This is a genomic window from Hydrotalea sandarakina, assembly GCF_003254115.1.
In the GTDB taxonomy this organism is placed as follows: Bacteria; Bacteroidota; Bacteroidia; order Chitinophagales; family Chitinophagaceae; genus Hydrotalea; species Hydrotalea sandarakina.
Genome location: NZ_QKZV01000006.1, coordinates 1 through 57,671, shown reverse-complemented (window position 1 = coordinate 57,671; position 57,671 = coordinate 1). Strand labels below are relative to the sequence as shown.

The 57,671-nt window shown below is 35.0% G+C and carries 46 protein-coding genes and 2 tRNA genes (1 of these 48 running past the window's edge); 32 read left to right on the top strand and 16 right to left on the bottom strand.

The genetic code is table 11. The annotated features are described in order from the left end of the window. From LX80_RS09870 to uxuA, 4 genes are all read left to right on the top strand, one after another. On the top strand, positions 1–718 hold the 3' portion of the coding sequence (locus LX80_RS09870; protein WP_111295790.1) for a SusC/RagA family TonB-linked outer membrane protein. Its footprint begins 2,483 nt before the window's first position; 718 of the gene's 3,201 nt are visible here — the last part of the coding sequence; its start codon lies off the left edge, out of view; it ends in the stop codon at positions 716–718. Positions 719–735: 17 nt separating this feature from the next. Then, positions 736–2,520, top strand: a complete 1,785-nt coding sequence (locus tag LX80_RS09865; protein WP_111295788.1) for a RagB/SusD family nutrient uptake outer membrane protein — start codon at positions 736–738, stop codon at positions 2,518–2,520. 23 nt (positions 2,521–2,543) lie between these two features. After that, positions 2,544–4,175, top strand: coding sequence for an endo-1,4-beta-xylanase (locus LX80_RS09860; protein WP_111295786.1), 1,632 nt, complete (start codon positions 2,544–2,546; stop codon positions 4,173–4,175). A gap of 132 nt (positions 4,176–4,307) precedes the next feature. Continuing rightward, positions 4,308–5,483: a mannonate dehydratase gene (uxuA, locus tag LX80_RS09855; protein ID WP_245898035.1), complete on the top strand. Its 1,176-nt coding sequence runs from the start codon at positions 4,308–4,310 to the stop codon at positions 5,481–5,483. Between the two features lie 2 nt (positions 5,484–5,485). Here uxuA and LX80_RS09850 read toward each other — a convergent pair whose 3' ends face one another. Next, on the bottom strand, positions 5,486–5,920 hold the full coding sequence (locus LX80_RS09850) for an acyl-CoA thioesterase (RefSeq protein ID WP_111295784.1): 435 nt from the start codon (positions 5,918–5,920) through the stop codon (positions 5,486–5,488). Between the two features lie 249 nt (positions 5,921–6,169). On the opposite strand from LX80_RS09850, the gene LX80_RS09845 reads away from it, so the two are divergent. The 3 genes from LX80_RS09845 (at position 6,170) to LX80_RS09835 (ending at position 12,268) form a co-directional block, all read left to right on the top strand. After that, a complete protein-coding gene (locus LX80_RS09845; RefSeq protein WP_111296211.1) occupies positions 6,170–9,379 on the top strand; it encodes a SusC/RagA family TonB-linked outer membrane protein in 3,210 nt (1,069 codons plus the stop codon). Between the two features lie 29 nt (positions 9,380–9,408). Then, on the top strand, positions 9,409–11,223 hold the full coding sequence (locus LX80_RS09840; protein WP_111296209.1) for a RagB/SusD family nutrient uptake outer membrane protein: 1,815 nt from the start codon (positions 9,409–9,411) through the stop codon (positions 11,221–11,223). A gap of 82 nt (positions 11,224–11,305) precedes the next feature. Further along, positions 11,306–12,268, top strand: a complete 963-nt coding sequence (locus LX80_RS09835) for a pectinesterase family protein (protein ID WP_111295782.1) — start codon at positions 11,306–11,308, stop codon at positions 12,266–12,268. A gap of 11 nt (positions 12,269–12,279) precedes the next feature. Here the strand turns inward: LX80_RS09835 and LX80_RS09830 are convergent, their stop codons facing one another. Continuing rightward, positions 12,280–13,335 carry a LacI family DNA-binding transcriptional regulator gene (locus LX80_RS09830; RefSeq protein WP_111295780.1) on the bottom strand — a complete coding sequence of 352 codons (1,056 nt, stop codon included), beginning with the start codon at positions 13,333–13,335 and terminating at the stop codon, positions 12,280–12,282. A 375-nt stretch (positions 13,336–13,710) separates the two neighbouring features. On the opposite strand from LX80_RS09830, the gene LX80_RS09825 reads away from it, so the two are divergent. The 12 genes from LX80_RS09825 to LX80_RS09770 all read left to right on the top strand — a co-directional run bounded on the left by LX80_RS09825 (position 13,711) and on the right by LX80_RS09770 (position 32,420). Further along, positions 13,711–16,056, top strand: a complete 2,346-nt coding sequence (locus tag LX80_RS09825; protein ID WP_211307744.1) for a glycosyl hydrolase family 28 protein — start codon at positions 13,711–13,713, stop codon at positions 16,054–16,056. Positions 16,057–16,097: 41 nt separating this feature from the next. Next, complete coding sequence (locus tag LX80_RS09820; RefSeq protein ID WP_170120435.1) at positions 16,098–17,963, top strand: glycoside hydrolase family 88/105 protein; 1,866 nt, start codon at positions 16,098–16,100, stop codon at positions 17,961–17,963. Beyond that, on the top strand, positions 17,950–18,987 hold the full coding sequence (locus tag LX80_RS09815) for a pectinesterase family protein (RefSeq protein ID WP_111295776.1): 1,038 nt from the start codon (positions 17,950–17,952) through the stop codon (positions 18,985–18,987). The genes LX80_RS09820 and LX80_RS09815 overlap by 14 nt, the downstream gene beginning before the upstream one ends. 5 nt (positions 18,988–18,992) lie before the next feature. Then, positions 18,993–20,534 (top strand): tagaturonate reductase, encoded by a 1,542-nt coding sequence (locus LX80_RS09810; RefSeq protein WP_111296205.1) that lies wholly within the window; start codon positions 18,993–18,995, stop codon positions 20,532–20,534. Positions 20,535–20,546: 12 nt separating this feature from the next. Next, complete coding sequence (locus LX80_RS09805) at positions 20,547–22,187, top strand: UxaA family hydrolase (protein WP_111295774.1); 1,641 nt, start codon at positions 20,547–20,549, stop codon at positions 22,185–22,187. A gap of 29 nt (positions 22,188–22,216) precedes the next feature. Then, the gene (uxaC, locus tag LX80_RS09800; RefSeq protein ID WP_111296203.1) at positions 22,217–23,617 is read left to right on the top strand and encodes a glucuronate isomerase; all 1,401 of its coding nucleotides are present in this window, start codon (positions 22,217–22,219) and stop codon (positions 23,615–23,617) included. A gap of 122 nt (positions 23,618–23,739) precedes the next feature. After that, positions 23,740–24,759, top strand: coding sequence for a sugar kinase (locus LX80_RS09795; RefSeq protein WP_111295772.1), 1,020 nt, complete (start codon positions 23,740–23,742; stop codon positions 24,757–24,759). Beyond that, positions 24,752–25,408: a bifunctional 4-hydroxy-2-oxoglutarate aldolase/2-dehydro-3-deoxy-phosphogluconate aldolase gene (locus LX80_RS09790; RefSeq protein ID WP_111295770.1), complete on the top strand. Its 657-nt coding sequence runs from the start codon at positions 24,752–24,754 to the stop codon at positions 25,406–25,408. The genes LX80_RS09795 and LX80_RS09790 overlap by 8 nt, the downstream gene beginning before the upstream one ends. Before the next feature lie 9 nt (positions 25,409–25,417). Continuing rightward, positions 25,418–26,755 carry an MFS transporter gene (locus LX80_RS09785; protein WP_111295768.1) on the top strand — a complete coding sequence of 446 codons (1,338 nt, stop codon included), beginning with the start codon at positions 25,418–25,420 and terminating at the stop codon, positions 26,753–26,755. A gap of 11 nt (positions 26,756–26,766) precedes the next feature. Next, positions 26,767–27,627: an alpha/beta hydrolase gene (locus LX80_RS09780; RefSeq protein ID WP_111295766.1), complete on the top strand. Its 861-nt coding sequence runs from the start codon at positions 26,767–26,769 to the stop codon at positions 27,625–27,627. Positions 27,628–27,922: 295 nt separating this feature from the next. Further along, positions 27,923–30,958, top strand: a complete 3,036-nt coding sequence (locus tag LX80_RS09775) for a SusC/RagA family TonB-linked outer membrane protein (protein WP_111295764.1) — start codon at positions 27,923–27,925, stop codon at positions 30,956–30,958. Positions 30,959–31,004: 46 nt separating this feature from the next. Further along, positions 31,005–32,420, top strand: coding sequence for a RagB/SusD family nutrient uptake outer membrane protein (locus tag LX80_RS09770; protein ID WP_111295762.1), 1,416 nt, complete (start codon positions 31,005–31,007; stop codon positions 32,418–32,420). 138 nt (positions 32,421–32,558) lie between these two features. Here the strand turns inward: LX80_RS09770 and LX80_RS09765 are convergent, their stop codons facing one another. Continuing rightward, positions 32,559–33,917 (bottom strand): chloride channel protein, encoded by a 1,359-nt coding sequence (locus LX80_RS09765; RefSeq protein WP_111295760.1) that lies wholly within the window; start codon positions 33,915–33,917, stop codon positions 32,559–32,561. Positions 33,918–34,107: 190 nt separating this feature from the next. On the opposite strand from LX80_RS09765, the gene LX80_RS09760 reads away from it, so the two are divergent. The 4 genes from LX80_RS09760 (at position 34,108) to LX80_RS09745 (ending at position 38,279) form a co-directional block, all read left to right on the top strand. Further along, positions 34,108–34,806, top strand: coding sequence for a response regulator transcription factor (locus LX80_RS09760; protein WP_211307743.1), 699 nt, complete (start codon positions 34,108–34,110; stop codon positions 34,804–34,806). Positions 34,807–34,852: 46 nt separating this feature from the next. Next, positions 34,853–36,244 carry a sensor histidine kinase gene (locus tag LX80_RS09755; protein ID WP_111295756.1) on the top strand — a complete coding sequence of 464 codons (1,392 nt, stop codon included), beginning with the start codon at positions 34,853–34,855 and terminating at the stop codon, positions 36,242–36,244. Between the two features lie 133 nt (positions 36,245–36,377). Next, a complete protein-coding gene (locus LX80_RS09750) occupies positions 36,378–37,268 on the top strand; it encodes an OmpA family protein (protein ID WP_111295754.1) in 891 nt (296 codons plus the stop codon). A gap of 150 nt (positions 37,269–37,418) precedes the next feature. Further along, entirely contained in the window at positions 37,419–38,279 is an 861-nt protein-coding gene (locus LX80_RS09745; protein WP_170120434.1) for a universal stress protein, read from the top strand. On the opposite strand, the gene LX80_RS09740 is transcribed toward LX80_RS09745, so the two are convergent. Next, positions 38,276–39,127 (bottom strand): AraC family transcriptional regulator, encoded by an 852-nt coding sequence (locus LX80_RS09740; protein ID WP_111295750.1) that lies wholly within the window; start codon positions 39,125–39,127, stop codon positions 38,276–38,278. The two genes, LX80_RS09745 and LX80_RS09740, sit on opposite strands and share 4 nt — an antisense overlap. 170 nt (positions 39,128–39,297) lie before the next feature. On the opposite strand from LX80_RS09740, the gene LX80_RS09735 reads away from it, so the two are divergent. From LX80_RS09735 to LX80_RS09725, 3 genes are read left to right on the top strand one after another with little or no spacing between them, the layout of a single operon-like run. Then, the gene (locus tag LX80_RS09735) at positions 39,298–40,791 is read left to right on the top strand and encodes a xylulokinase (protein WP_111295748.1); all 1,494 of its coding nucleotides are present in this window, start codon (positions 39,298–39,300) and stop codon (positions 40,789–40,791) included. Positions 40,792–40,810: 19 nt separating this feature from the next. Then, positions 40,811–42,139, top strand: coding sequence for a xylose isomerase (gene xylA / locus LX80_RS09730; protein ID WP_111295746.1), 1,329 nt, complete (start codon positions 40,811–40,813; stop codon positions 42,137–42,139). 26 nt (positions 42,140–42,165) lie between these two features. Beyond that, on the top strand, positions 42,166–43,839 hold the full coding sequence (locus LX80_RS09725; protein WP_111295744.1) for a sodium/sugar symporter: 1,674 nt from the start codon (positions 42,166–42,168) through the stop codon (positions 43,837–43,839). Between the two features lie 46 nt (positions 43,840–43,885). On the opposite strand, the gene cmk is transcribed toward LX80_RS09725, so the two are convergent. The 3 genes from cmk to LX80_RS09710 form a co-directional block, all read right to left on the bottom strand. After that, positions 43,886–44,572, bottom strand: a complete 687-nt coding sequence (cmk, locus tag LX80_RS09720; protein WP_111295742.1) for a (d)CMP kinase — start codon at positions 44,570–44,572, stop codon at positions 43,886–43,888. A gap of 22 nt (positions 44,573–44,594) precedes the next feature. Then, a complete protein-coding gene (dapA, locus tag LX80_RS09715) occupies positions 44,595–45,488 on the bottom strand; it encodes a 4-hydroxy-tetrahydrodipicolinate synthase (protein ID WP_111295740.1) in 894 nt (297 codons plus the stop codon). Positions 45,489–45,566: 78 nt separating this feature from the next. Continuing rightward, a complete protein-coding gene (locus LX80_RS09710; protein WP_111295738.1) occupies positions 45,567–46,562 on the bottom strand; it encodes an acetyl-CoA carboxylase carboxyltransferase subunit alpha in 996 nt (331 codons plus the stop codon). 188 nt (positions 46,563–46,750) lie between these two features. On the opposite strand from LX80_RS09710, the gene LX80_RS09705 reads away from it, so the two are divergent. Both LX80_RS09705 and LX80_RS09700 read left to right on the top strand, forming a co-directional pair. Further along, positions 46,751–46,824: transfer RNA gene (locus LX80_RS09705), tRNA-Asp, on the top strand. A gap of 177 nt (positions 46,825–47,001) precedes the next feature. Then, on the top strand, positions 47,002–47,265 hold the full coding sequence (locus LX80_RS09700; RefSeq protein WP_111295736.1) for a GIY-YIG nuclease family protein: 264 nt from the start codon (positions 47,002–47,004) through the stop codon (positions 47,263–47,265). Between the two features lie 132 nt (positions 47,266–47,397). Here the strand turns inward: LX80_RS09700 and LX80_RS09695 are convergent, their stop codons facing one another. The 9 genes from LX80_RS09695 to LX80_RS09655 all read right to left on the bottom strand — a co-directional run bounded on the left by LX80_RS09695 (position 47,398) and on the right by LX80_RS09655 (position 55,264). Further along, on the bottom strand, positions 47,398–48,387 hold the full coding sequence (locus tag LX80_RS09695) for a hypothetical protein (RefSeq protein ID WP_111295734.1): 990 nt from the start codon (positions 48,385–48,387) through the stop codon (positions 47,398–47,400). A 72-nt stretch (positions 48,388–48,459) separates the two neighbouring features. Next, a complete protein-coding gene (locus LX80_RS09690) occupies positions 48,460–49,017 on the bottom strand; it encodes a D-glycero-alpha-D-manno-heptose-1,7-bisphosphate 7-phosphatase (protein WP_111295732.1) in 558 nt (185 codons plus the stop codon). A 17-nt stretch (positions 49,018–49,034) separates the two neighbouring features. Continuing rightward, positions 49,035–49,724 carry a nucleotidyltransferase family protein gene (locus LX80_RS09685; protein ID WP_111295730.1) on the bottom strand — a complete coding sequence of 230 codons (690 nt, stop codon included), beginning with the start codon at positions 49,722–49,724 and terminating at the stop codon, positions 49,035–49,037. Positions 49,725–49,764: 40 nt separating this feature from the next. After that, positions 49,765–50,340, bottom strand: a complete 576-nt coding sequence (gene gmhA / locus LX80_RS09680; protein WP_111295728.1) for a D-sedoheptulose 7-phosphate isomerase — start codon at positions 50,338–50,340, stop codon at positions 49,765–49,767. Positions 50,341–50,352: 12 nt separating this feature from the next. After that, positions 50,353–51,378: a GHMP family kinase ATP-binding protein gene (locus tag LX80_RS09675; protein WP_111295726.1), complete on the bottom strand. Its 1,026-nt coding sequence runs from the start codon at positions 51,376–51,378 to the stop codon at positions 50,353–50,355. 22 nt (positions 51,379–51,400) lie between these two features. Beyond that, positions 51,401–52,534 carry a glycosyltransferase gene (locus LX80_RS09670; RefSeq protein ID WP_245898034.1) on the bottom strand — a complete coding sequence of 378 codons (1,134 nt, stop codon included), beginning with the start codon at positions 52,532–52,534 and terminating at the stop codon, positions 51,401–51,403. Then, positions 52,534–53,475, bottom strand: a complete 942-nt coding sequence (locus LX80_RS09665; RefSeq protein ID WP_111295724.1) for a glycosyltransferase — start codon at positions 53,473–53,475, stop codon at positions 52,534–52,536. Before LX80_RS09665 ends, LX80_RS09670 begins: the two co-directional genes overlap by 1 nt. Before the next feature lie 6 nt (positions 53,476–53,481). After that, positions 53,482–54,006: a DUF4199 domain-containing protein gene (locus tag LX80_RS09660; protein WP_111295722.1), complete on the bottom strand. Its 525-nt coding sequence runs from the start codon at positions 54,004–54,006 to the stop codon at positions 53,482–53,484. Next, a complete protein-coding gene (locus LX80_RS09655; RefSeq protein ID WP_111295720.1) occupies positions 53,981–55,264 on the bottom strand; it encodes a dihydroorotase in 1,284 nt (427 codons plus the stop codon). Before LX80_RS09655 ends, LX80_RS09660 begins: the two co-directional genes overlap by 26 nt. A 91-nt stretch (positions 55,265–55,355) precedes the next feature. Here LX80_RS09655 and LX80_RS09650 point away from each other — a divergent pair. From LX80_RS09650 to LX80_RS09635, 4 genes are all read left to right on the top strand, one after another. Beyond that, positions 55,356–55,429 (top strand) — tRNA-Pro (locus LX80_RS09650). Positions 55,430–55,570: 141 nt separating this feature from the next. Further along, positions 55,571–55,921, top strand: coding sequence for a hypothetical protein (locus LX80_RS09645; protein ID WP_111295718.1), 351 nt, complete (start codon positions 55,571–55,573; stop codon positions 55,919–55,921). Between the two features lie 15 nt (positions 55,922–55,936). After that, positions 55,937–56,734 carry a hypothetical protein gene (locus LX80_RS09640; RefSeq protein WP_146250464.1) on the top strand — a complete coding sequence of 266 codons (798 nt, stop codon included), beginning with the start codon at positions 55,937–55,939 and terminating at the stop codon, positions 56,732–56,734. Then, complete coding sequence (locus LX80_RS09635) at positions 56,731–57,243, top strand: hypothetical protein (protein ID WP_111295715.1); 513 nt, start codon at positions 56,731–56,733, stop codon at positions 57,241–57,243. The genes LX80_RS09640 and LX80_RS09635 overlap by 4 nt, the downstream gene beginning before the upstream one ends. The last annotated feature ends 428 nt before the right edge of the window (positions 57,244–57,671 follow it).

The window sequence follows — 57,671 nt, the reverse complement described above, 5'->3', positions numbered from 1 at the left end:
TGATTATAAGAAATTAGGTATTTGGCAAAAAAATGAAGCTGCACAGGCAGCAAAATATGGCAGTGTTCCGGGGCAAATTAAATTAGAAGATCATAGTGGCCCCGGGGGAAAGCCTGATGGCGTTATTGATCCTAACAATGATAGGTATGTAATTGGTAATGGTGATGCCAAATTGCAAGGAGGTATGACAAATAGGTTTGCTTATAAAAACTTCGATTTGTCTGTTGTTGCTTATGCACGTTTTGGCGGATTATTGGTAAGTCAAATTCATCAACCCGTTGCATCATACTTAACTGTAATGGATGGTAAACGCAATGGTATTAAAGTAGATTATTGGACACCCAATAACCCCACTAACTGGTTCCCTGAGCCTTCTACTTCTATCAGCCCCATAAGTACAGCATGGACAACTTTAGGATATTACAACGCCTCATTCGTTCAAATACGTAGCATCAATTTAGGATATACTGTTGGTGAGTCTTTGTTGAAAAAAGTATATGCACAGTCTATTCGTCTGTACTTCACTGTTGATAATGTGGCTTTCTTGTTTTCCCCCTATAAAAATCAAACCGGTATAAATCCTATTGGAACGAATGTAGGCAATGCCGGTGTTGGTAACCCGGGTAACCTGCGTAGTGGCAGTAATGGAATGGTAACTATAAGTGCCAGTACACCATTGCCAAGAAATTTTATTGTAGGTGCTAATATTAGTTTTTAATATTTAAAATTTATTGTATGAAAATTTCAAATAAATTATATTTTGCTTCAGCTGCTTTTATGCTCGTATTAATTAGCAGTGGATGTAGTAAAAAATTACAGGAACATCCATATACTGTATTTACTGTTGATTATTTTAAATCTCCGACAGGATTACAAAGTGCAGTTAATGCATTGTATTCGGGTATGCGATTTAATTATGGTCCGGAAGGTGCTGTAGGGATTACTTGCGACGGTACTGATGAATGGACTTATGCCGATCAACCTCGTACGGGTGCAGGTGGAACAGCCGACTACTTAACATTGGGAAATTATACTTTAGATGCTTCGAATGGTGCTATTTTAACACCTTGGAACAGAAATTATTCAAATATTAATTTGGCTAATGCTGTGGTTGATTTTGCGCCGGGGGTAAATATGGATTCTACCTTACGGAATACCATTGTTGCACAAGCAAGATTTTTAAGAGGTTTGTATTATTTGTTATTGGTTGAACAATTTGGAGCTGTGCCATTAGATTTAGGGTCAGGTGATTTACATTTTAATTCTAAACCCTATCAAGGATTTAATCGCTTACCCACAGCCGATTTGTTGGTAAAAGATTATCAAGCAATGATTAATGATTTTACTTATGCAACTCAATATTTGCCCGATCAACGTCCGGCTAATGCTTTTGTTTTATCAAAAGCCGCAGCCTATTTAATGTTGGCTCGTACCTATATTTTTAGAGGATATTCAGCGGCAAAACAAAGTTCCGATTTTCAAAATGCATACAATGCCGCAATGGAAGTAATCAATAATCAGGCTAAATATGGTACATCATTGTTACAAAATTTTGCTGATGTTAATAAACAAGGTAATGAATATAATCCTGAAATTTTATATTCAGTTGAAAGAATTCCCGGTGATAACAATGACAATGAGGTAGGCAATCCCTCTAGTATTGGTGGTGGCAAAGGTGTTGATGCGAGTAATGATTTTACCCCTGATTATACCAGCGTAAAATCTCCTACAGCTAGTTCTTCTACCGCGCCTTGCGCAACAAGAACACAATTATATGGAAGGCCCATCAGAAGATTTTGCCCAACAGCTTGGTTGTATAATGTAGCATTTGCAGATAAATACAATGACAGCCGTTATGATGGTAGTTTTAGAACCGTTTGGTTAGCTACACAAGCCGGTGGTGGATTTAATGTTGGCGATACTGCTTTTGTATTAGCCTATACAAATGCAATGGCCGATTCCATGAATGCAATTCCAAAACCATACAGAGTTATTGCGCCAAGAGAGTTTTATATTATTGGCGGTACAACGACACAAAATATTTATCCCTCATTAAGTAAATATGAAGACAGCAAGAAACAGCAGGCAAATGATCAAGGCGGAAGACCTTTCCCGGTAGCTAAGTTGTCTGAAATGTATTTACTGGCAGCTGAAGCAGCATTCCAAATCGGTAATATTAATCAGGCAGTTACTTTATTAAATGTAATTAGAGAAAGGGCTGCTTATCGTCCGGGTTTATCTGCATCTGATTTAGCGACTCGTGTTGCAGCAATGGATATCAATGCATCACAAGTTACTCTTGATTTTATTTTAGATGAACGTACCCGTGAGCTTTGTGGTGAAAGTTTACGTTGGCCTGATTTAGCAATGCGTGGAAAATTAATTGAAAGAGTAAAATTATACAATCCTGACGGCGCTGCTAAAATTCAACCATTCCATTCGCTACGACCCATTCCCCAAAGTCAGTTAAATGCTACCGCCGATAATAATAGGGCGCAATATCAAAACCCGGGTTATTAATTAATAAATGTAAAAAATTATTTATGAAAAAGATATTTCTTTATTTACTTGCACCATTAAGTTGTTACACTGCATTAGTGGGGTGTAAAAAAATGGAGGTTGGTATCATGAATACGGGTAACTACACCGATACTTCAACCTTAATAAAAGATGCAGCAACGGCCGACGGCTTTCCTTTTGGACTAGCTATTGATTATACGCCTATGATGAACAACCCAATTTATTCGGGTACTGTAACTCGTGAAGCCACAAGTGTAACTTTTACTTACCAAATGAAACATGGAGCTATTGTACAAAATGATGGTAGTTTAAATTACACCAATACTGATGCATTGGTTAATAAATGCGTAAGTGCAGGCTTACAAATATATGGGCATACGTTAGGATGGCATCAAAACCAAAATGCCACTTATTTGAAAAATTATGCCGGAATCACCATTCCTGCCGCTACTGAATTATTAGCTAATCCCGGATTCGAGTTAGGAACTGCTACTACTTTTAGTAATTGGAGTACCTACAATGCTTCCAATGGTGCAACAGTATCGGTTACTACAACACCCAGTCAGGTACATAGCGGAACCAGAGCTATGATGGTAGTTAATCCGGTTGCAAACCCCGGTAATCAATGGAAGGTACAGGTGGCCAGTGATTTGTTTAATACTGTAGTTGGGCAACAATACATTATTTCTTATTGGGTTTATGCAGCTGCTCCCGGCGGATCTATTCGTTTATCAACGCAAACCAGCGGCGGTGGTTCTGCACAATATCAGGCCGATCAGAACATCGGTACTAGTTGGCAATTAGTTACCTGGACAATTACTGCCAATTCTCCTCAAACTCGTATATTGTTTGATATGGGTCAGGCAGCAAACACCTATTATATAGATGATGCAAGTGTGAAGCAGGTAATTGCTGCCCCTTCGGGTGCACAAATTGCAGTAAAATTAGATTCAGCCTTATATAATTTCATAACAAATACCGTAACACGTTATAAAGGCGTAGTTAAAGCTTGGGATGTAATTAATGAATTATTTGCTGATAATGGTACCCTGCGCAATAATAGTAATACTTCTACAACCGGCTCTGATGTTTTGGTATGGTCTAATTACCTGGGTAATAATTATGCGCTACATGCATTTCAATATGCACAAGCGGCCGATCCTAATGCTTTGTTGTTTATTAATGATTATAGTTTAGAATCTAATTCAGTTAAACTTGATTCATTAATATCGTATGTAAAATTCTTGAAGGCCAATGGAGCAAAAGTTGATGGTATAGGTACACAAATGCATATAGCATGGAATACCACTTATGCAGGTATTGATGCAATGTTCCAAAAATTGGCAGCAACGGGTTTATTAATTCGTATTTCTGAATTGGATGTAAGAATTAATCCTAATGATAAAACCGGATTTACACCGAACCAATTGTTTTACGGATACCAGGCTGACATGTATAATTATGTTGTAAATTCTTATTTAAAATATATTCCCAAAGCACAACGGTATGGCATTACTGTATGGGGTGTAGATGATCCTGAAAGCTGGATTGTTACAACTCAAAACAAAGTTGATTATCCCTTATTGTTCAATGCTAATTTTGCTAAAAAACCTGCTTATACGGGAATACTAAAAGCTTTGAAGGCACAACAATAATAATTGATTGATTCTGAATTTAATTGAATTATATACCCCCATTTCAAATTCTGTTTTTAATTTGCATAAGCAGTTGTTTAGTTATTGCCGGTGATTCTTCACCGGCAAATTTTATAACATGAAATTATATGTATGATGAATGATAAATATTTTATGCAGCAAACCATGCGTTGGTTTGGCCCTAACGATCCGGTTAGCTTAATGGATATTAAACAAGCAGGATGTAGTGGTGTGGTAACTGCCTTACACCAAATACCGGTTGGTGATGTGTGGAGTGTAGATGCTATTACTGAACGAAAGAAAATGATAGAAGCAGTTGGCTTGCATTGGAAAGTTGTGGAAAGTTTACCCGTTCATGAAGACATAAAAAAACAAAAAGGGAATTTTCATCAATACATTGAAAACTATCAAACAAGTTTAAAAAATTTAGCTGTTTGTGGTTTGGAAGTAATTACCTATAACTTCATGCCCATTCTGGACTGGATGCGCACCAACGTTAATTATCCAATGCCCGATGGCAGTAAAGCCCTGTATTTTAACAGAAAAGCATTTATGGCTTTTGATTTATATATGTTAAAGCGGCCTGCTGCTAATGTTGAATACAGTGCCGAGGAAAAAGCAAAAGCATGGGAATATTATCAATCCATGACAGAAGAGGAGAGAGAAATTCTTTATAACAACGCATTATTGGGTTTGCCGGGAAGTGAGGTTAGTTTTACGCCTAATGAAATTTTACAGGCATTAAACGAGTATAAGGCAATTGATGCAGAACAATTACAACAAAATTTATTTTATTTTTTACAACAAGTGGTACCCGTAGCTGAAGCGGCCGGATTAAAAATGGCTATTCATCCGGATGATCCACCTTATTCATTGTTGGGCTTACCTCGCATTGTAAGCACTGAAGAAGATTTAGTTGCCATTCTTCAAGCAGCACCTTCGCCGGCAAATGGATTGTGTTTTTGTACAGGATCTTTAGGTGTACGCCCCGATAACGATTTGGTAGCCATGTTAAAACGATTTGCCAATCATATTCATTTTTTGCATTTACGCAGCACAAAGCGTGATGCCGATGGTAATTTTTATGAAGCCAATCATTTAGAAGGCGACGTAAATATGTTTGAGGTTGTAAAAACAATTTGGCAAATCATGCAACATAGGAAAGTAGGTATTCCCATGCGTCCTGATCACGGCCACCAAATGTTAGATGACTTGCATAAAAAAACTTATCCCGGTTATTCAGCCATTGGCCGATTAAGGGGATTGGCAGAATTGCGTGGATTAGAATTGGCAATTTCTAAAATGTAAACTCATATTATTTTAAACTCCTCCGTTTTGGGAATAGTTAAAAACATTTCCTGAAATGATGTCGGTGGTGCTACTAATTTTCTTTTTTCCGTATCCATCCATGCACCATCAATATTTATGATGGCATGTATCATTCCATTGCTGTTATGTATTTCGTGCTGTAAATACCATCTATCGCCACTAGCAGTTATACTGCGCATTTTAATGGAGATTTTTACTGTATCATTATAATGAATTTCTTTTTTGAAAATAGCTTCTTCTCTTAATAAGATAACTCCAATGCGATGTTGCATTAATAAAGAAAGACTAATGCCTGCATGAGTAAGAAAATTCATTCTTGCGTAAGCACCCCAATCATAATAAACACTATGCCTTACGTGAAAATTCGGATCTAAATCGCTCCATCTAATTGTAACATCGGTAAAAAAGCTTTCCATGGTTTTTGGTTTATATTAAAATTAACAGAATAAGTGCAATTACAACAATATTGAATGAATATTAAATTTAATGAATTTATGTTACGAACTCCATCGTTATCGGGAACGTTTGCGTAAAAAAAATATTGTTAATGCTATGCTAATACGAAATATCTATTTAGCATTGAAGTGCCAAATGTGCTATACGATTGCTAAGTAAGCATATTGATAATGCTTATTTATTTGTTACAAGGAAAAACAAATTGCTTTATGAAAAAACTTGCTGCATTAGTTTGTATGCTGTTAACTGTATGGTTTAGTGTTTCCGCACAAACATCAGGTAAATTTATTAAAGGCCATGTTTCCGGTGAAAACAATGAACCCTTGGTTGGTGCTTCAGTAATGATTGCCGGCTCTAAGAAAGGTGTTCAAACGGATAAAAACGGCGATTTTACATTACCAATACCCAACAATGAAAATAAGTACAATTTGGTAATTAGCTATGTAGGTTACACTTCTCAAACTATTGAGGCTAAAGCCACCGGTATGGTGAATGTAAAGCTTAGCCGTACCAATGATGTGGGGAATGAAGTAGTAGTAATTGGCTACCAGTCGGTAAAAAGAAAAGATTTATTAGCTTCCGTTTCCTCAGTAGGTGCCAAAGATTTAAAAGATATTCCCATAAACTCTGCTGCAGAAGCATTGGCCGGTAGATTGGCCGGCGTACAAATAACCAGTTCAGAGGGTTCGCCCGATGCCAATATTACCATTCGGGTTCGTGGTGGCGGTTCTATTACGCAAGATAATTCACCTTTATATATTGTTGATGGAGTGCAAGTTGAAAATGCATTGGCAACCTTGGCGCCACAAGATATTCAAAGTATTGATGTATTGAAAGATGCAGCAGCAACTGCTATTTATGGTGCCAGAGGTGCTAATGGTGTTGTAATCATTACCACCAAAGGAGGCAGACAGGGCAAGCTGCGTATGTCCTATAATGGTTTTGTTGGGTTGGAAAAATTGGCTAAAGAGTTACCTGTAATGAGCCCCTGGGAATTTATTCGTTGGAATTATGAACGCTCACGTAATAATACAACAGATAGTGCCACTTTTGCGAAAACATATGGAACTACTTGGGACACTCTTTCAGTTTATAAATCAATTCCTCCTGTTGATTGGCAAAAATTAGTTTTAGGCAGAAATGGTATGTTGCAAACCAATAATGTAAGTGTGAACGGGGGTAACAGTAAAACAACTTTTAATTTAAGTTATACCAATAATACTGATATTACAACTGTTTTAAATTCTAAATACTATCGTAACATTATTAATCTGCGAGTTGACCAACGCATTGGTAAAAAAATTAAAGTAGGTGGTACATTACGTTATTTGAATCAAAATGTTTATGGGGCAGGTACCTCTTCACCAAATGGATCAACGTATAACCGTTTGCGTAATACAGTTAAATATCGTCCTTTTCTTTCGCCAAACATTACTTCGCCTGACGTAATTGACCCAAGTTTAGTGGATAATAGCACAGGCAATGGTTTGTTTCTTGTAAATCCTATAGCACTATCTAATGCAGAATATAGAAAGAAAACCACGGATGGATTTAATTTTTCAGGCTATGCAAGTTATCAAATTACCAAAAACTTAACCTTCCGTACAACATTTGGTTATGACTATAACCATTACATTAATCGCCAATATAGCGATTCAATCAGCCCTTTATCAATTATTCAAGGCGGAGCAAAACCTGTAGTGGAATTAGATACCATTAACCGTACATCTATCAACAATTCTAATGTATTCACCTACTCTTTAAAAAATTTAAAGGGCAAGCATGATATTGATTTTTTGTTGGGGCAAGAAACTTATCAAGTAAGAACAGAGTCAGAATATAATTTATTCAAAAGTATTCCCACATTTACCCCCATTAATAAAGCTTTCACCGATTTAAGCTTAGGAACAAGTTTTACGGGGTACCCCAAGCAAATTATTACTAATTATACCTCATTGTCGTTTTTCGGTCGTATTAACTATGCTTATTTACAAAAGTATTTATTCTCGGTTAACATGCGGGCTGATGCCTCATCCAAATTTGCACCGGATATGCGTTGGGGCTATTTCCCGGCAGCATCTGCAGCCTGGCGTGTTAAAAAAGAAAAATTCATGAAAACCGTGAAGTTTATTAACGACATGAAATTGCGTGTTGGATATGGTGCCGTAGGTAATAATCGTATAGCCGATTATTTATACTTAGATGCATTTAATAATAATGTAAACTATTATGGTATTAACAATCAAACCATTTATGCATATACTTCTGCCAGCTTAGTAAATCCTTATTTAAAATGGGAAACAACGATTAACAGAAATTTAGGTTTAGACTTATCTTTATTTAATGACAGAATACAATTTACTGTTGATTACTATTCAAATTCTACAAAAAATCTTTTACTGAATGTACCTGTTGCTTCTACTTATGGTTATTCAACTCAATTACAAAATGTAGGCAAAACAACCAATAAAGGTGTTGAATTTCAGATAAGCAGCTTGGTTGTGCAAAAAAAGAACTTTACTTGGAATGCCAACTTCAATCTTTCATTTAATCAAAATAGGGTAGTTGCTTTAGCAAAAGGACAAACTTCTTTCTTGCAAAGTGCAGGATGGGGTGTTTCCGGTCAACCGGCTGATTATATTATCCAAGTGGGTGCACCTGTTGGAGCTATGTATGGATTTGTTACGGATGGTTTTTATAAGGTAAGCGACTTTGATTATAATCCTACCACACAAACCTACACTTTAAAACAAGGAGTTGTAAGTGATGCCAGCATTATTGGAAATCCACAACCCGGTAGTTTAAAATTGAAAGATTTGAATGGTGATGGTGTGGTTGATTTAGATCATGATAGAAAGATTTTAGGAACGTCTCAACCCAAATTTTTCGGTGGTCTTAATCAACAGTTTAGCTACAAAAATTTCGACATGAGCATCTTCGTCAATTTTGTATATGGAAATAGTGTTTACAATGCCAATAAGATTGAATTTTCAAATGGATATGTTCCAAATTCAAACTTGTTAGCGATTATGGATAATAGATTTACAAATATTGATGCCAATGGTAATACCGTTAAAGACCCTACGCAATTAGCAGCCTTGAATGCTAATGCCAAAATTTGGAGTCCTTTAATTAGTAGTGGTGCATTTTACTTACACTCTTGGGCTATTGAAGATGGATCTTTTTTGAGAATCAATAACATTACCTTAGGTTATACTTTAGCACCCAAAGCTTTACGGAAACTGAAAATTAACAGATTAAGATTTTATACTACATTGAATAATGTGGCTATTCTAACCGGTTATTCAGGCTACGACCCCGAAGTAAGTGTTAGTCAGAATTTAACTACACCCGGGTTAGACTATTCTGCCTTTCCTAAAAGCAAAACTTACATTTTTGGTGTAAACGTAATTTTTTAATGATTTGTAAAATTAAAATTGCTTCAATTATGCAAATAAAATCATTTTATAACCGGGTTATATTGTCATCATTGGTAATGACAACCATATTCTTGGTTTCCTGTAAAAAGTTCTTAAATCAAATGCCCATTACTTCATATGGTACGAATGTGGTATTTAGTGATGTGCCACATGCTTATCAGGCTTTAGCAGGTGTATATGCCCAGCTTTCCGGTGACCAAGGTTATGGTATTCGTCTGAGTTTGTATTATACAGTTGATAATGATGAAACCCAAGGACCTACGGGAAATCCTGATAACGACCGTCGAGATATTGCACGATATCAAGCTACACCGGGAAATGCACAATTAAATAGCCCTTTCCAACAATTGTTCCGTGGTATTGAATTTGCGAATATTTGCATATACAATATTCCAAATATGTCGCAGTACAATAACGGAACAGATCAAGAGAAGAAGGAATTGCAAAGAATGTTGGGCGAGGCATTAACACTTAGAGCACAATTTTATTTTGAAGCGATTCGAAATTGGGGCGATTTACCTGCTGATTTTCAACCGGCTTCACAAGTAGCAGGTGCCAATCCTTTCCCTGTAAGGGTAAATAGAGATTCCTTATATGACAGAATTTTAGCTGATTTAAAAACTGCTGAAGATTTGGTTCCTTGGAGAAACGATTTAGCATCTATTGGTGATCCGATAGATGAGCGAATTACCAAGGGAACCGTAAAAGGATTAAGAGCAAGAATTGCATTATTCAGAGGTGGTTACTCGTTGCGAAACACTTCAGGAGTTATGGAAAGAAGTGCTGATTATTTAACTTATTACCAAATGGCACACGATGAATGTAATGATATTATTACTTCTGGACAACACAATTTGAACCCAAGTTTTAAAAACCTATTTAAAAACTATGTTTGTGCCCGTGCGGTTAGTGATCCAGATGGTGAATTAATGTTTCAGGTTTCAGCAGTTGGTGCCAATGGTACCGCCGACAGTAAATTAGGATATTATGATGGGCCTACTGTTAATGGTAATGGTAACAAAGCCATCAATATTCTTCCTACTTATTTTTACTTATTTGATTCAACTGATTTGCGGCGCGATGTTACTTGTGCACCCTATATTGTAAATGCTGATGGTATAACTAAAACAGGACAAACCATTACTGCAATTAATGATGGAAAATATCGCCGTGATTGGATTAGTAATCCTGTTATTTCACCAAATGATAAAACTCAGTATTTAGGTTTGAAATGGCAAATATTGCGTTATTCCGATGTTTTGCTAATGTTTGCTGAAACGGAAAATGAGTTAAACGGTCCTACCGCTGCTGCTTATAATGCCATTAATATGGTGCGGAGAAGAGGATATGGTAAACCCATTAATACACCCAATGCGGCAGTTGATTTGCCTGCCGGCTTAAGTAAATCTGACTTTTTTAATGCTATTGTAAAAGAACGTTCTTTAGAGTTGGGTGGTGAAGGGGTTCGCAAGTTCGATTTAATTCGTTGGAATTTGATTAACACAGTTCTTACCAACACTAAAAATGCACTAGCTGCCATGTCCAATTCATCAGGTATTTATGCTAATCTTCCCAAATCAATGTATTATTATAAAACAGCTACCGGCGATGATTATACTATTTGGGCAAATTCTTTGTACAAACCTGCGCCTTCTGCTACGCCCGCCAATACAACGAAAATTACTTGGGTAAGTAGTGCTATTTCAACTACAGCATTGGCAAGGTTTGCTACAGGCTTTACACCCAATAAATCGGAATTATTACCTATTCCACAGCCTGCTCGTGATGCTAATTACAATTTAACGCAAAATCCGGGTTATTAAAATTTGTTGTGGTTTCGTTAGTTGGATTATACCGTTTAAAGGCTGCTGTTCCCAGTAGCCTTTTGTATTTAAAAATGTTTTTATGAAAATAAATTTTATTTTGTTGTTTACACTTTTTATAAGCATACATTTATCAGCACAAAACAATAGAATTATGGTTGCACAAGATGGTACAGGCAACTATACTACCATTCAGCAAGCATTCAATGCTATACCTTGCAATAATTCAAAGCCTGTTATCATTTTTGTAAAAAAGGGAATATATAAAGAACGATTGATATTAGATTCTGGAAAGCAATTTGTATCGCTTGTAGGCGAAAACAAAAATGATGTAGTTGTTTCCTATAACAATCATAGTGGCATGCATTTACCCAATGGTGATACCATTAATACCTGGACATCGGCAAGCTTTTTTATTTATGCTTCAAATTTTACCGCACAAAATATTCATTTTGAAAATAATGCAGGATTTTATGCCGGTCAGGCCGTAGCCCTTTATGTTTATGGCGACAAAGCTGCATTTTACAATTGTGCAATAACCGGTTTTCAAGATGTATTATTTTGCAGTGGTCCCGCCAGCAGACAATATTACCATAATTGTTACATTGAAGGAACTACCGATTTTATTTTTGGACCTGGAACTGCCGTATTTGACAGTTGTACTATTTATAGTAAAAAAAACTCGCATGTTACTGCTGCATCTACACCTCGTGAAATTCCCTATGGATTTGTTTTCAGAAATTGCACATTATTAGCTGATAGCAGTTTACACCATGTTTCATTGGGGCGACCTTGGCAGCCTTATGCTAGCGTAACATATATTCATTGTTACATAGATAAACATATTATTCCGCAAGGATGGAATAACTGGAAAAATCCAGCAAATGAAAAAACGGCAAGATTCGCAGAATTTAATAATTATGGGCCAGGTGCTAATCCACTGCATCGCTATGCATGGATAAAACAATTGTCTGCCAGGGAAGCAGAAAATTATACATTAAAAAACATTTTTGGCAGTTGGGTGCCGCAACCTCTAAATCATTAAATACTATGTAATTATTTTTCATTTTTTTTCTTAGTGTTTATGGGTTCAGTAGAGGCTCTGGCGTAAATTTCCGCCGGTAATATTTTCGATTCAAAATCAGTTATCGGGCGTTTGCTTTCAATCATTTTTATGAGCAGTTCTGCTGAAATGCGTCCCATTTCGAAAGCCGGTTGGCGTACTACCGATAAAGGCGGACAAAGTAAATCAGTAAAGTCTAAATTACTAAAACCAATTAAGGCTAGTTGTTTCGGAATGTCAATATGGTGTGCTTTACAATAGCGCATACAGTTGGTAGTAAGTTTATCTGCACCTGCAAAAATGGCATCGGTTTTAGGTTTTAGGTTTAATAAATAATTCAACGCTGCTTCTACTTCTTCATAAATTAACCCACCATGTTGGCAATAGGCAACATAATTTTCGTTGAATTCAATGCCATTATCTATTAATGCTTGCCGGTATCCGGATAATCTGTCTTTACTAATGGATAATACTGATGAACCACTTAACATAGCTATTTTTTTAAACCCATTTTTTATTAAATGTGTGGTTGCATTGTATGCCCCTTCAAAACTATTTACAGTAACTTTAAATGTATTTAAAGCCTCAATTACCCTGTCAAAACAAACAATAGGCAAATTTCTTTCATATAATTCTGTAATATGAGTATAATCCTTGGTTTCTGCTGAAACGGAAATAATGCATCCATCAACTGATCTGCTTGATAAATATTGTATATTGGCAATTTCTCTTTCATAACTTTCTTTGCTTTGAGTTATAATAACATTATAGCCATGTAAATGTGCAACCGATTCAATTCCATTAATAGCTTGCGAAAAGAAACTATTGGCAATTTCAGATACAATGATGCCTATAGAACGACTCCGTTTTTCTTTTAAACTTAATGCAATGGGATTAGGACGGTAGTTTATTTCCTTGGCATAATTTAGTACAAGTTGTTTGGTCTCCTCACTAATTTCATAACTGTCGCGCAGTGCCCGGCTAACTGTTGAGGTGGATAAGCCTAACGCTTTGGCAATGTCTTTTATGGTAACAGCTTCAAATTTCATATTGGTTATAAGGAAAAGGTTCAATGATTATAATCCACTATTTAACATGTTTATAATCGGTCTGTTTCAAATTTAATAACTATAAAGAAACTCTTTTTTTCCGACTTCCTGAAATGAAATCGGTGTGTAAATTTTTATAGGGTATGTTTGCCTAATTTCTTCTGATTTTTGTTATCGATATCGGGAACGATTGCGTAAAAATAATTCTTCAAAACCTTTATTATTCGTGAATATAATTGTAGCATCGCTTATGATTTTTGGTAGGTAAAAAGGATGTTTTTAAAAGGATGTTTAGCAATATTTACTTCATTTAAAAACTAACTGATACCTTATGAATTTTTAACTGATTTTTTGTTGCGGAATAAACAGAAAGAAATGAATAAACTGCTTGCCCTTTTTATTATATGCACTTTGGTCGGTTTTAAAATGCAAGACGATAAAACCACTATTTTTTTGGTCGGCGATTCCACCATGGCTAATAAACCCTTGGAAGATAATCCGGAAAAGGGATGGGGTATGTATTTGCAGCAATTTTTTAATCATTCAATTGTTGTTGAAAATAAAGCTGTAAACGGACGTAGTACTAAAAGCTATATTGATGAAGGTAAATGGGATGCCGTTGTACAGCAAATTAAACCGGGTGATTATGTTTTTATTCAATTTGGACATAATGATGAAAAAAAAGAAGATCCTAAAAGATATGCCGATGCGCAAGGTGCATACAAGAACAATTTAATCCGGTTTGTAAATGATGTTAAAAAGAAAAAAGGAATTCCCGTTTTATTAAGTCCTGTAGCTCGACGTAAATTTTTGCAGAATGGTTTTGTAGATGAAAAAATGCATGGCGATTATCCGGATGTTGTAAAAGCAGTTGCTGATTCTTTGGGTGTAGCCTATATTGATTTATTTACTTTAAGTAAGAATTTGTTACGTCAATTCGGCCCGGAAGCTTCAAAGAATCTTTATTTGTGGATTCCCCCTCGCCATTATAATGCTTGTATTAACGGAAGAAACGATGATACGCATTTTTCTTCATTTGGTGCCAAGTATATGGCTTCGCTTGTATGTTCCGCCATTAACGAATTGAAATTGCCTTTAAGAGATGCACTTTTAAAATCCGGTTTCGATAACAAGTTTGAATATGAATTACCCATTGTTTATGAGCCTCATTTTGCAAAAGATACATTCAATATACGTCAGTTTGGTGCCGTTAGTGATGGAAAAACACTAAATACTGAATTTATTCAAAATGCCATTAATGCCTGTAATAAAAATGGCGGTGGAGTTGTTGAAGTGCCCAATGGTTTCTGGATGACAGGGCCTATTGAATTAAAAAGCAATGTAAACTTATTTATAAATCGTGGTGCTATTTTACAATTTACTGCTGATTATGGTGCTTACAAATTAATTGAAAGCAACTGGGAAGGCCAACCGGCAGCTCGAAATCAATCGCCCATTTCTGCAAATAATGCGGTAAATATTGCCATAACCGGAAGCGGTATTATTGATGGTAATGGCGACGCTTGGCGGATGGTAAAAAAAGATAAACTCACCACTACACAATGGCAAAAATTAATTAATAGTGGTGGTATGTTAAGTAACGATAAAAAAACTTGGTATCCAACCATTGAAACTTATCGTGGTGCACAAATAAAAAATGCGGGCGTTTTGAAAGAAGGTATGCAGCTTTCAGACTTTGATTCCATTAAAGCTTTTTTACGGCCAAATTTGTTGGTGTTTACTGCTTGTACTAATGTTCTATTGGAAGGAGTTACTTTTCAAAATTCACCTGCCTGGTGCCTGCATCCTTTCATGTGTAATCAATTAACTGTTCGTAATGTGTATGCTAAAAACCCCTGGTATGCACAAAACGGTGATGGAATTGACATTGAAAGTTGTAGTAACGTGTTATTGGAGAACAGCACATTTGATGTAGGTGATGACGGAATTTGCATTAAAAGTGGCCGCGATGCATCGGGTAGAAAAAGGAATATGCCAACGCAAAATGCATTAATACAAAATTGTGTGGTATATCACGCACATGGTGGTTTTGTAATTGGTAGTGAAATGAGTGGTGGTGCTAAAAATTTGTATGTACGTAATTGCAGTTTTATGGGTACCGATATTGGTTTGCGTTTTAAAACAGTAAGGGGAAGGGGCGGTGTTGTTGAAAATATTTATACTGCCAATATTAATATGAAAGATATTATTGGTGAAGCTGTATTGTTTGATATGTATTATGCTGCGCAAGATCCGGTGCCTTTATATGGTGAAGAAAGAACACCCCCAAAAGTTGAAGTTTTACCTATTACAGAAGCTACCCCCGTCTTTAAAAATTTTTATATCAACAACATTGTATGTAATGGCGCTTCAAAAGCAATATTTATAAGAGGTATTCCTGAAATGCCTGTTCAAAATGTTGTTTTCAACAATTTACACATGCAAACCCAATCCGGTATCGATATTGAAGAAGCCAAAAACATTCAAATAAATAATTGCGCACTAATTGCAAAGCTATCTAAGCCACTGGTTTATATATTGAATGCCGAGAATATCATGTTCAATCATTTTAATTTCAATAAGCCAACTGAATTGATGGTTGAATTGCAAGGGTCTCGCACAAAAAACATTCAATTTAAAAATATATCAAAGCAAAATGCTTTACAGTTAATTAAAACAGGGTTTGGCACAGAGCCAAATGTTGTAACTGTTACTGAATAGTTATGAAGGCGAAAATAATATTTCTATTAACCTTATTTTTTTTGCAAAAAGTATTTTGCCGGAATATTATTTTGTCTGAAAAGTTTGCAAATAATGTTGTTTGCACAACTGCCAACCAGAAAGCATTAAATGATAAATGGACTTATGAAAATGCCATACAGTTAAAAGCTATAATGGCTTTATGGCAATATACTGGTGAAGGAAAATATTTTCAATTTGTGCAAAATGTTGCAAATAACTATTTATTAGATAGTGGTCATACAATAAAGACGTATAAAGTCAATGATTTTAATCTCGACAATATATTAGGGGGCAATGTGTTTTTATCGCTTTATCAGGTAACTGATAATAGAAATTACTTCAATGCTGTGCAAGTCTTGTATCAACAACTTATGCAGCAGCCCAGAACTTCTGATGGCGGCTTTTGGCACAAAGCTCGCTATCCACAACAAATGTGGTTAGATGGAATGTATATGGCTCAGCCATTCTATACACGTTATGCCCTTGCTTTTCACCAACCAGAAAATTTTAATGATATAGCTAAGCAATTTTTACTAATCACGCATAAAACACGTAATAAAGAAAATGGTCTTTTATACCATGCTTGGGATGCAGATTATAAAGAAAAATGGAGTAATCCCGCTACCGGAACCTCATCTAATTTTTGGGGAAGAGCAATGGGGTGGTATGGAATGGCATTGGTTGATGTTTTAGAAAATTTTCCAGTTAATAATGTTTATTACGACTCATTAAAAGGTTTATTAAATGATTATGTAAAAGCTGTTGCAGCTGTGCAAGATGTTAAAACCGGGACATGGTGGAACGTTTTGAATTATGCGAACAAAAATGGTAATTATGTAGAATCTTCCGCTAGTTGTATGTTCACTTACACCATTGCAAAGGCATTACGTTTTAAATGGATTGATGAAAAATATAAAACAGTAATTAATAAAGCTTATGAAGGGATAGTAAATAATTTTATTATTGAAAAAAATGATTCCGTTTTTTTAACTAATACAGTTAAAGTAAGTGGTTTAGGCGGCAATCCTTATCGCGATGGGAGTTATCAATATTATTGTAGTGAACCTGTAGTTACTAATGATAGCAAAGGAATTAGTGCCTTTATTTTAATGGACATTGAAATGGCTTTGTATAAACATTCTTACAAGGGTAAGGGTATCACTGTTGTGTTGGATGACTATTTTAATGCTGAAAAAAAAGTTGATATAACCGGAACTTTAGTGCCTTATCATTATAAATGGAATGAAATGAATAATGGCGGTTTTTCAACTTTGCAATTTCTTTTTCAAAAATATGGGGTTACTACAAAACAATTGGCTGAAATGCCATCCAAAAATAATTTGCCACTCAATAGTATTTATTTAATTGTGGATGCGGATGATTCCGGTGATAATCCCAATCCTAATTTTATGAATGTGCCTGCAGCTAATTTTCTAAGGAATTGGGTGAATAAGGGCGGTGTTTTATGTGTTTTGCATAATGATAAAGGCAATGCAGAATTTAAGCACATGAATTTGTTGCTAAGCCAATTTGGTATTCAAGTGAATGAAGATAGTTATCAGCACTTTTCTGCTAATCAATTGATGGAAGGCGTAATAAACGTACACCAAAATAATGAGGTATTACCGAATGCTCAATTAATATATCAAAAGGGTATTTGTTCTATTTCTATAAAATATCCTGCAAAAGCTATTCTAAAAAAGAATGGAGTAGTGGTAATGGCTGTAACAAAGTATGGAAAGGGTACAGTGTTTGTTACCGGTGATCCTTGGTTATACAACGAGTTTATTGATGGGAGAAAGTTGCCTGAACAATTTAATAATTACGTAGCCGCTGAAGATTGGATTCAATGGCTAATTCAACAAGTAAAAAATGGAAAAAGTTAGTATAAAATATTTCATTTTATTACTCATGTTTTGCAGCACATTTAACAATGTGTTGTTTGCTGCACCTGTTGATACTTTGCATGTAAGTAAAACAAAACCACAATGTTTTAAAAACATTCAAGATGCTATCAATGCAATTGATAGTAATGCTCATCATAAGCATGTCATTTTAATAGATGCAGGAACCTATGAAGAAAAAATTTATGTAACTAAAAACAATATTCAATTTTTGGGGGAGAATAAAACTACTACGATTATTACCCAGGCCATAGCTAGAGATTTATGGCGTTGTAAACATGATGATGATTGGGGTGTTGCAACTGTAAACATCAGTGGTAGTGATATTACGATTGAAAATGTAACCATTCAAAATACATACGGATTTGATAATAACACTACTGTAGTTTCTTGCGAAAATGATAGTTTAAATAACTTTTCAAAAACAATTAAGAAAGATGGTCACCAAATGGCTTTACGCACATTTGCCACAACGCGTTTAAAAGTGTTGAATTGCATTTTAAAAGCTTATGGTGGTGATACTGTTAGCCCCTGGAATGTAAATGATGGAATGTTCTTTTTTAAAGATTGTTTAATGATGGGGGGAGTTGATTTCTATTGTCCAAGAGGTTGGGCTTATGCTGAAAATTGCACGTTTGTTGCCACAACAGGGCCTGCGTGTATTTGGCACGATGGCTCTGCGAATGAAGACGCCAAAACAGTTTTAAAAAATTGTTTCTTTCAAGGTTATGATGGATTTATGTTGGGCCGTTTTCACAAGGATGCTCAATTTTATTTAATCAATTGTTCTTTTGCTAAAAATATGGCTAATAAGCCTATTTATTTAGTTCCTACTAACAATATTATTCGTTGGGGATATAGAGTTTACTATTATAACTGCCATAAAGCCGGTGGCGACTACAGTTGGTTTAAAAATAATTTAGCAACTGCAAAGGGGGCACCGTTACCTGATGCTATTAATGCTAATTGGGTATTTGGCAATAAGTGGAATCCTTATTTAAATTAACAGGTATGAAATTATGTAAAAGCAATTTAGCTGCTATTAAAAAAACAAGGGGAGTATCAATACCTAATGAAGAAATTTTTTCTTTGCCGGAAAAGGTTATTCAATTTGGAACAGGTGTTTTATTAAGAGGACTTCCCGATTATTTTATTGATAAAGCCAATAAACAGGGACTTTTTAATGGTAGAATTGTTGTGGTTAAATCCACAAATGCCGGTTCAACTGATGCATTTAATGAACAGGATGGATTATATACTTTAGTTGTACGTGGAATTGAAAATAATGTCAAAGTACAAGAATATTGGGTGAATGCTGCTATTAGCAGAGTATTAAATGTACACAATGAATGGAATGACATTCTATCTTGTGCTGCAAACCCTGATATGCAAATAGTAATATCCAATACAACAGAAGTAGGTATTTCATTAATGGAAGATGATGATATTTTTGCCGCACCACCTGTTTCTTTTCCCGGAAAATTATTGGCATTTTTGTATCATAGGTTTACCATTTTTAATGGAGCTGACAGCAGTGGAATGGTTATTATTCCAACTGAATTAATTGTGAATAATGGAAAGAAATTAAAAGAAATTATTATTGAATTAGCAAAACGCAATCATTTAAGCAACGATTTTTTGAAATGGTTGAATGAAGCCAATGATTTTTGTGATTCATTGGTAGATAGAATTGTTCCCGGAAAATTATCAGAACATGATGCCAAATTTGTTAATCAGGAGTTAGGTTATGAAGATGAGTTGATGATTATGAGCGAAGCTTATCGTTTATGGGCCATTGAAACTTCTCGTCATTCTACCAAAAATATTTTATCATTTGCAAAGGCCGATGCCGGCGTTATTATAGAAGACGATATAAGCATATATCGTGAACTAAAACTTCGTTTATTAAATGGCACGCATACTTTTTCATGTGGGTTAGCATTTTTGGCAGGATTTGATACTGTTAAAGAGGCAATGGATAACCGCATTTTTGCTTCCTATGTTACCAACTTAATGCTTTATGAAATTGCCCCGGTTATATTAAGTGAAAAACTAACGCAACAAAAAGCTAAACAATTTGCATTACAAGTGTTGGATCGATTTAGAAATCCGGCCATTGCTCATCACTGGATAAATATTACCATGCAATATACTTCCAAAATGAAAATGCGCAATGTGCCCCTAATTGAAGCATATCTGCAACAATTTAAATCGGTACCGCCATTTATGGCCTTGGGAATTGCAGGATATTTATATTTCATGCAATCCAATGTGAATGAACAAGGACAGCCGGTTCAACAGCAAGGACACAATACTTATATATTACAAGATGATTATGCCTTGCAAATACATCAATTATGGAAAAGCAATGCTGATTTTTCAACAATAATTGATACTATTTTATCGAACGAAAATTATTTTAATATAAAATCTGCTCTCTTGCCTAATTTAGAAACCCAAATTGAATTATACCTAACCAATATGCAGCAAAATAATGTACTAACAGTTATGGAAGAATTGATGCATCAACAAATGGTTTCTTCAATTAATTAAATGAAATGATTTATGCAGAATGCTATTATTAAAATTCATCCAAATGATAATGTTGTTGTTGCTTTGCGTGATTTAAAAAAAGGTGAAAAATTACAATATGCTAATGAAGAATATACTGTAATAGAAGATATACCAGCTAAACATAAGTTTTACGTTAACAACATGCAACCCGGTGATGCGGTAATTATGTATGGTGTTTTGGTAGGTAAGGCTCAAACTAACGTTTCGGCAGGATCATTAGTAACTACAGCCAATTTAAAACATGCAGCAGAGCCATATGCATATCGTTCAAACCATTATATATGGCACAAACCTGATGTATCTTCTTTTTTAAACAGAACTTTTAACGGTTATCATAGGGCTGATGGGAGTGTAGGAACTGCCAATTATTGGTTATTTATACCTACCGTATTTTGTGAAAACAGAAATCTTGATGTAATTAAAGAAGCTTTACATACTACTTTGGGATATGCTGTTACAGATAAATATAAAAATTTTGCACAGCAATTAGTTAAGGCTTATGAAAATCAAATTCCAATTGATTCAGTTGCATTTGAAAATATTGCAAAACCATCTCAACAACGACTATTTAAAAATGTGGATGGAATTAAATTTTTGAATCATCAAGGTGGTTGCGGTGGTATTCGGCAGGATGCAGCAGTTTTAGGAAAATTATTAGCTGCTTATGCTAATCATCCCAATGTAGGGGGTGTTACCGTTATAAGTTTAGGGTGTCAAAATTTGCAATTAGCTGAATTGCTCAATGAAATTAAAAGTTATCATCCAACATTCAATAAACCTTTATTGGTATTTGAACAACAACAAATTGGTAATGAAACAACTTTAGTTTCCGAAGCAATTCGGCAAACATTTAAAGGATTAATGCAGATTAATGAAATAGAAAGAAAGCCGGCACCGTTATCTAAACTAACATTAGGTGTAAAATGCGGTGGTAGTGACGGTTTCAGTGGCATTTCTGCCAACCCTTCTGTTGGGTATTGTGCTGATTTGTTAGTGGCTTTAGGCGGTAAAGTTTTATTGGCTGAATTTCCTGAATTATGTGGTGTTGAACAAGAACTGATTGATAGAATGGATAATGAAACAACTGCTAACAAATTTATACATTTAATGAAGGCCTATAGCAATGCTGCAATACAAGCCGGGTCCGGTTTTCATATGAATCCTTCTCCCGGAAATATAAAAGATGGGTTAATTACTGATGCCATGAAAAGTGCAGGTGCAGCTAAAAAAGGCGGTACATCACCCATTGTTGATGTGTTAGATTATACAGAAGAAGCTTTGAAACCCGGATTGAATTTAGTTTGTACGCCTGGTAATGATGTTGAAGCTACTACTGGAAAGGCTGCCAGTGGTGCAACTTTAATTTTATTTACAACGGGCTTAGGTACACCCACGGGAAATCCTATTTGTCCGGTAATAAAAGTTTCCAGCAATAACGCTTTAGCAGAAAAAATGGCTGATATTATTGATATTAATACCGGTTCCGTTATTGATGGTGTATTAACCATAGAAGATATGGGCAAGCAAATTTTGGAATATTGTATTAAAGCTGCAAGTGGTGAAGTAATTCCTAAAGCAGTTCAATTAAACCAAGATGATTTCATTCCATGGAAACGTGGTGTGAGTTTATAATTTTTAAACTATTATGTAAAATTTTAAATATGAAACCATTTTTAGACGAAAATTTTTTATTGCATAATAAAACTGCTGTTCAACTATATCATGATTATGCTGAAAAAATGCCAATTATAGATTACCATTGCCATTTGTCTCCCGAACAAATCGCCAATGATGCTCGTTTTTCAACAATTACACAGGTATGGTTATATGGCGATCATTATAAATGGCGTGCCATGCGTACCAATGGTGTAGATGAAATGTATTGCACAGGTAATGCTTCTGATAAAGAGAAATTTTTACAATGGGCTGCAACTGTTCCCTATACTTTACGAAATCCATTATACCATTGGACGCATTTGGAATTGAAAAGATATTTTGGTATAAACGATATTTTAAATGAACATTCTGCTGAAAAAATTTATGAACACTGCAATACGTTGTTAAATCAACCGGATTACTCTGTAAAAAATTTATTGCGCAAAATGAATGTTTATACCGTTTGCACTACAGATGATCCAGTAGATACTTTGGAATACCATCAAAAATTAAAAAACGATTCCTTTGAAATACCCATTTTGCCTGCTTTTAGGCCTGATAATGCCATGAATGTTGCTGATCCGGAAAAGTTTATCGGCTATATAAAAAAATTGGAAGCAATTACCAATATTTCCATTTCTTCATTCGATGACTTTTTGTATGCGTTGCAAAACCGTCATGATTTTTTTGCATCTATGGGTTGCAGTGTGAGTGACCATGGGTTAGAAGAAATTTATGCGGAAGATTTTACCGGTTCTGAAATTGACAGCATTTTTACTAAAGTACACGCCGGAAAACATTTAAACGATGTAGAACAAAGAAAGTTCAAGTCGGCTATGTTGGTACATTTTGCTGAATGGGATTGGGAAAAAGGATGGGTGCAACAATATCATTTAGGGGCTTTACGTAATAATAATACCCGGATGTTAAAAACGTTAGGGCCTGATACCGGATGGGATTCAATTGGTGATTTTCCACAAGGGAAAAACTTGTCCAAATTTTTAGGAAAATTAGATAATGATGACCGATTGGCTAAAACAATTTTATATAATTTGAATCCCGCCGATAATGAGTTAATGGCCACTATGATTGGTAATTTTAATGATGGTTCTGTTGCCGGTAAAATTCAATTTGGTGCAGCTTGGTGGTTTTTAGATCAGAAAGATGGAATGGTAAAACAAATGAATGCACTTTCTAACATGGGTTTGTTAAGCAGATTTGTAGGAATGCTTACAGACTCAAGAAGTTTTCTATCCTATCCAAGGCATGAATATTTCAGAAGAATTTTATGTAACTTATTTGGAGAAGAAATTGAAAACGGAGAATTGCCAAATGATATACCTTGGATAGGGAAGGTAATACAGGATATTTGTTTTTACAATGCTAAAAACTATTTTAATTGGTAGATATTTTTTTAATGAAATAACTATTATAATTATTAGACATTTTAATAAAGTATAAAATTGGAATAATTGGTGATCAATTTTTTACTGAGGTTATTGGCATTATAGATACTAAGTAAAATACAATGAAAAAAATTTTATGTTTTGGTGAGTTGTTATTAAGAATCTCGCCACCTGCAGCAAGCAACTGGTTGTCGCAACATCAATTGCAGGTGTATTTAGGTGGTGCAGAATTAAATGTAGCGCATGCTTTAGCCAATTGGCAGGTGCCGGTATCTTATTGCACAGCCTTGCCAAATAATTTTATTGCAGATGACATAATTAATCAATTAAAGCATGCGCAAATAGATACTGCTGCCATTCAACGTGGTGGAAATAGAATAGGATTGTATTTTTTGCAGCAAGGAACAGATGTAAAAAATAAACAAGTTTATTTTGATAGAAAAGCTTCAGCATTTGCAGAATTACAACCCGGTACAATCAATTGGGAGAATGTTTTAGCCAATGTTAAATGGTTGCATTTTTCAGCAATTGTACCTGCGTTGAATGATACCCTTGTACAAGTTTGTGAAGAAATGTTAGAGGCTGCTTCAAAAAAAAATATAACCATTTCACTCGATTTAAATTATCGTGCTTCGCTTTGGAGCCCCAATCGTAAACCGGATACAATATTGCCTTCTTTAGCAAAATATTGCCACGTAATTATGGGCAATATTTGGTCGGCTAATTTATTATTAGGTGCGCCTTTGCATCTTTCTAATGATGGTAAAATTTCAAAGGATGCATATTTGCATCATGCGGAATCAACTGTTTCTTATATTATCAATCAATTTCCTAAATGCCATACCGTTGCCAATACTTTTCGTTTCGATATGCCTGATGGTAGCCTTCAATATTATGCAAGTTTATTTCATGAAGGGCAATTTTGGGTTTCACCTGAAATGCAATCGAATAATGTAAAAGATAAAGTAGGTAGTGGCGACTGTTTTATGGCTGCATTGATATATGGGATTGAGCAAAATATGCAAACGCAGCAAATTATAAATTTTGCGGCTGCTGCTGCATTTGGTAAATTACATGAATTTGGTGATGTAACCCAACAAACCATTCCTGATATTTTAAAAATAATGCAACAATATGCTTAGCCAAGAAAATACAACTCATATTATTAAAAATGCAGTTATTCTACCACTGTTTTATCATCATGATCCTATTACATGCATTGCAATAAGTAAGGCATTGTATGCCGGTGGTATTCGTGCTATAGAGTTTACAAATAGGGGTGAAAAAGCGCTTGCTAATTTCAAAATTTTGGTTGAAGAACGTAATAAAACAATGCCGGATTTGTTATTGTGTGTAGGTACCATAACCAATACTTCAGATGCACAATTATTTATTGAAGCAGGGGCTGATGTTTTGATAAGCCCTGTTTTTGATGCTGATATATCTGACATTGCCTACATGCATAAAATTTTATGGATTCCCGGTTGTATGACTCCTACAGAAATACACACTGCATATTCTGCGGGATGGTCGTTACTTAAACTTTTTCCTGGTAATGTATTGCAGCCCCATTATGTACAAGCCATTAAACCTCTATTTCCTAAAATTGATTTTTTAATTACCGGCGGTGTGGAAGCTAATACAGAAAGCATCATGGAATGGCGTAAGTCCGGTGCCGTTGGTGTAGGGTTAGGAAGCAAATTAATAACTCCTTCTGTAATTAATAATGGGAATATGCATGAATTAACGGAAACAGTTGCCCGCTTGGTTCAATTTTTTTCAAACCAATAACTAATATTAATGAATCGAAATAAATTAGGCAACTATCGATGGACGATTGTTGCATTGTTATTTTTTTCCACTACGATCAACTATATGGACAGGCAAGTAATAGGGTATTTAAAACCTATTTTGTCTGATAAGTATGGATGGTCTAATTCTGACTTCGCTTTAATTACTTCTTGGTTCACCGGTTTTTATGCTACCATTACCATATTTGCCGGGGCTATAATAGATAAAATTGGTACTAAATTAGGGTTGGCTATATCGCTTAGTTTTTGGTCGCTTATGGGCATGGTTAATGCTTTTTGTGGAGGAGCAGTGTATCAGCATGTTATTGTAAGAAGTTTATTTGGTATAGGTGAAGCAGGAAATTTTCCTGCATCTATAAAAACAGTGGCAGAATGGTTTCCCAAAAAAGAAAGAGCTTTAGCTACAGGAATTTTTAATAGCGGTGCTAATGTTGGCGCAATGGTTGCTGCTTTATTGGTACCTTGGTTAGCTGTTCATAGTTGGTTTAATCAATCAATAGAGGGCTGGCAGATGGCTTTTCTCTTAACCGGTGCAATTGGATTAATATGGTTAATTTTTTGGTTTGCATTATATCATACACCTGCAAAACATAAAAAATTATCGAAGGCAGAATTTGAATATATACACAGCGATGATGTAAGTGCTGTTGATGTAAAGTCTGATAAAAATAAAATACCCTGGATTAAATTGTTAGCCTATCGTCAAACATGGTCATTTTTTATTGGTAAGTTCCTAACTGATGGTGTATGGTGGTTTTTATTGTTTTGGCTGCCTGATTATATGAAAAAGCAGTTCAATATGCAAGGCGAAGCAATTATGCTACCTTTATTCACTGTTTACGGTATAGCCATTGTTGGTAGTGTTGCAGGGGGGGGATTTCCCATGTACTTTATTAATAAAGGAATGGAAACTTATAAAGCAAGAATGAAAGCAATGTTTATTATAGCACTATTGCCCATTATTCTGGTAACTACCCAGTATTTTGGCAATGTGTCAATTTTTGGCAATACTGCTTACATTTATGCTTTAATTGTTATTTGTATTGCTGCTGCTGCACATCAGGCATGGTCAGCGAATATATTTACAACGGTATCGGATTTATTTCCTAAGAAAGCAGTTGGTTCGGTAACAGGTATAGGAGGTCTTGCAGGTGGAATAGGAGGGGTATTAATGCAGTTAATGGCAGGATGGTTAACGGATGCTTTTAAAAATAATCCTCAAACCGCGTATTTAATTTTATTTTTAGTGTGTGCTTTTGCTTACGTTGTTGCATGGTTAATTATGAAAGTACTGGTACCCAAATTTTCACCAATTGCTGATTTATAAACTATTTTGTTATGCGTTTACTCATTTTTTTTATACTCATTTTTTATTCAATACCTAATATGGTAAATGCGCAACAACGTATTTATTTATACGCTGATAGTGAAAACAATATCATTAAAAATGGTTTTGATACAGTTAAGCCTTACATGGAATACTATCCTGCAACTAATCATATTGCCAATAATCAAAGAACAGCAATTTTAATTTGTCCCGGTGGTGGTTTCAGGTATTTAGCATGGGAGAAAGAAGGTGTAAAGCCGGCAAAATTTTTTAATTCAAATGGAATTGATGTGTTTGTATTACACTACCGTGTAAATGATGAATTATTGCGAGGGCATGAATATCCGGCACAATATAATGACGCCAATCAAGCACTGAATTATATTTATAATCATGCTGATTCTTTTCATATACAAAAAAACAGAATTGGCATAATGGGTTTTTCTGCCGGGGGACATTTAGCCGCAACTATAAGTACACTTAATCCATTAAATGCAGGAACTATTACCCCTTCATTTACAATTTTATTGTATCCTGTTATTACCATGGAAAGTCCCTATGCACATGCTGGCAGTAAAAAAATGCTTTTGGGCGAAGCACCAAATGCGGATTTAATCAAACATCTTTCTGCCGAAAAAAATATTTCTCCAAATACACCTCCTGCAATTATAATTCAAGCAGGCGATGATAAAACGGTTCCTGTTCAAAACAGCATTATGTATTATGAACAATTATTGACCAATCATATTCCTGCTGCATTGTTTATTTATGATCATGGGAAACATGGTTTTGGAATGGCAGAAAATGATTCATGGTTAAGTCAATGGCCGCATGAGGTTATTAATTGGTTAAAGTCAAACCACTTCCTTTAGTCCATAAAATAAGCTTCCACGTATTAAAATATATCTGCTTTTAATTCTTTTTTAAGTTTCGTTTAAGCGTATTATAATTTTGTTTAAGACTTTGAAATGCAGATGTAGCAATAACTTCACTTTTCAATGTTAAATAAAAATTATTTAACTTTTTTATGAGGAATGGTGCAGCACTTTTTTATTATGTGCGCTCATTTCTACGATTAAAAAAAATTGAATGGAAAATTTTTAAATGGTTACATGTAACCAAGGTGATTTTATTGTCTGCTCATTCTAAAAACCAAATATAAAACACATGAGAAAATTTCTAACCTTGTTGTTATGCCTATTAGTGACTGCCGGCTCACTTTTAGCACAAACCCGAACAGTAAAGGGAAAAATTGTTGATGAAAACGGCACACCGCTTTCCGGTGTTTCTGTCTTAGTCAAAGGTACACAGTTAGGTACCAGTTCAGGTGAAGATGGAAGTTTCACCATTCAAGTGCCGGAATCTGCTAAAACCCTGTCATTTACTGCAGTCAATTTTGCTCCATTGCAACTTCCCATCACTAATAATATGATGGTAAAAATGCAAAGAGGTTCATCTGATTTATCAGAAGTTGTGGTAGTGGCTTATGGTACAACTAAGAAAACAAATGTAACCGGGTCGGTTGCCACCATTAGTGGTTCAGAAGTGGCTGATAAGCCTTTTACATCTGTTGATAAGGCCATGCAGGGTGCAGTTGCCGGTTTACAATCAACTTCATCATCAGGCGCGCCGGGTTCTGCTACTGATATCCGTATTCGTGGTATTGGTTCTATTAATGCAAGCGCATCGCCTCTTTGGGTAATTGATGGAGTAATTGCTTCAACAGGCGATTTTACCGTTAACACCACAACTGCTAACGTGTTAAGCTCTTTAAATCCGGATGATATTGAAAGTATTACTGTTTTGAAAGATGCAGCTGCTACTTCAATTTATGGCTCACGTGCTGCTAATGGTGTTATATTGGTTACAACAAAAAAAGGGAAAGCCGGACAAACACGTATTAATTTTAGCACCGAAATTGGTGATAACAGTAGGGCTTATGATCCTAAGGTTAAGCCATTAACTACTGCACAATCTGTTACTGTTTATCAACAAGCTTTAATTAATGCCGGTTACGCCGCTAACAATACTCAAGCAAATGCAATTATTTTTGATCCCGTTAATGGTTTTGGTGTTGATTCTACCGTAAATACCAATTGGTTTAATGTAGTAAATCAACCTCATGCAGCACAACAGCAATACAACCTTAGCTTAAGTGGCGGAAATGACAAAACACAGTTTTATGCTAGTGGTGGTTATTTTAATCAAGATGGTACCACATTGAATACATATTTCAAAAGGTACAATGGAAGTTTATCTGTTACCCATCATGTTAATGACAGAATAACATTTGCTACCGGATTAAATGGAAGTACCAGTGAACAGTCAACGCCAACTAACGGTGGTACATTTGCGAATCCCGTATTAGAATCTTTCTTCTTATTGCCTTGGTATTCACCTCGTAATGCAGATGGATCTTTGAAATATAATGACCCACAAGGTGAGTTTCCGTTAAACGGTGGTATTTATAACCCATTGGTACAAGCAGCTTATAATAAAAATACTGCTAAACAAACTACATTTAGGGGTTATGTATCAGGTGAATTCCAAATTTTAAAGAATTTGAAATTTACTAGTCGTTACTCAGGTGAATACTTTACTATTCAGGAAGATCAATATCGTAACCCTTTCTATGGTGATGGATATGCTCATGGTGGGGATGCTTTTTCTGCTTTTACAAGAGTGTTTGATTGGACATGGAGTAACTTTGCTGACTTTAAGCAAAATTTAAACAAAGCCAATGATATTTACTTTGATTTAAAACTAGGATATGAAGCTCAGCAATATAAATATTACACTTTGCAGTCAGGCGCCCAAGGATTTCCTAGCACACTCGCTCTAACTTATTTGGCTTCCGCAGCTACACCAACATCGGCATATGCATTACCAAGCGGAAATGCAACCAATTCTATCTTTTCTAATGCGGATATAAATTTTAAGAATAAATATGTGCTTAGTGGAAGTTTTAGAAGAGATGGTTCTTCTGTTTTTGGGGTGAATAACCGATATGGTAACTTTTTTTCTGTAGGTGCTACATGGAATATTAATGAGGAGGAATTTATCAAAAATATTTCATGGATTAACTTGTTAAAATTAAGAGCTTCTTATGGTTCTAACGGTAACTCATTAGGCTTTGGAAATTACCAAGCACTTGCTACATATGGGTATGGTTATAATTACACCGGTGTACCGGGAAGTGCGCCTTCAAACATCGGTAATCCTAATTTAACTTGGGAAAAGAATAAACCATTTGATGTAGGAGTTGATTTTAGTATTTTCAAAGACAGATTATTTGGAACTGTTGACTATTATAACAGGGTTACTTCCGATTTATTGGCGAATACAACATTATCACCAACTTCAGGTTTTCCCGGTGGTCAATTAAGTAATGTTGGAAGCGTTAAAAATGAGGGTATTGAAATTACATTAGGTGGTAAACCGGTTGTTACTAAAAACTTCTCATGGACTGTATCTTTCAATTTCGCACATAATAAAAACAGGGTAGAGTCATTATTCCAAAATAAATCAATTAGTGCTTCACCATTCTATTATACTGTTGGACATGATTTGCAAGAATTTTATTTACGTCAATGGGCTGGTGTTGATCCTACTAATGGTGATCCTAATTGGTACACAGATGCCACTAAGAAAACAAAAACAAATAATTATTCTGCTACACAGTTAGCATTAACCGGTTATTCTGCAGCACCTAAATTTTACGGTTCATTAAACAATACTTTCGTTTACAAAAACTTTTCTTTAGATGCTCAATTATTTTATAACTATGGTAACTACTTGTTTGACCAATGGGGTGCTTATTTGAATAGTGATGGTGCATATTATGGTGCATTTAATCAATTAAACACTCAATTGAATGCATGGAAAAATCCGGGTGACATTACTAATGTTCCTAAAATTGTTTTAGGAGGAAATAAGAATGGATATCGAACTTCTACTCGTTACATTTATAAAGGCGATTATGTACGTTTAAGAAATATTCAATTAAATTATACAATTCCGGGTTCTTTAGTAAAAAGAGCATATTTAAAGAATGTTACCGTATATGTTAGAGGTACAAATATTTTCACTTTCGGGGTTGACAAAAATCTAGCATTTGATCCTGAAGCCGGTATTAATGGAATTGGAAATTTAGAAGTTTTTATTCCCAAAACAATTGCCGGTGGTATCAAAATTGGTTTGTAATACCTGAATTTAAAATAAACAATTATTATAATAAAAATATTTTACAATGAAAAGTTTTCTAAAAAAATATGCCCTTACGGTTTGTTCATCTGCATTAATTTTAATGGGGTGTAGCAAAAACTTTATTGTTGAAAATCCAAATGATTCGGTGCCATCTACTCAAGCTTTAAATACTGAATCCGGATTACAAGATGCATTAAATGGTGCTTATGCAGGATTACGTGCAGTAGCACTTTATGGCAGAGATTTTCCGGTAATAGGCGATTTACAAGCGGATAATACCTATGTTGAAACAAAAAATTCCGGGCGTTATCTTTCACAATACAATTATAGCGTAGTTTCCAGCGATGCCGTTGTTGGTGAAATGTGGAACCAGGCATACATAACTATTCTTAGAGTAAACAATATTATTGATGCAAATGTTACCGGGCCTAATGTAGCTGCTATTAAAGCACAGGCTTATGCAATCAGAGGTCTTTTATACTTTAAATTAGTTAATATATATGCTCAGCCATACACTGTAGATTCAACTTCTCTTGGTGTTCCTATTGTTCTTCATTTTAATCCTAATTTATTTCCTGCAAGAAATAAAGTTAGTGAAGTGTATAGCCAAATTATCAGCGATTTAAAAATGGCGGTTGCAAATGCTCCTGCTTATTCTACTTCGGTTCGCATAAGTAAATATGCTGCTGAAGGATTATTGGCTAGGGCTTATTTATATATGGGCGATTATGCTGATGCTAAAAGTGCAGCAGTAGATGTAATTAATAATGGTCCCTTTACATTAGTTACTCCTAATAATTATGCAGCTTTTTGGCAAAATCCGGCTGCTCGCACCGATGCTGTTGAAACTATGTTTGAAGTGGATTGTGATGCCATTAATAACAATGGATTTGATGATTTGGGAGGAATTTATTATAATGGTTATAACGATATCTACTGTTCCAGCCAATTATATAATTTGTATTCTGCTACCGATGTTAGAAGAGGATTGTTGGTTCCTGGAACTACTAAAAGTGGATCACCTGCTTACATTGTTATTAAGTTCCCTAATGCACAAAATACGGATAGAGATAACTTGAAAGTAATAAGGTTGGCAGAAGTTTATTTAATTGCTGCTGAAGCTTCATTGCCCACTAATCAAACTGATGCTTTGTATTATTTAAATGCATTGTTAGCACAACGTGACCCGCTTGCTGCACCTTATACTGTAACAGGTCCTTTACTTCTTCAGGCAATTGTTACTGAAAGACGTAAAGAATTAGCTTTTGAAGGTGATAGGTTGTATGATATGAATAGATTACAATTACCTATTAATAGAGTTGCTAACCCCGGAGCTATTCCCGCAGGACCTAATAATATTAATTTAAATATACCATATCCTGATAATAGAAGGGTAGCACCCATTCCTCAACAAGAATTAACTGCTAATCCAAATATTGTTCAAAATCCTGGATATTAATTCTAAGTAGAAACTTTAAATGTAAACAGGCTGGCACTTTTTTTAATGCCGGCCTGTTTTTTTTTAATTTTTGATAAAGTAATACAAGCTTAATTCAAAAATGATATATGATATTAAATATGAAACTGCATTTTAAGATTATCCTTTATTCAGCTCGTGTAACAAACGCTCTTTTACTCTATCATAAAACGAATGTTTATCAATAATTAATGCAACCATATTTGCAATCATTGCCGCAACAAGTAAGTGGAAAATTAAAGTATGCCTATCCGTCATTTCTAAAACTAAAATAGCACAGGTAAAGGGTGTTCTGCTTAAGCCTGTTAAAAAAGCCACCATTCCCGCTAAAATAAGTACATTGGTATCACTAGCCGATGCATGTAACCAACCCGCAATCACTGCTCCAACTGTTGATCCTGCACTTAAAGAGTTGACCATTATTCCTGCAGCACCACCCATAGGGTTACAAATAATTATACCCACTGTTCTTAATATGGGTAAATACCAAGGCAAATGTTTGTTGCTTTCAAATAAAATATTTGTCATTAAATCCTTTCCTGAATTCAATATCCGCATATCTATGTAATAAGCAATGGTAGCTAATATTAATGCCCCAACTACTATATATAAGATAGATTGATAAGTTTTTTTAAAACCATCTTTCCACTTTATAATTTTCAAAACATAATATCCCATTGTTGCACCTAAAATACCTGCAATGACTCCTACTATTATAACCGGAATAAAAATGAAGTTGGACAGATGTGCAACATTGGGATATCCTAAATATAAAAATGGACCTGCTAATGCTTGTGTAGTTAAACCGGCAATAATAAGTGAAGAAAAAATGGAAGTTCTAAAATTGCTAATATGCGATTTTGTTAATTCTTCCATAGCAAAAACAATACCTCCTAAAGGTGTATTGAATGCAGCAGATAAACCTGCCGCCGCACCGGTCATAATCATGTACCTCTTTGAAATTTTTGGCCACCAATCCGGTAACCATTCATTAACTTTTCTAAATATAGAACTGCTTATATGTATTATGGGGCCTTCTCTTCCTAGTACACCACCGCCAAATATGAATATTAAGCTCGATAAAATTTTAATGATAATAATTCTAATTCCTAATAATTTGGTTAATTTCTCTTCATTATTTGGTTTGGCAATTTCTATGGCAGCCATTACTTGTGCATTACCGCTTCCTTTAGCAAAAGGTGCAAATTGTTTAACAAGCCACCATGCAATTATAAATGCAATGGGTGGAATTATAAAAAGAAGGTATTTGTGTTTCAAGTAAATACTCATCCCTAAATTTTCTGCCCATGTAAATGCTTTTCCGTAATAAACTGCAATTAAACCCACCAGTAAAGAGGCAATCCAGTAAGGAATGGCACCTAAAATATTTCTTCTAATTGTATCATTATGAAAATTATCGTAAAGTTTTTTTCCTGCTCTTTTAATTTTGTTGATAGTATTCATGATTGCTCTTAACATTCTAAATACGGTTTAAACTTAAATTTCGCATAATTTTATACAAAAATCGGGGCGAAGGTCAGGAATTATTAGAACCGAATAAGTTAATAAACAATTAGAAATATATTGTTTGGCTAAAACAAATTCATTTTGGCTATATAAATACTTCTAATTCAAATTAAAAAGCAGCAAAACAAAAAGACAGATGTTTATGGATGAAAAAAGAATTTTATTGGTTGAAGATGAATCAAAAATTGCGCAAGCTTTAAAAAAAGGCTTATCGGAAAACGGTTATGAGGTTGAAGCTGTTTTTGATGGTGCTATTGCAAAGCGCCTGTTTCAACAACATGAGTACGATTTGATTATACTAGATGTGAATTTGCCGGGTATGAATGGATATGAATTATGCAAGTTTATTCGTACGCATAATCAACATGTTCCCGTTATTATGCTAACTGCTCTTAGTACTACCGATGATAAAATAGAAGGGTTTGATGCCGGTGCAGATGATTATGTTATAAAGCCATTTGAGTTTAAAGAGCTGTTGGTTAGAATTCGTGCATTGTTGAAACGTACACTTAATCAACAAGTTCCAATGGGTAATATTTTGCGTGTTGCTGATTTGGAAATGAATTTAGATAGCAAAGAAGTGAAACGGGGTGACCAAAAAATTGTATTAACCGCTAAAGAATTTCAATTGTTGGAATATTTTATGCGAAATAGAAACAGAGTACTGTCTCGCGCCGATATTGCTGAAAAAGTGTGGGATATTGATTTTGATACACAAACCAATGTAATTGATGTTTATGTAAACTATTTAAGAAATAAAATTGACAAACAATTTCCTGTGAAGTTAATTCATACACAAGTAGGAATGGGATACGTTTTAAAAGAAGAGCACACCCGTTAATATGGCATCAAAATATGCTGTATTACTATAATTTTAATTAACCCATATGAAGATTAAATATCGCATTGCAGTTTTGTTTACCCTGGTTGTATCATTCATATTGCTGCTATTGTGTGCTTCCATATTTTATTTTTCAAATTTAAATAGGGCTTTCTCTTTTAGAGAACGGATAAAAAACCGAGCGATTACAACGGTTAGTTTATTGTTTAAAGTATCAGGCATTAATCCAAACTTACTTAGAAGAATTGATGAAATAACACAAATTTCATTAGATCAAAAAAGTTTTCAAATCTTTAATAGTGCAGGAAACATTATATATAGCTATGCCGATGAAAATGTTACACCTGTTCCAATTAATGCCAACATTCTTTTAAAAGCGAAAGAAAAAGGCACTTACTTTTTTAATTATGAAGGTAGAGATGTTGTGGCAGTGAATTATACCGATGGTGATAATAGTTATATTGTTGTAGGTGCCGCATTTGATAAAGACGGATTTCAAAAACTGGATGAGCTTAAGTTAATTTTATTGTTTAGTTTCATAATAGGTGTTTTAATTACCTTTTTGTCGGGTCTGTTTTTTTCAGAAAGAATTGTGCATCCCATTCAAAAAATTACAAAAGAGGTAAAAGAAATTTCCTCACAAAACTTATCTCGAAGAATTGAATTAAAAGAGCCTAAGGATGAGTTGTATCAATTATCTTATACCTTTAACGACTTAATGAATCGTTTGCAAGAGTCATTTGAAATTCAGAGAAGGTTTATCGCCAATGCTTCGCATGAACTTTCCACGCCTTTAACCGCTATATCAAGCCAGCTTGAAATTACTATGCAAAATGAACGAACTGCCGATGAATACAAAGCTGTCATTTCTTCTGTTTATGATGATGTTAAAAATTTAAATCAATTAACCAGAAGTTTGCTTGAAATAGCAAAAGCCAGCGGTACCTCCGATGGTATTGAGCTTTCTTTGGTTCGGATTGATGAATTGCTTATGCGATTGCCTGTTGAATTACGAAAAACAAATGCCGCATATAATGTACAATTGCATTTTGATACTTTTCCGGAAAATGAGGACAAACTGTTAGTTTTTGGAAATAATGATTTATTGTTTAGTGCCATAAAAAATATAGTAACCAATGCTTGTAAGTATTCGCCCGATCATACTGCAAATGTTTCACTTTCATTCTCAGATTATGAGCTATACATAATTGTAAAAGACAATGGTCCCGGAATTTCGCAAAAAGATTTAGATTTAATTTTTCAACCCTTCTATCGAGGCGAAGAAGCCGAAAATAAACATGGCTTTGGGTTGGGCTTACCCCTTGCTTTACGAATCATTAAAATGCATAAGGGAAATATCACTATCAAAAGCACAGTAGGTCAGGGTTCTCAATTTACCATTGTTCTACCTATAGGTCGTTCATTCCACTTAATATAAAGTTTTAATTCTTTTCTAATCTAGTATTAATAGCCGGCTAATTAATACCACATAACTTGCATTCGTTTTTAAATATTATCTTTTTTTGAGTAAAGAAATATTTAAATGCTCCATGAACAATAAATGTTTTTAAATGAAACTCTCTTTAACTATATTATCTGCAACTTCTTTATTATTAATGGGAGTTGGATGTGTGAGCCCGAAAAAACTTAGAACTGCCGAAGCAAAATATGCACAGCTTGATTCTGCTTATGTTGCTAAACAAAACGAATTAAGAGAGTGCCAAGGAAATTTAAAAAACACCAGTGATCAAAAGACAGATTTGGCGAAGCAAAAAGCTGACTTATTGGCTAAAATTGATGATTTAAACAAACAAATTGATTTCTTAAAGAAAAATAACACACAAGTTTTAGATCAATTAAAGGATTTATCAGTGGTTTCAGGCGCTCAAGCTGAAAGCATTAAGCAATCTTTAGCCAATTTAAATGCTAAAGACAGTTACATTGCCAATTTACAAAGTTCTTTGGCTAGAAAAGATTCTTTGAATATGGCATTGGTAATGAACTTGAAAAGTGCTCTTAGTGATGTGAATGATACTGACATTAATATTAAGGTAGAAAAGGATGTTGTTTATATAGATATTTCAGATAAATTACTGTTTAACAGTGGAAGTTATACAGTTACCAATAGAGCCAAGGAAGTTTTAGGTAAAGTAGCCCAGGTTTTAAATGCACATCCCAATATTGAATTTATGGTTGAAGGTAATACAGACTCTAAACCATACCGCAATGGTCTTTTATTGGATAACTGGGATTTGAGTGTTAAGCGTGCAACTGCTGTTACCAGAATTTTGCAGAATAATTATAAAATAGATCCTAAAAGAATTACAGCAGCAGGTCGCGGTGAGTACGCCCCGGTTGCACCTAATGATACAAAAGAGGGTAGAGCAGCTAACAGAAGAACAAGAATTATTATACTTCCTCAACTGGATCAATTCTTTAAGTTATTGGAAAAAAATAAATAATAACTATTTAAGGTTTTCTCATATACTCAAGCAGGGTTAATTAAAGCCGCACTTTTCTAAGCGTGGCTTTTTTGTTTAATTAACTTCTAATTTCCTATTAATAGCTTGCTAATTTTTGTAATGTATGTTTGTTTGTCCCAAATTGTATCAATGCTACCTTTCAAAAAAATACTTGTATTAATAAATTATAATATTAACTCAGAAACTGTAATAAAAAAAATTGCAGCATTTGCCGATAATCCTGCTTTAGAGTTACATTTTATCTTCGTTATACCTTATTTCAGCTGGAAAACAATATTAGGTTTTAAGCAAAGCGTGAATAAGCATTTTAAGAATAAACGAATGTTGCAAAAAAAGATAGAAGCAGATATTGTTTTAAATGAAATACAAACAGTAGTTTTTAAAACCTATCCTGATATAGCTGTTTATACCGGTGTGCTTATTGACGGTGCCATTAATCCTGCGTTGGTACAATACATACATGAAAACCAAATTGATTTGGTTTTATCTATTCGACAAAGCTTAAAAAATTTGTATTATTCAGCAGGTATTAACCACAATTATATTGTACAAAATGCTAATTGCCCTGTTTTAAGTGTAAATGGAGGTTTTTTGCAGCAAAATATAAAATCAATTCTTATACCTGTTTATTCTTTTTTGCCCGACAAAAAAATTGAATTAGCTTCTGCCTTTGCGCGTCAATATAATGCTCAAATTTATATTATAACTATTTTAAACGATAATGAAGAACAATCTAAAGTTATAGCAGACGTTTTTTATCTGACATATAAGCGCTTGAAAGATGAAGGGTTCAATCCACATTATAAAATGCTTTCAGGAGCCAATGCGCCTGATATTTTAGTTCAGTATGCGCAACAAATTAATGCCGATATGATTTTAATTAACCCGGAAAAAAACAAAAAAGAAAATAGTTTTATAAAACGTTCATTGAATAATTTCTTAAGTCCTGTATCACCTTTACAAGTATTAATGATGCAATCGAATATTTAAGCAATGGCTTTAAATTGTTTTCTGTATTGTGAAGGGGTAACCTGCTTAATCTTTTTAAATTGCTTACTAAAATGAGCCCAGCTGTTATAGCCGCTATTGTAGCAAATGTCAATGATGTTATCATTACTTGCTTGTAGTAGTTTACATGCATGCCCTATTCTTAATTCTTGCAAAAAATCAAAATAACTTTTTTTGATATTTTTTTTAAAAAATCTGCAAAATGTTGGTATGCTCATTTCAGCAAGCGCTGCAACTTCTTCCAGTGTTATATGCTTTAAATAATTTTTCAATGAATATTCAAATATCTTTTCTATAACTGAATTTTCTTTACTTGATGATGTTAAAGAAAAGTTTGATGTAATGATGGTTATTTCTTTAGAGGTACTAATTGAATATAAGCTTTGTAACAATTGTGTAATGCTATTAAAGCCAGTTAGCTTTTCCAATGCAATTAAATCCTTGGCAATTTTTGCACGTAAATTTTTGTTTAGTTGTATCCCATTGTTAGGCCCTGTAAGTAATTGGTTAATGGTTTTTAATTCCGGCAATGATAAAAATGTTTCTCCCCAAAATTGTTTGGTAAAATGAACAACAATAGCACTTCCAATCATTTTGTGATGCGCTTTTCTAAACCAATGCGGTAAATTGCCCGAAAGGAAAAAAATATCTCCGGTATTATAGTTGCCTACATAATCTCCAATCAACGCGGTTCCATTGCCTTCTGTAATTAATATCAATTCATATTCTTCGTGCATATGCCAATTCGTTTCAAAATTCGGTGTTCTGTATGTTCTGCAAGCGAATGAGCTATCTTGTTCAATATGTATTTTTTGAATTAGTGGTTGCATAGTTTAAAAAATAACCTCTATTTTATCAGAAAATTTTTCTAAAACTACAAATAAATGATAAGATAGCATATTTCTTTTTAAAAATAGCAGTTGTTTGCATTCTGTACTAACAACTATTTTTGATGCATTCTGATTGCATTTATTATAGGCCATTTGAAAATAGTTAAAGTATGTATGTTTTAGGGATTGACCTGGGTACTTCATCAGTCAAAGTATCAGTAGTGGAACTTTCTACTGCAAAAACAATTGTAACGGTTCAGTATCCTGAATCGGAACGAGCTATTATAAGTTTAGAACCCGGATGGGCCGAACAAAATCCTGAACAATGGTGGAGCGATGTGCAACAAGCTATATTAAAAGCAAATGCTACTCATCTATATAATCCCAAACACATTCAAGCTATTGGTATTGCGTACCAAATGCATGGATTGGTTTTAATCGACAATCAATGCCAACCATTGCGTAATAGTATTATTTGGTGCGATAGCAGGGCAGTACCTTATGGTGATGCTGCACTGAATGCGTTGGGTAATGAATTTTGCTTAACACATTTATTAAATTCTCCCGGCAATTTTACTGCTGCCAAATTAGCCTGGGTAAAGGATAATGAGCCCCATATTTTCAATCAAATTCATCGGGTATTGTTACCAGGTGATTACCTTGCATTAAAATTTACAGGCCACGCAACAACTACAGAATCTGCATTATCCGAAGGTATATTTTGGGATTTTAAAGAAAAGCAAATCAGTAATGCGTTATTGCAATATTATAATTTTAATAAACAATTCTTTCCAGACATCCATCCTGTTTTTTCTAAACATGGCGAGTTGTTATCCAATATTGCAGAAAATTTAGGTTTAAAACCGGGCATTCCGGTAACTTATAAAGCTGGTGATCAGCCTAATAATGCGCTTTCATTAAATGTTTCTGAACCCGGTGAATTTGCTGCTACCGCCGGTACATCTGGTGTTATATACGGCGTTAGTGAACAGTTGATTTATGACCATCAATCACGCATTAACAGTTTCGCACATGTAAATTATCAACGTCAATTACAACGTATAGGTGTGTTGTTGTGCATTAATGGAACGGGTATCTTGAACAGCTGGCTTAAAAAAATTACAGGCTCAATACACAGTTATGAAAATATGAATGCATTGGCAGAACAAGTACCTGCCGGCTCAGAAGGCCTGCTTATGCTGCCATTTGGCAATGGTGCGGAAAGAATTCTAATGAATAAAACACTGTTTGCACATGTTGCCAATATTGATTTAAATAAACATGGCGAAGCTCATTTTTACCGCGCTGCTCAAGAAGGCATTGCTTTTGCGTTTAAGTATGGTTTGAATATTATGCGCTCCATTCAACTTTCACCTTCAGTAATTCGAGCAGGGAAAGCGAATATGTTTTTAAGCCAATTGTTTGCAGATGTTTTTGTTCAGAATACGGGGGTGCCTTTGCATTTATATAATAATGATGGTAGTGCCGGTGCAGCATTAGGCGCAGCAATTGGTTTAGGAGTATTTACTTCCATAAAAGATGCCATGAAGTATCAGCAACCCATTCAGATAATTGAGCCTGATAAATATAAAATGGAACATTATGCCGCACTATATGAAAAGTGGGAGGCATTACTTAACGAAAAAATGAATAATCATCTTTAATAATTTAAAAAGAAACGCTATGAACATTGTAACCGGAAACAAACAGTTTTTTAAAGAAGTAAGTGCAATTAAATATGAAGGCCCTGAAACAGACAACCCGCTTGCATTTAGATGGTATAATGCAGAACAGGTTGTTGCAGGTAAACCAATGAAAGATTGGTTGCGATTTGCATGTGCTTATTGGCATTCATTTGTTGGTAATGGTGCTGACCCATTTGGTGAGCCAACACATTTGTATGCATGGAATACGCATACAGATCCTATTGCAAGAGCTAAAGAAAAAATGGATGCTGCATTTGAGTTTATCACTAAAATGAATATTCCTTTCTATTGTTTTCATGATGTTGATGTAGTTGATTTTACCAATGATATTGCTGAAAATGAAAAGCGTTTATTCACCATTGTGGAATATGCACAACAAAAACAAAAAGATAGCGGCGTGAAATTATTATGGGGTACTGCCAATTTATTCAGTCATAGAAAATTTATGAACGGCGCTGCCACTAACCCCGACTTTTTGGTATTAACCCATGCTGCCGCACAAGTGAAAGCTGCTATTGATGCAACCATAGCTTTAAATGGTGCTAATTATGTTTTTTGGGGTGGAAGAGAAGGTTACATGAGTTTATTAAATACCAACATGAAACGTGAAAAAGAGCATTTAGCCCGCTTTTTACATACAGCTAAAGATTATGCCAGAAGAAATGGTTTTAAAGGTAATTTCTTTGTTGAACCTAAACCATGCGAACCTACCAAACACCAATATGATTATGATAGTGAAACTGTTATTGGTTTTTTAAGACAGTATGATTTGTTGAATGATTTTAAATTGAATATTGAAGTAAATCATGCTACATTGGCGGGTCATACTTTTCAACATGAATTACAAGTTGCTGCTGATGCAGGTGTTTTAGGCAGTATGGATGCGAATAGAGGCGATTATCAAAATGGTTGGGATACTGATCAATTCCCCAATAATATTAATGAAATTACGGAAGCAATGTTGGTGATTATGGAAGCCGGTGGGTTCCAAGGCGGAGGAATAAATTTTGACGCTAAGCGTAGAAGAAACTCAACCGACAACCTTGATTTGTTTTATGCTCATATTGGTGGTATGGACACTTTTGCCAGAGCTTTGGTAGTAGCTGATAAAATTTTAAATCAGTCTGAATATAAAAAGCTTCGTACACAAAGGTATTCCAGTTATGATAGTGGCGAAGGTAAGCTGTTTGAAGAAGGTAAACTTACGTTAGAGGATTTGCGTAACTATGCAGCAAACCATGGTGAACCCAATGTAGTAAGTGGTAAACAGGAATATTTTGAAAATATTATTAACCGTTACATTTAATATTTATTGATCATTAAAATTCAAATATGCAAGGCCTTCATTTATACGATTACCTCGTTTTTTTCTGTTATTTCATTATTGTTTCGCTATATGGTTATTGGGTTTACAGGCGGAAAAAGAAAGCAACCATTTCTGCTTCGCACGATTATTTTTTGGCTGAAGGCTCATTAACCTGGTGGGCTATTGGGGCATCTTTAATTGCATCTAATATTTCTGCTGAGCAATTTATTGGAATGAGTGGTAATGGTTTTAAAATGGGCCTTGCCATTTCTACCTATGAGTGGATGGCAGCCTTAACCCTATTGATTGTTGCCATATTTTTTATTCCTGTGTATCTGCGCAATAAGATTTATACCATGCCGCAGTTCTTAAATCAACGCTACAACGGAACGGTGGCAATGATTATGGCTGTGTTTTGGTTATTATTGTACGTTGTGGTAAATCTAACTTCCATTTTGTATTTAGGTGCATTAGCCATTAACAGCATATCAGGTATCAATACTACTTTATGTATGTATCTGTTAGCTGTATTTGCCATATTTATTACTTTGGGGGGTATGAAGGTAATTGGCTTTACCGATGTAATTCAAGTGTTTTTCTTAATACTTGGTGGATTAGTAACTACCTACTTAGCATTGAATTTAGTAGCCAATAAGTTTGGAACCAATGGCATATTAAACGGCTTTCATTTAATGATGACCAATGCTAATGATCATTTCCACATGATATTAAAACGCGATAATCCTAATTACATTGATTTACCTGGATTGACTGTTTTAATTGGCGGTATGTGGATTGTAAACTTAAATTATTGGGGTTGTAACCAATACATTACACAACGTGCATTGGGGGCTGATTTAAAAACTGCTCGTGGTGGATTATTATTTGCTTCTTTTTTAAAATTATTAATGCCGGTAATTGTTGTGTTGCCCGGTATTGCCGCTTTTGTGCTTTATCAAAAAGGCGACTTTCAACAAGCTATGTTACAAAATGGTGAAGTTAATACGGACAAAGCATATCCTGTATTAATGAATTTGCTGCCTGCCGGTTTAAAAGGGCTAGCATTTGCAGCACTTACTGCTGCCGTGGTAGCATCATTAGCCGGAAAAGCCAATAGTATATCTACCATTTTTACGTTAGATATTTATAAAAAGAAAATTAATCCGGAAGCCAATGAACATAAAACCGTATTTGTTGGAAAAATAGTAGTCATTGTTGCAATGATATTGGCTATTATCATTGCACCATTGATGGGCATTGATAAGAAAGGCGGATTTCAGTACATACAAGAGTATACGGGATTTGTGTCACCGGGTATTTTTGCCATGTTTATTCTGGGATTCTTTTGGAAAAAAACCACATCGAATGCGGCATTGTTTGCTACTATTGGTGGTTTTTTACTATCCATTATTTTTAAATTTTTACCCTTTGTGATGAATTTATCCTTTTTGGCACCCTTTGGTTTTTCTATTCCCAACGAATCGGGTGTTTATGAAATTCCATTTTTAGATAGAATGGGATTTGTATTTATAATTTGTATTGTTGGTATGTTTATCATTAGTGTCATTGAGAATAGAAGAGGGGTAATTCCGAAAGGCTTAGAAGTTGAAAAATCAATGTTTAAATTAAATCCTGCATTTTTGGTGGGTACATTAATTGTGTGTGGTATTTTAGCTGCACTATATACCGTGTTTTGGTAATTTTTATAGAAATAAAAATCACACTAAATGCCTTCAAAATTAAATACTAATTGAAGGCATTTATTTTTTCCATTGCCCATTGATAAGCAATATTTAATTGTTCTTCTTTGTTTAAGTTGGTGTTGTCTAACAACTTTGCATCATCTGCTTTACGTAGTGGGCTTTCTGTACGATTGGTATCAATGTAATCGCGCATTTCCAAATTGGCTTTTACGTCTTCTATTGTAATATTTGGGTTAGATGCATATAACTCTTTAAATCTTCTTTCTACTCTAACGGTAGTGTCGGCAGTAACAAAAATTTTGAGTTCTGCATTTGGAAATACTGTAGTGCCAATATCTCTCCCATCCATTACAATGCCTTTATTAAGGCCTATTTGCTGTTGTTGTGCAACTGCAAACTTTCTAACTTCAGCAATGGCGGCTACTTCACTCACTTTTGCATTAATGGCCATGCTTCTTATTTCTTTATCTACATTTATTCCATTAAGCAGAATATGATTGTCAGCCGTTTCTTTGTTGAACTGAAATGATAATTGAATATTCTTTAGTGCTTTTTCAACTTCTGTTAATTGATTGGTATTTACCTTGTGTTCAATAAAATAATAGGTAATTGCACGATACATTGCCCCGCTGTCAAGAAACAAATAATGTAACTTTTTGGCAAGGGCTTTTGCTAACGTACTTTTACCGCATGATGAGTAGCCATCAATTGCTATGATTATTTTTTTCATTGCGTTTTATGAACAAGTGCAACTATTGCTGATACAACTTTAACCAGTTTTTTATTTTTTGTTCTAATTCTGAACTAACCGGAACAACAGGTAAACGTAATTCGTTTTCAATTAGGGTTAATTGATGCATAAAAGATTTTACACCTGCAGGATTATTTTCTGCAAACATTAAATCGAAAGCTTGTAGCAATTGGTATTGAATGGGGCGGGCTAATTGATAGTTGCCGTCCAAACAATAACGTATCATGTTAGAAAACTCCTTTGGAAATGCATTGGCTGCTACACTAATTACACCATCCATACCTAATGCAATGAGCGGTAAACTAATTGCATCATCACCGCTTACTACTAAAAAGTTGTTCGGTTTATCGCGTAATATTTCCATGCATTGTTGAAAATCGCCGCTGGCTTCTTTAATGCCTGCAATATTGGGCACTTCGTGTGCTAATTTTAGCGTAGTTGCTGATGATAGATTTCTGCCGGTACGACCGGGTACGTTGTATAAAAGCACAGGCTTCGGTGCAGCCTCCGCAATGGCCTTATAATGCTCATACAAGCCTTGTTGCGAGGGTTTGTTGTAGTAAGGGGCTGTGCTTAGTATTGCGGTAGCTTTATCAAGCGGATATGATTTTACATCATCAATTACTGCTTGTGTATTATTGCCGCCAATACCCACAACAACCGGTACGCGGTTATTTACTTTTTCGTATGTAAAATGAATGATTTCTAATTTTTCATTTTTTGTTAAAGTAGGTGTTTCGCCCGTTGTACCCAAAGTAACAATATATTCAACACCGCCTTTAATTAGGTGTTCAATTACACGTTCTAAAGCAGCATAGTCAACTGCTTTTGTTTTTGTGAAAGGTGTTATAATGGCAACACCTGTTCCTTTTAAAATGCCGGTTAAATTGTTCATTGTTTTTGCCTAAAATGTTTATTAAAATCTGTTGCTATATGTTGCCCAAGTACAAGTGTGCGACGCAAGGGACGATGATTATTGTACTTGCGTTGACTCAACAGGCAATTCATCCCAAAATCCCATTTTGTTGAATTTTTCGATGCGTTGCTGAACACGAACTTCAGGGTCCATATTTTTTATTTGTTCCAATGCATTGGAAATGGAAGTTTTGAGTAATGCCGCAGCTTCATTATAATCCCAATGTGCACCGCCAATTGGCTCGGGTACAATTTCATCAACTAAGCCAAAGCCTTTCATATCGGTTGCTGTAAGGCGTAATTGCTCGGCAGCTACTTCTTTTTTATCCCAACTGCGCCATAAAATTGAGCTGCAACTTTCGGGCGAGATTACAGTGTACCAAGTATTTTCCATCATTAAAATTCTATCGCCAACACCTATGCCTAATGCGCCACCGCTGGCACCTTCGCCAATAATAACACAAATTACCGGAACTTGCAAGCGTGTCATTTCATAAATATTTCTGGCAATGGCTTCGCCTTGTCCGCGTTCTTCGGCTTCTAAGCCGGGATATGCGCCGGGTGTATCAATGAATGTGATGATGGGTTTATTAAATTTTTCTGCCAGTTTCATTAAGCGTAAAGCTTTTCTGTAACCTTCGGGATTAGCCATGCCGAAGTTGCGTTCTTGACGCATTTTAGTGTTAATACCTTTTTGATGACCAATTACCATAACGGTTTCACCGTTAAGTTGTGCAAATCCACCAACCATGGCTTTGTCATCGCGAAAATTTCTATCGCCATGTAACTCAACATAGTTGGTTAACATTTTTTCAATGTATTTATTGGTGTAGGGTCTGTCGGGATGACGACTTAACTGCACTCTTTGCCAAGGCGTAAGAGAGGCGGTAATTTCTCTACGTTTTTCAATAATAGCATTCTCAAGTTTTTGAATGCTATCACTCATATCTATTTTACTTTTTTCTGCAGTTTGTTTTAATTTTTCAATTTCTTCGTACAATGTTTTAATAGGTTGTTCGAAGTCGAGGAATTGTCTGTTTGGGTATTGTGGCATAATTTAAAAGTATGATTGAGGTGGTAAAATTAGGGTTTGTAATTTTTTTTAGAAAAGATTTGTTTTGAAAATATCATTCCCCTTATCTTTGCCGTCCCGAAAACGAGATAAGTAACGGAAAAATGAGTTGAATGCGTAGAAAAAACATCTCGTTAATAAGTGAAGGTTAATTTTGACTTAAAGATATTGGATCGGTAGTTCAGTTGGTTAGAATGCCGCCCTGTCACGGCGGAGGTCGCGGGTTCGAGTCCCGTCCGGTCCGCAAGAAGCCATGCAAAAAGTGCATGGCTTTTTTTTGCCTAAATGTTATGCTGTTGAATGCCGCGTTGTCATCTCGCCAGAGGCGAGACGGGTTCGAATCCCGTCCGGTCTAGTAGCAAGTATGTGATTTATTTCCTCAAATTGCACTAAATTAAAATGTGAAATACTTATGTGATTTATGTATGATGTGTACATCATAGAAAGTCTGCAAGTTGGTGATTGGTATAAAGGTTTTACTGAAGACTATGAAAAGCGTTTCATTCAACACAATAATGGAGAAAGTACATTTACAAGTACCAAGAGACCCTGTAAATTAATTTTTGTGCAAGTTTTTACAAGCAAGCAATTAGCCTTGCAACAAGAAAAGAAATTAAAACACTGTAACAGAAAATATTTACAGTGGTTAATTCATCAACGCATCAACTTGTTATTGGATGTTTAGATTTAAGCTCAAATAACATCTGTTTGCAAAGAACATTTTGCCGAAATGAAATATGCGTAAATGAAAATTTTTGTAGTGTAAAAAAAGAAAATCAGCAAGACGAGAGCACCTCATCATCTTGCTAACCCATTGCTACTTTTGGTTGTTGGTTGAATCTTTTTTCTGCTGGGCTTTTTCCATATTCTTTTTTGAAATTTCTTCCAGTACTTTTTCTTTTCTGTTTCCTTTGTCATCCAAAATAGGTGCAGGTAAATCGGTTTGGTTTTTGTCGAAAATTATATTTTGAAATGGATTGTTTACATATACCCAATACCCATTTACCCATCTAAAACCTTCATAGTCGCCATAGGGGATAAGATTGTAAGGATTTTTTTCGGAAGGTGATTCACTGACAACCCTGCTAAAAATAATGGCTTGGTATTTTGGATCATAATTCATGCGCACACCTGCATCTTTTTTATATTCAATACAAAAGCGATAAGCGGGTTGTGGTGGTTTTATACCATCGGCAGGATATTTGAAATAATTGCCACCAAATTCAGGATAGCCCTCAGCATTGAATGTCAAAACCTCTATCCATTTTTTTTCGCTACGGGCATTGTTTTCATCTAAACCCAACAAGGTGTAATATTTTTTATTCTTATAAGTTGTCAAAATAATTTTATAGTAAATAGCCCCAATCCAATTATTGGGTGTACGAATAGAATCAGTAGGTGCTTTGGTAAATTCCGATGCATCAAAAAGTGGATAAAGCTTTAAGCTGCCATCTGAGGTTCGCATTTGTATGGCACCTCTTTGTCTGTAATAAGTAAAATCTTTCATTACCTGCCAAGAGAAAATTCTAAAGCTACTGTCAGGCGCATATAATTTTGAAATATTTTGAACGGAATCGAAAGGATAATAAAATGAGTAAGGTGTTTTCAAAGCCTTTACAAAATTGCGAATGAAGGCACTATCTGCTTGAAAGCGTTCAATCCAGTCATTGGCAAATACAATTTCATGTGCATCTTTTTGAAGAATGGGCTCAATTTTTTGAATTGCTTGAACACTGCTGGCAGGAATAGGCTGTGTAAAAGCGTAGAACGAGTAAAAACATAAAAGTGTACTGAAAAGTAATCGCATATTGAAAATATTGCACTAATATACGAAACAGCAAAAGGATAGTACCGATTGCTTAATGGAATGATGAGAAATTTAGGCTTTTGTTAATGCCTTGGCGGCATCAATTAAATCGTTGAAACGTGCATCAATTAAAGGGTGGGGGAATGGTGTTTCGGGGTTAGTAGTGGCTACAAAAATGGAATACATGCACGCATTTTTAGCAAAAGCCATATCGCTTAATTTATTACCAATCATAATGCTTTTAGAAAAGTTAATATCCGGAAAATCATTTTTTGCTTGAAAGGCCATGCCGGGCTGCGGTTTTCGGTTGGGTGAATCATCGGCTAAATCGGGGCAAAAATAAATTTTGTTAATACGCCCGCCATTTTCTTCAATAATGTTAAGCATGTTGTTGTGAATGGTATTTAATCCTGCAACCGTTAACAATCCTTTGCCAATGCATTTTTGATTGGTTACAATTACAATTTTTCCAAATGCGGCATTCAGCATGTGTAATGCTTCCAATACACCCGGTAAAAATTGAAATTCATCCCAATTCAAAATGTATTCTTCCTTTTTTTCAACATTAATTACGCCGTCTCTGTCTAAAAATAAAGTCCAGTTTTTGTCAATTACAGGTAAATTACTCATGTGCAATTTTTTATTATTTACTTCAATTCTATTTGTGCTTTAGCATAATCTTCCGGAATACCAATATCTATAAAGTAGGCATCTTGCACAAAGCCAAACAATTCATGATTATTGGTTTGCTTTTCAAGAAACTCTTTTTCAAATGAAAATTTTTCAGGGAAACTCAATTGCAAGAATTTGGGTAAATGCAACATATACACCCCGCCGTTGATGTATCCTTGAGGTGTAAAGTTTTTTTCATGAAAAGCAATTATTTCATTTTGCTGATTAATGGTTACTGCGCCATATCTGCTAAAGTTTTGCATGGGTTTTAAGCAAATACTGCAAGTTGCATGGGTTTGTAAATGAAATTCATGAAATGCGCGGTAATTGATTTTGTATAAGGTATCACCGTTGGTAATTAGCACATTATCAGTGCTTGCTTTGGTACAAGCGAATTGAATGGCACCGCCGGTACCTAAAGGCTCATTTTCTATAACAATTTCAAAACTATTTTTCGCTAAATTTTCATGAATAAATTGTGTAATGTATTCATGCTTATAACCTAATGAAAATATGAATTTTTCTATTCCCTGGTTTTGCAAATGGTGAATTACAAATGAAAGGAATGGCTTACCATTAATTGGCGCCATGCATTTGGGTAAATGGGGTACAGTTTGTTGTAGCCTTGTACCTAAACCGCCTGCAAGAATAATGGCTTCGGTCATTACAAATGTTGGTATTTAATGTTTGAAGAACGATAATTTTTTATCCGAATACATTTTCCTCAACCAATTCGCAAATAATATGTCCCAACATAATATGGCTTTCTTGAATACGCGGTGTATCGGTTGAAGGTACATTTAAAAGAATATCGCTGCAATCTTTCATTTTACCACCGGTACTACCCGTAAATCCAATTGTAATCATTCCGTTTTGGTGTGCTGCTTCAAAAGCCTTTAAAATGTTGGGTGAATTTCCCGAAGTACTTAATCCCACCAACACATCGCCTTTTATTCCTGTTCCCTCAATAATACGGGCATAAATAACATCATAGCTATAATCATTTGCAACAGCAGTTAAATAAGATGTGTTACAATGTAACGCTTCTGACGGTAATGCCTTTCTGTTTTTATAAAATCGCCCTGAAAATTCTGCTGCCAAATGTTGTGCATCTGCTGCGCTTCCGCCATTTCCGCAAAACAGCACTTTGTTTCCTTTTTTAAATGCATCAGTAATTACTTCAACTGCATTTTGTAATTGTTGTAATAATTGTTCGTTTTGTAAAATTTGTTGTTTAACCTGAATAGAGGCATTAATAATTGCAGAAAATCTGTTTTGCATAATACGTTTATTTTATTGAACTGACCAGGTAGTTAGTCCGTGATGAGTAAATTGGTACGATTTTACAACGCCCCCAAAATTATTTAATACATCAATAACTTTATAACGGGTATTGTTTGGACAGTAAAATGTCATAAATCCACCACCGCCGGCACCACTGATTTTTCCGCCGGTTGCGCCGGCTAATTTAGCCGATTCGTAAATGTCATCAATAAATGAATTGGAAATATTGTGCGCCATTTTTCTTTTTTCCTGAAAACCAAAATCAAGAATTTCGCCTATTTCATGCAAGCGCCCTTTTAGTAAGGCTTCTTTCATCATTTTAGATTGTTCTTTTAATTGGTGCATTGCTTCAATGCTTTTTTCATTTTTGGCGTGAACATTTTTTTGCTGTTCTTTAATAATATCGGCCGATTCGCGGCTGGTTTGTGTATAATACAATACCAGGTTGTGTTCCAGCTCATTTAAATATTCTTGTTTAATACGCAATGGGTTTACAATTACTTTATCTTCTGCATAAAATTCCATGAAGTTTACGCCCCCAAAAGTTGCAGCATATTGATCTTGTTTACCACCAGCTAATTTTAAATCGTTTCTTTCAATATCATAAGCATAATGGGCTATATCATAATCGCCCAGGGGTAATTTCAGCATTTCAGCAAATGCACCAATAATGGCAACTACTAAAGTAGAAGAAGTGCCTAATCCACTTCCAGCAGGAACATCCACAAAGGTTGATAGTTTAAAGCCGGTAAGTGGCAATCCGTAATCTTTTTGTATGCGATTGTAAACGCCTTTTGCTAAATCTAATTGTCCGTTAATGGGAAGTTCGTTTGTCCATTCAAAACGTTGTTCTTCTCTTCTATCAATGGCTTCAATAATAATACCGTTTTCCTGAATGGGTTCAATAGATGCATATGCATATAAGGAAATAGTAGCATTTAAGATGGCACCACCAAATTCGTCGCTATAAGGACTAACATCGGTTCCCCCTCCGGCAAGGCCTAAACGTAATGGCGTTTTGCTTCTGTAAATCATAAATAATAAACAAATTTAATATTTATATTTCAGCAACTTGTGTAATTGCTTTTGTTAAATTTTGCCAGCTGTATTTCTTTTTTTCTTCACGAAGATGCGTTAAAAAGAAATCTTCACCCAATTTATACAATTCGCAAATACCTGCCGCAATGGCTTTGGCATTAGGTTCTGCAATAATTCCAACTTTTAAATGGGGAACCAAATCGGGCAAACCGCCCACATTGGTCACTAACATCGGTTTCTCAAAGTGATAGGCTAAGGGTGTTACGCCACTTTGTGTGGCATTTTTATAAGGCTGTATTACAAAATCGGCAGCACTGAGGTAATATTTTACTTCACTATCGGGAATAAAATCGGTTTTTAAATAAAGTTGTGATTGTAATGATAATTCTTGAATAATATTGTCGTATTTGGCTCTGTCTTCATAAAATTCACCTGCAATTAATAATTTAATACCTGCCTGCTGAATCATTGATTCATGCATGGCTTGCAAAAGCATGTCTAAACCTTTATAAGCCCTTATGAAACCAAAAAACAAAATTATTTTCTCATTGCTTGGAAGATGTAAGTGACTTCTTGCCTCACTTTTTGGAATTACTTCACCAAAATTGTCGTAAAGGGGATGTACAATTTTAGTGGCAGGTTTTTGTGTAAATAATTTTAAATCTTGTAACACTTTATCGCTCATGGTTACAAAACCATCAACCGATTTAGTAAAATAGCGGGTAAATAGGGTATCACCCGGTCGTTTTTCGTGCGGAATAACATTGTCGGCAATGCAAACAATTTTGGTATGTTTATTGGAACGGACAATGCGTAAAATAGTTCCGAGGCAAGGTCCCATAAAGGGTAACCAATAACGCACCACCAACAAATCAGGTTGTAGTTTTTTAAGTTGAAAACCTACTTTTAACCAGTTGAATGGATTAATGGAATTAATGCAAACTTTAATATTTAAATCGCCGGGTTTGGGCTCAGTAGAGTATTGAGTGGTACCCGGAAATAAAAATGAAGGGTATTGCAATGAAAATGTGTAAATGGTAGTGCTACAACCTTCACTTTGAAATTCACGTGCAAGTCGTTCGTTAAATGAGGCCAGTCCGCCGCGTAAAGGATGTGCCGGGCCAATGATAACCACTGATGCGGGCATACTCATTACAAATGTATTTTTTCTTCTATTAGATAAACATTTCTTTCCGATGCATTGCGTGCAATTAATTCGCCAATAAATCCGGCCAAAAATAGTTGCATACCAATTATCATAGAAGTGAGGGCAATATAAAATATTGGGCGATTTGTTAATGAAAAATCAGTTTCTATTATTTTGGCAATTATTAAGTAAATGCTACTAACTAAACCAATGCAAAAAAACAGGGTACCCCATAATCCAAAAAAATGCATGGGTTTTTTTCCAAAGCGACTAACAAAACTAATGGTAGCCAAATCTAAAAAGCCATTAATAAATCGTTCCCAACCAAATTTTGAAACACCATATTTTCTGGGTTGGTGCGCCACAACTTTTTCGGTAATTTTTCTAAATCCGGCCCATTTAGCTATTACAGGAATATATCGGTGCATTTCACCATATACCTCAATGCTTTTTACCACTTTTTTTCTGTAGGCTTTTAAGCCACAATTAAAATCATGTAATGGAATACCACTGCTCCAACGGGCAGCGGCATTAAATATTTTAGAAGGAATATTTTTGGTGAGTTTGTTATCATATCTTTTTTTCTTCCAACCGCTCACCAAATCAAAACCTTCCTCCATAATCATTTGGTTTAAGGCAGGTATTTCATCGGGCGAATCTTGTAAATCTGCATCCATTGTAATAATTACATTGCCTTTGGCAGCTTTAAAACCTTCATTCAAAGCAGCACTTTTGCCATAATTCCGTTGAAATTTAATGCCTTTGATGTTGGGATTATTGGCTGCAAGCTGTTCAATAATTTCCCAGCTGTTATCCGTACTGCCATCATCAATTAAAATAATTTCATATTTAAAGTGATTGGCATTTACTACCCGTTCAATCCATTGGCAAAGTTCGGGCAATGATTCCGCTTCATTCAATAAGGGTATTACTATTGATATATCCATTGTAATTTATTCAGAAGTGGTTGGTTTAAATTTTTTGGGGGCTGAAACAGCAGCCAATAAGGCTCCTGCGCCACCGGCTAATAAATATAAAATTAAAATTCCTGCTAATTGTGTGTTAATATAAATTTGTTTGGCTTTATCAATATTAGTTGTAAAGCTTTCCATTTTTTCACCATGTTGCAATGCCTCTTGCTTCAACGCTTCAATTTGATTGGTAACATAACCGGGAAAAAAATAATGCATTGCCAAAAAATTGTACACAAAAAATATAACGGTAGCAACTGCCACCGTTTTAAAGCCATGGCTTAATGTAGCAGAAAAGGGTTCATACCCTTTGGTTTGTGTGTTAAATATCCATGTGCTTATGAACGATGCAATAATGAATATGGTTAAAATAATAAATCCATACCAAGGTAACAATATAAGGTTACTAAAATGTCCAATCAGGTTAATGGCAATAATAATTGCTGCAATAATCAATCCTTTTCGAATATGTGATGTATAACTAACTTCCATGGTAAGATGATTCATTCAAGAAAACTTTGTCTTTATTAATTATTCCGTAAACCTTACCTGTAAAGGGTTTATTTAAAAATGGGGTATTGGCAGATTTACTTTTATTGTTTTGTAATGAAAAACTGAATGTTTCAGCATTGTTATATAACGTCAGTTCTGCCGTATTTCCGGGCATAATGGCCGCATTGGGTAAATTAAAAATGTTTCGTATGTTGTTGCCTAACCAATTGGTTTTAATATGTTCAGGTGTGTCTTTAAAAATGCTATTAATAATGCTATAAGCAGTTTGCAAGCCAATCATACCCGGTTGTGCATATTCAAATTCGCAAACCTTTTTATCAACTTCAACAGGGGTATGGTGTGTGGTAATAGCATCAATCACGCCATTTAGCAATCCTTCCCGAAGGGCAAGCATATCCGATTTAGTACGTAACGGAGGGGTTAATTTTAAATTCGTATCGTAGTTTTTCAAGTCTTCATCACAATACCAAAGATGTTGTGGTGTTACGGAGCAACTTACTTTTAATCCTTTTTGTTTGGCTTCTTTAATTAGTTGTATGGAAGCTGCAGTAGTAATGCCGGTAAAATGTATGGCAGAACCGGTATATTCAACTAAATGAATATCTCTTGCTATCATTAAAGTTTCTGATACGGCCGGTTTACCGGGCAAACCCATTTGGGTTGATACTACACCTTCATTCATCAATCCATGCGGGGTGATGGTGGTATCTTCCGGAATTTGGATAATTATACCATTGAAAGCTTTAATATATTGAAGGGCTTTTACCATTAATGCAGATGATTGTAGGGGCATTAGTCCATCGGTAAATGCCAATGCGCCGGCATGATGCATCTCATACATTTCTGCCAGCTCTTTTCCTTCAATATTTTTACTAATGGCACCCAATGCATGTACAATGGTAGCATATTGGTTAGAGGTATTAGTAATGTATTCTATTTGTGCTTTATTTTGAATAATGGGTTTTGTATTGGGTAATGTAGCAACGCGAGTAAAGCCACCTGACGCTGCTGCCTTTGCACCCGATTCAATGGTTTCTCTGTATTCAAAACCCGGATCGCAAAAATGTACAAAAGGATCAACCCATCCTTGTGAAACATATGCATTTGGTAAATGAATAATTTGATCTGCATCAATGTTTAATTGAGGTTGAATAGCAGTTATTTTACCATTTTCAATTAAAATATCCTGAGTAGTACCATTGAATTCACTATTGGCATCAGATATGGTAACTTGTTTCAAAAGAATTTTCATGAATTGCAAATAAAATTTTGTGCAATATAGCCTGAAAAATTCTTTTGTTCTTATATTTGCCGCCCCTTAGGGAAATAATCCCTTATAGGTTCGGGTGGTGGCGCAGCCCGGTAGCGCACTTGCATGGGGTGCAAGGGGTCGCTGGTTCGAATCCAGTCCACCCGACAAACACATATTTTAAAAAAAGCAATCTTGCAAAGGGTTGCTTTTTTGTTGTTATAGAGAGCCAAGAATTTCTTTCAAAAAAACCAATAACAATAATTTTTTATACCATTTTTATTTCGTTAAATTAGCGGTGGCTTTAGTGTGGTAGGCAGTAGTGGAGTAGTAATAGACAACCATAACGATGCCAGCATACAGGGTATACAAATACCCAAAAATGGATATATTTATATTTACTGCAGCAATGAAAGTCCGGTAGATGTGTTCTTTGATAATGTACAGGTAGTGCATACACGAGGGCCTTTGTTGGAAGAGACTCATTATTATCCGTTTGGTTTGACGATGGCAGGCATCAGCAGTAAAGCAGCAGGCGGTACAGAAAATAAATATAAATACAATGTCAAGGAATTACAGCACCGGGAGTTTGGTGATGGCAGTGGTATAGAACTGTATGATTTTGGTGCTAGAATGCAAGATCCTCAATTAGGCAGATAGAATGGTGTTGATCCATTGGCAGAGCAAATGCGCCGCTTTTCGCCCTACAACTATGCATTGGATAACCCCGAACGGTTCATAGATAAAGATGGGATGGAAGCACAAAGTGCCAATTGGCCGGATGATATTGCAGGTTCTATTTATAACCATTCCTCAACATTTGAAGGAGGTTTAACGGTAACAACAGTGGATGGTGATATTAGTGGAGGCGGTAGCTCCCAAAAATCAGGTGGAGGAAGTAAAAAGCCTACAGTAAAAAAAGAGAATGGGGGTATTACATGGACGGGGAAAAGTGATACTGATACTGATGGTGCAGGTGATTTATGGTTAACGGATATTGATCCTAAAACAGGGGTTGTACGGGGAGCGTCTCAAACCAGCCTGAAAAATGGAGGTACAGTTTTCAAGAATGCTAAAGGCGAGGATTATGATCCAAGAACAACATCTTACGGAGTAATTTCAAAACCAATGCAAGATGAGTATGGGGTTAAAATGGGAGATGTGGGGTATGCGTACAATATTGAAAATCCAACTAACATAACTTATTCAATAATTGCTGATAGAAGTCCTGCAAGGAAATACTCACAAGAAAAATCTGTATTAGCAAATGCTCAACTCGGTCTTAAGAACCCATCAGGTAACAACGGGTTTGATACGCCAATAATCAATACCCATATATTCGTTGGTTCGGTACAATATTTTCTTGACCCTAAAAGTTCTTTTTACACCAATGGTCATCTGCCTACTCAATCTCAAATTACAGCCTTATCCAAATTTTTAATTGAACTTTATAACATAAAAATGCCAAAATGAAGAATCAAAAATTTTATTCTATACTATTTACTATAGTGATGTGGCTTTCTTTGCTTACTACAAAATTATATGCTCAAAATAGCGCGTTACCTTTAAAAAACTCTATCAACTGGAATACATTTTCTAAAATTATAAAATCAAAAATTGTTACAGAAATTTCGAAATTGTATAGACAAGAGAAAGGAGTAAGCGCTAATATTACCCTCATCGATTTTGAACAGGATTTTTCTAAAGTGACAGAAGGAATGGTATACTCTGATTTCAAGGTATTGTTCACTTTATATAATGTTGAATCAGGTCATATGATGAAAGCAGTTAATGGGAAATCATATTTAGCAAAAATAACATGTTCGGAGAAATTTAATGCCCAAGAGTTGAAAGCATATATATTATCTCATAGTGGTACTAATGATACAGATTTGTACAGTGATATTTGCCCTTGGCGTCACTTTAAAAGTTATAGAGTTTCTTTCATAGTTGATGAACCTATTAAGGAAATAGAATTTTAAAGCCAAGTAGTTTATCAAATTAGCTGGTTTAAAAACACCTTACCCCAGCGTAGTTTATCCAACATAAAAAATCCCCTTTTCAATTCCATCTACCCGAGGCAAATCTCATACAATAATTACCTCTACCTCAAAACCCTACCACTGCCAACATATTCTTTTAAAAGGTCATCTTGTAAAAGGTTGCCTTTTTTATTTGATATTGTAAGTTGCACTTTTTTGCTCTTCAATGCCTTTTCAAATCAGTAATCCCCTTCAATCAAAATAACAATATTGCGGTTAAACTCTCTAAAAAGTTCGAACTGTTGGTAGGCAAGCCGACAAACACATATATTCAAAAAAGCAATCTTGCAAAGGGTTGCTTTTTTGTTGTTATAGAGAGCCAAGAATTTCTTTCAAAAAAACCAATAACAATAATTTTTTATACCATT

Bases quoted from the DNA above. Each gene is read 5' to 3' on its own strand.
- LX80_RS09865 (WP_111295788.1), top strand. From the start codon at position 736: ATGAAAATTTCAAATAAATTATATTTTGCTTCAGCTGCTTTTATGCTC.
- LX80_RS09860 (WP_111295786.1), top strand. From the start codon at position 2,544: ATGAAAAAGATATTTCTTTATTTACTTGCACCATTAAGTTGTTACACT.
- uxuA (WP_245898035.1), top strand. From the start codon at position 4,308: ATGATGAATGATAAATATTTTATGCAGCAAACCATGCGTTGGTTTGGC.
- LX80_RS09850 (WP_111295784.1), bottom strand. From the start codon at position 5,920: ATGGAAAGCTTTTTTACCGATGTTACAATTAGATGGAGCGATTTAGAT.
- LX80_RS09845 (WP_111296211.1), top strand. From the start codon at position 6,170: ATGAAAAAACTTGCTGCATTAGTTTGTATGCTGTTAACTGTATGGTTT.
- LX80_RS09840 (WP_111296209.1), top strand. From the start codon at position 9,409: ATGCAAATAAAATCATTTTATAACCGGGTTATATTGTCATCATTGGTA.
- LX80_RS09835 (WP_111295782.1), top strand. From the start codon at position 11,306: ATGAAAATAAATTTTATTTTGTTGTTTACACTTTTTATAAGCATACAT.
- LX80_RS09830 (WP_111295780.1), bottom strand. From the start codon at position 13,335: ATGAAATTTGAAGCTGTTACCATAAAAGACATTGCCAAAGCGTTAGGC.
- LX80_RS09825 (WP_211307744.1), top strand. From the start codon at position 13,711: ATGAATAAACTGCTTGCCCTTTTTATTATATGCACTTTGGTCGGTTTT.
- LX80_RS09815 (WP_111295776.1), top strand. From the start codon at position 17,950: ATGGAAAAAGTTAGTATAAAATATTTCATTTTATTACTCATGTTTTGC.
- LX80_RS09810 (WP_111296205.1), top strand. From the start codon at position 18,993: ATGAAATTATGTAAAAGCAATTTAGCTGCTATTAAAAAAACAAGGGGA.
- LX80_RS09805 (WP_111295774.1), top strand. From the start codon at position 20,547: ATGCAGAATGCTATTATTAAAATTCATCCAAATGATAATGTTGTTGTT.
- uxaC (WP_111296203.1), top strand. From the start codon at position 22,217: ATGAAACCATTTTTAGACGAAAATTTTTTATTGCATAATAAAACTGCT.
- LX80_RS09795 (WP_111295772.1), top strand. From the start codon at position 23,740: ATGAAAAAAATTTTATGTTTTGGTGAGTTGTTATTAAGAATCTCGCCA.
- LX80_RS09790 (WP_111295770.1), top strand. From the start codon at position 24,752: ATGCTTAGCCAAGAAAATACAACTCATATTATTAAAAATGCAGTTATT.
- LX80_RS09785 (WP_111295768.1), top strand. From the start codon at position 25,418: ATGAATCGAAATAAATTAGGCAACTATCGATGGACGATTGTTGCATTG.
- LX80_RS09780 (WP_111295766.1), top strand. From the start codon at position 26,767: ATGCGTTTACTCATTTTTTTTATACTCATTTTTTATTCAATACCTAAT.
- LX80_RS09775 (WP_111295764.1), top strand. From the start codon at position 27,923: ATGAGAAAATTTCTAACCTTGTTGTTATGCCTATTAGTGACTGCCGGC.
- LX80_RS09770 (WP_111295762.1), top strand. From the start codon at position 31,005: ATGAAAAGTTTTCTAAAAAAATATGCCCTTACGGTTTGTTCATCTGCA.
- LX80_RS09765 (WP_111295760.1), bottom strand. From the start codon at position 33,917: ATGTTAAGAGCAATCATGAATACTATCAACAAAATTAAAAGAGCAGGA.
- LX80_RS09760 (WP_211307743.1), top strand. From the start codon at position 34,108: ATGGATGAAAAAAGAATTTTATTGGTTGAAGATGAATCAAAAATTGCG.
- LX80_RS09755 (WP_111295756.1), top strand. From the start codon at position 34,853: ATGAAGATTAAATATCGCATTGCAGTTTTGTTTACCCTGGTTGTATCA.
- LX80_RS09750 (WP_111295754.1), top strand. From the start codon at position 36,378: ATGAAACTCTCTTTAACTATATTATCTGCAACTTCTTTATTATTAATG.
- LX80_RS09745 (WP_170120434.1), top strand. From the start codon at position 37,419: ATGCTACCTTTCAAAAAAATACTTGTATTAATAAATTATAATATTAAC.
- LX80_RS09740 (WP_111295750.1), bottom strand. From the start codon at position 39,127: ATGCAACCACTAATTCAAAAAATACATATTGAACAAGATAGCTCATTC.
- LX80_RS09735 (WP_111295748.1), top strand. From the start codon at position 39,298: ATGTATGTTTTAGGGATTGACCTGGGTACTTCATCAGTCAAAGTATCA.
- xylA (WP_111295746.1), top strand. From the start codon at position 40,811: ATGAACATTGTAACCGGAAACAAACAGTTTTTTAAAGAAGTAAGTGCA.
- LX80_RS09725 (WP_111295744.1), top strand. From the start codon at position 42,166: ATGCAAGGCCTTCATTTATACGATTACCTCGTTTTTTTCTGTTATTTC.
- cmk (WP_111295742.1), bottom strand. From the start codon at position 44,572: ATGAAAAAAATAATCATAGCAATTGATGGCTACTCATCATGCGGTAAA.
- dapA (WP_111295740.1), bottom strand. From the start codon at position 45,488: ATGAACAATTTAACCGGCATTTTAAAAGGAACAGGTGTTGCCATTATA.
- LX80_RS09710 (WP_111295738.1), bottom strand. From the start codon at position 46,562: ATGCCACAATACCCAAACAGACAATTCCTCGACTTCGAACAACCTATT.
- LX80_RS09700 (WP_111295736.1), top strand. From the start codon at position 47,002: ATGTATGATGTGTACATCATAGAAAGTCTGCAAGTTGGTGATTGGTAT.
- LX80_RS09695 (WP_111295734.1), bottom strand. From the start codon at position 48,387: ATGCGATTACTTTTCAGTACACTTTTATGTTTTTACTCGTTCTACGCT.
- LX80_RS09690 (WP_111295732.1), bottom strand. From the start codon at position 49,017: ATGAGTAATTTACCTGTAATTGACAAAAACTGGACTTTATTTTTAGAC.
- LX80_RS09685 (WP_111295730.1), bottom strand. From the start codon at position 49,724: ATGACCGAAGCCATTATTCTTGCAGGCGGTTTAGGTACAAGGCTACAA.
- gmhA (WP_111295728.1), bottom strand. From the start codon at position 50,340: ATGCAAAACAGATTTTCTGCAATTATTAATGCCTCTATTCAGGTTAAA.
- LX80_RS09675 (WP_111295726.1), bottom strand. From the start codon at position 51,378: ATGATTTACAGAAGCAAAACGCCATTACGTTTAGGCCTTGCCGGAGGG.
- LX80_RS09670 (WP_245898034.1), bottom strand. From the start codon at position 52,534: ATGAGTATGCCCGCATCAGTGGTTATCATTGGCCCGGCACATCCTTTA.
- LX80_RS09665 (WP_111295724.1), bottom strand. From the start codon at position 53,475: ATGGATATATCAATAGTAATACCCTTATTGAATGAAGCGGAATCATTG.
- LX80_RS09660 (WP_111295722.1), bottom strand. From the start codon at position 54,006: ATGAATCATCTTACCATGGAAGTTAGTTATACATCACATATTCGAAAA.
- LX80_RS09655 (WP_111295720.1), bottom strand. From the start codon at position 55,264: ATGAAAATTCTTTTGAAACAAGTTACCATATCTGATGCCAATAGTGAA.
- LX80_RS09635 (WP_111295715.1), top strand. From the start codon at position 56,731: ATGAAGAATCAAAAATTTTATTCTATACTATTTACTATAGTGATGTGG.